We start from the raw sequence: 57671 nt of genomic DNA, 5'->3' as shown, positions 1-57671 counted from the left end.
CACGCATTCGGCTGGTGGGCCATCCTGCGTCTGGGTGCGGTGCAAGCGGCGATCGGCGCGATCACCATGCTGGCCACTTCGTTGCTCAACCGCCTGATGGTGCTGGAATATGGGCTGGCGGCGGGGATTCCGGCCGGCCTGGTCGCCTGGCATTACGGCGTGCAGCTGTCCCGCCCGCTGTGGGGCCATGGATCGGACGTGGGCCGCCGCCGCACGCCATGGATCCTGGCCGGGATGGTAACCTTGGGCCTGGGCGCGCTGCTGGCGGTGCATGGCGTTACCCTGCTGGACGTTTCGCGCGGGCAGGGCATTGCCCTTGCCGTGTTTGCCTTCACCCTGATCGGCGCCGGCGTGGGCGCGGCGGGCACATCGGTGCTCGCCTTGCTGGCCACGGGCGTTGCGCCCGAACGGCGCGCGGCGTCCGCGGCGGTGACGTGGATCATGATGGTCTTCGGCATCGTGGTGGCGGCGGGTGCGGCCGGCGCCCTGCTCGATCCCTATTCCAAGCAGCGGCTCACGGCGGTTGCCTCGGGCGTGGTCGGCGTGGCGCTGCTGGTCACCATACTGGCCACGTTCCGGCTGGAGGGGCAGGCGCCGCTGCTGCGCAATGCCACGCATTCGGCCGATCCGCCGCTTTCCCTGCGCCAGGCGCTGGCAGAAATCTTCGCCGACGATGAAGCGCGCCGCTTTACGCTGTTCATCTTTGTCTCGATGCTGGCCTACAGCATGCAGGACCTGATCCTGGAGCCGTTTACGGGACTGGTCTTTGCGCTGACGCCCGGCCAATCGACCAGCCTTTCGGGCCTGCAGAACGGCGGCGTGCTGGTCGGCATGATCGTTTCGGGCGTGGGTGGCAGCGCGTTTCGCGGGCGCCTGCCGATCGAATTGCGCACCTGGACGATGGTGGGCTGCCTGGGGTCTGCCGCGGCGCTGGCCGGCCTGGCGGTGGCTGCCTGGGTCGGCCCAGGCTGGCCGATTGCGGCCAATATCGCGTTGCTCGGCCTGTGCAACGGCGCCTTTGCGGTTTCGGCCATCGGCTCGATGATGGGCCTGGCCGGGGCAGGCCGCAGCAACGGGGAAGGCGTGCGCATGGGGGTGTGGGGCACCGCGCAGGCGATCGCATTCGGGCTGGGCGGGCTGATCGGGGCGTTGGGCGTCGACGTGGCGCGGGGCGCCTTTGGCCGACCGGGCATGGCTTTTGCGGTGATCTTTGCTGCCGAAGCCGGGCTGTTCCTGGCTTCCGCGCTGCTGGCCATGCGCACGCGCAGCCAGCCGTCCCCCGCCGCCCGCCTGCAGTCGGTGGGCGTATGACACCGGACGCCACTTTCGATGTGGTGGTCGTGGGCGGTGGGCCAAGCGGCGCGACCGCGGCCTGGGACCTGGCCCGCGCCGGGTGTTCGGTGCTGCTGCTCGACCGGGCGGGGCGGATCAAGCCTTGTGGCGGTGCCGTGCCGCCGCGGCTGCTGGAAGAATTCGATGTGCCGCAAGCGCTGCTGGTGGCGCGCGCGCGCGCGGCGCGCATGGTCGCCCCGTCTCGCCGCGCGGTGGACATGCCAGTGGGCGACATCGGCTATGTCGGCATGGTGGACCGCGCTGCGTTCGACGAATGGCTGCGCCAGCGCGCGGCCACGGCGGGGGCAGAGCGGCGCGTCGGAACGTATGAAAGCATCACGCACGACGCTGCGGGTGGCGCGATCGTCTCTTATCGCGCCCAGCGCGGCGGCGCCATGCACGCCGTACGCGCCCGGCTGGTAATCGGCGCCGATGGTGCGCGTTCGGCCATCGCGCGCGCGCATGTGCCCGGTGCCGGCCGCAACCCCTGCGTCTTTGCCTATCACGAGGTGATCCGCGCGCCGGTCGAGACGGGCGAGGGCCAGGCGGGGCGGGGCTTTGATGGTGGGCGCTGCGATGTGCTCTACCAGGGTCGGGTGTCGCCCGATTTCTATGGCTGGGTCTTTCCCCATGGCGAGACGGCCAGCGTGGGCGTTGGCAGCGCGCGCAAGGGCTTTTCGCTGCGTGGCGCGGTGCAGCTGATGCGCGAGGACATGGGCCTGGCGCGCTGCGAGACAATCCGCCGCGAAGGCGCGCCAATTCCGCTCAAGCCGTTGAAGCGCTGGGACAACGGGCGCGACGTGCTGCTGGCGGGCGATGCTGCCGGAGTGGTTGCCCCGGCCTCGGGCGAGGGTATCTATTATGCAATGGCCGGGGGGCGCATCGCGGCGCAGACCGCGCTGGCTTTCCTGGCCAGCGGCAATCCGGCGGTGCTGCGCCAGGCACGCCGCGATTTCCTGCGCGCGCATGGCCGGGTGTTCTGGATCTTGGGCATGATGCAGCGCTTCTGGTATTCCAGCGACAAGCGCCGCGAACGCTTCGTGGCGATGTGCGCCGATCGCGATGTGCAACAGCTTACCTGGCAGGCCTATATGAACAAACGGCTGGTACGGCAGCACCCCTGGGCCCACCTGCGCATTTTCCTCAAGGATTGCGCGCACCTGCTGGGTATTGCCCGCAGCCCTGCAGAAAGCCCCGCGCCATGAGCCGGCCATGGGCCATGCCGGTGGGGATCGCGGTCGTCGCGGCGCTGGTCATCGCGCTCCTGGGCGGCACGATCACGGATCTGGGGCCCTGGTATCAGGGCTTGCACAAGCCGGCCTTCACCCCGCCGCGCCCGGTCTTTCCGATTGCCTGGACGCTGATTTTCGCGCTGGCCGCCACGGCGGGGGTCACGGCCTGGCGCGGGGCGCGGGATGTGCGCACGTCCGACACGGTGATCGGCCTTTTCGCGCTCAATGGCTTCCTCAACATATTGTGGAGCCTGCTGTTCTTTCGCCTGCAACGGCCGGACTGGGCCTTTTTCGAATTGATCGCGCTGTGGTGCTCCATTGCGCTGCTGATCGTCTATTGCCTGCGCATTTCGCGCCTGGCAGCGGCGCTGCTGCTTCCCTACCTGGCCTGGGTCACGGTGGCGGGCCTGCTCAACTTGCAGGTCGTGCAACTCAATGGGCCGTTCTAGAACGGCCATGCAGGCCTATTTCGCCTCGGGCCATGCGGCCGACGTGATGCTGGCCGCACTGGTGCTGGAGGCGGCCTGGCTGCTTGCGCGCAGGCGGCGTCTGGGCCTGGTGCTGGTCATGCTGGGCCCGGCGGCGCTGATCGTGCTGGGCCTGCGCGCGGCGCTGGTTGGTGCGCCCTGGCCATGGATCGCCCTGCCGCTGGCCCTGTCGCTGCCGATCCACCTGGCCGATCCGCGCCTGTGGCAGCGCGCGCCCGCCGATGGAAGCAGCGCGCGCCCTAGCGCGGCAGGAAACCTTGCGCGAGCATGGCGACCAATTGCTGCGCGATTTGCGCCGGCTGCAGGGCGCCGCCCGGATCGTGCCAGCGGCCCGGCCAGTTGAGCGCACCGGCCAGGGCAAAGCCCAGCAGCTTGGTATCGACCGGGGCGAGCGAGCCATCGGCCACGCCTTCTTCGATCAGTTCGCGCATCGCCGTGTCGATCTTGCGCTTGAGCGCCTGGAACTGTGCCCGGCTTTCCGGGCCAAGCGCCTCTGCCCCGGTGCGCACCACGCATCGCCCGAAATCGTCCATGTTGACCTGGGCATAGCGGGTGAGAAAGGCGATCAGCCGATCGGCCCCGGTGCCCGCGCTCTGGCGCGATTGTTCGGCCGCCTCAAGCAGTTGCGACAGGCCGATGGTGACGCATTCGAGCAGCACCTGATCCTTGTTGCCCAGGTAGTGGTAGATCGTCGGCTTGGAGATGCCCAGGCTCGCGGCAACGTCATCCAGCGAGGTCTGGTGAAAGCCGCGCTCGTTGAACATCTGCACCGCCGCGCGCAGCACCGCCTCGCGCTTGGCGGCGCGCGCCTTGCTGCGCTGTTGCGGGGATTGGAACGGGGAATCGGCAGGCGGCAAGATTTAACTCCATGCGCGGAACGCTGCCGTGTTGACACGATACCAGGCAGAAGGCAATCTACTCATGAGTAAACAATAGTCCGGTCAGTTTTATGATTCTCGATGAAACCCAGATTGCCGTGCGCGACATGGTCCATGCCTTTGCCCAGGAGCAGTTGCGCCCGCAGGCCCGCGCGTTCGAAGCGGCCGGTGGCTATCCGCCCGAACTCTTTGCGCAGCTTGCGCAATTGGGCCTGATGGGAATGACCGCACCCGAAAGCGAGGGCGGGGCCGGGCTCGACGCAGTGTCCTATGCCCTGGCACTGATGGAGATCGCTGCGGGCGACGGCGCGCTGTCGACCATCGTTTCGATCCACAACAGCCTGATCGTGGCCGGCATCCTGCGCTATGGCAGCGAACAGCAGCGTGAGCGCTTCCTGCCCGATCTGGTCGCAGGCCGCGCCACCGGGGCCTTTGCCCTGACCGAGGCCGACGCCGGATCGGATGCCGCTGCACTGCGCTGCCGCGCCGACCGGGTGGACGGTGGCTGGCGCCTCAACGGGGCCAAGCAGTTCATTTCCAATGGCCGGATCGCCCGGTTGGCAATCGTCTTTGCCATGACCGACCCGGCAGCGGGCAAGAAGGGCATGACCGCGTTCCTGGTCCCGACCGATAGCCCTGGCTATGTCGTGGACAAAGTGGAGCACAAGCTGGGGCAGTGGGCCTCGGACACGTGCGCGATCCGCTTTGACGACGTGTTCGTGCCCGATGCCATGGTGCTGGGTGCGCCCGGCGAGGGCTATCGCATCGCGCTGTCCAACCTGGAAGCCGGGCGCATCGGCATTGCCGCGCAGTGCATCGGCATGGCCGACGCCGCCATGGCCATTGCGCTCGACTATGCCAGGGAACGGCGCAGCTTCGGCCAGCCGATCATCGCCCACCAGGCGGTGGGGCACCGCCTGGCCGATCTGGCCGCCCGGCTGGAAGCGGCGCGGCAACTGGTGCTGCATGCCGCCGCCGTCAAGCAGACCGGCGCGCCGTGCCTGACCGAAGCGTCGATGGCCAAGCTCGTGGCCTCCGAAACGGCCGAGGCGGTGGTTTCGGGCGCGATCCAGACCCTGGGTGGCTATGGCTACCTGGAGGAATATGGCGTGGCCAAGATCTATCGCGATGTGCGCGTGTGCCAGATCTATGAAGGCACATCCGATATCCAGCGCATGGTGATTGCGCGCGCGCTGGCCGGATGAGGGCACCCTCGTTTTTCGGCCAGTGAGGCCCATCGGCAAAGCCGTCTAAGACATCAGCAAATCGATAATCTGCGGGAGATGCATTCATGGATATCAATGGCGTTGCGGCGATCGTGACCGGCGGGGCCTCGGGCCTGGGCGCGGCCACGGCCGAACTGCTTGCCGCGCGCGGGGCCAAGGTCACGCTGTTCGATCTCAATGCCGAACTGGGCACGGCCAAGGCGGCGGAAATCGGCGGCCTGTTCAAGGCGGTCAACGTCACCGACGAAGACGCCGTGGCCGATGCCATTGCCGAGGCCGAAGGCCTGAACGGCAAGGCGCGGATCCTGGTCAATTGCGCCGGGATCGGCCCGCCGGCCAAAGTGCTCAACCGCGAAGGGCAGCCGCTGCCGCTGGCCGATTTCGCCCGGATCATCAACATCAACCTGATCGGCACGTTCAACGTGCTGTCGAAATTCGCCGCGCGCATTTTCGATGCCGAGCCGCTCGATGCCGATGGTGCGCGCGGGGTGATCGTCAACACCGCCAGCGTCGCCGCGTTCGACGGGCAGATCGGCCAGCCGGCCTATGCCGCCAGCAAAGGCGGGGTGGTGGCCATGGCCCTGCCGATCGCCCGCGAACTCGCCCGCTTCGGCATTCGCGTCAACACCATCGCGCCGGGCATTTTCTGGACACCGCTGCTCGCCAGCCTGCCGCAGGAAGCGCAGGATTCGCTCGGCAACCAAGTGCCGTTCCCCAGCCGCCTGGGCCAGCCGGCCGAATATGCCAAGCTGGTGGAAGCGATCGTGACCAACCCGATGCTCAACGGCGAAGTGATCCGCCTGGACGGCGCGATCCGCATGGCGCCGCGCTGACACCAAGACGCCGGGCCGAACAGAAAAGGGAGAGGGTGATGAGCGGGATCGGGATGGCAGCGGCGCAAGACCTGGCGCGGAAGGTGGAAGCCTTCGTGCGCGCCGTGGTGGTGCCTTATGAAAAAGACGGTCGGCGCGACCACCATGGCGCGCCGACCGACGACCTGGTGCGCGAACTGCGCGAAAAGGCGCGCGCGGCGGGCGTGCTGACCCCGCATATCCTTCCCGGCGGGGGCCACCTGACCCAGCGCGAAACCGCGGTGGTACTTGCCGCCACCGGGCTTTCCCCGCTGGGCCCGCTGGCCTGCAACACCGCCGCGCCCGATGAAGGCAACATGTACCTGCTGGGCAAAGTGGGCGATGCCCATTTGCGCGAGCGCTTCCTCAAACCGATGGTGGAAGGCCGCGCGCGTTCGGCCTTTTTCATGACCGAGCCGGCCGAACTGCAAGGCGCGGGATCCGACCCTTCGATGATGATCACCACCTGCCGCAAGGACGGCAACCACTGGGTGGTCAATGGCACCAAGTGCTTCATCACCGGGGCCGATGGCGCGCAAGTGGGCATCGTGATGGCCCGGTCGGATGAGGCGGACAGCCAGGGCGGGGCGTGCATGTTCCTGGTCGACCTGCCCGATCCTGCCATCCGCATCGACCACGTGCCCAATACGATCGATACCTCGATGCCGGGCGGCCATGCCACGGTGACGATCGAAAACCTGCGCGTGCCGGCCGACCAGATGCTGGGCCAGGCGGGCGAAGGCTTCAAGTATGCGCAGATCCGCCTTTCGCCCGCGCGCCTTTCGCACTGCATGCGCTGGCTTGGCGCATGCCAGCGCGCCAACGAGATTGCCAGCGACTATGCCAATCGCCGCATGGCCTTTGGCAAGCCGTTGATCGACCACGAGGGCGTGGGCTTCATGCTCGCCGAAAACCTGATCGACCTGAAGCAGGCGGAACTGATGATCGACTGGTGCGCGGGCGTGCTCGACACCGGCAGCCTGGGCACTGCGGAAAGCAGCATGGCCAAAGTGGCCGTGTCCGAAGCGCTGATGCGCGTGGCCGATCGTTGCGTGCAGGTGATGGGCGGCACCGGCGTGACCGACAAGACGATCGTGGAGCAGGTGTTCCGCGAAATCCGTGCGTTCCGCATCTATGATGGCCCCACCGAAGTGCACAAGTGGAGCCTGGCCAAGAAGATCAAGCGCGACTGGAAGCAGGCCCAGGAAACCGTCGATGCCCACTGACAAGCTCGACGCGGCGCAGATCGCGCAGGCCAATGCCGGCGTAGGCGCGGTGCGCACCGCGCTGGACGAAGGCGCGCTGGCTTCGTGGCTTTCGGCCCATGTCGATGGCTTTGCCGGGCCGCTGACCATTGGGCAGTTCAACGGCGGGCAATCGAACCCCACCTATCGCCTGGAAACGCCGGGCGCGCGCTATGTCTTGCGGCGCAAGCCGCCCGGCGCCGTGCTCAAAGGCGCGCACGACGTGCTGCGCGAAGCGCGCGTGCAGCAGGCCCTGGCGACAAGCGACGTGCCGGTGGCGCGCATCCTGGGCGTGTGCGACGACGATGCCGTGATCGGCAGCGCGTTCTACGTGATGGACATGGTAGACGGGCGCGTGTTCTGGGACACGAGCTTTGCCGAGGTGCCCAAGGCCGATCGGGCCGCCTATTTCGATGAGATGAACCGCGTGATCGCCGCGCTGCACGGCGTGGACCACGTGGCAGTGGGCCTGGCCGACTATGGCAGGCCGGGCAATTACTTCGCGCGGCAGATCGGGCGCTGGACGCGGCAATACCTGGAAGACGAGCTTGCCGGCCGCGACGCCGATATGGACGCGCTGGTCGCCTGGCTGCCCACGGCCATTCCCGACGATGATACGACCACTCTGGTCCACGGCGATTTCCGCTGCGACAACATGATCTTCCACCCCAGCGAGCCGCGCGTTCTGGCGGTGCTGGACTGGGAATTGTCCACGCTGGGGCACCCGCTGGCGGACTTTGCCTATCACGCCATGCTCTATCGCATGCCGCCCGACATCGTGGCGGGACTGGGCGGGGCGGACCCTGTGCCATTGGGCCTGCCGAGCGAGGCGGACTATATGGCCCGCTATTGCGCGCGCACGGGGCGGGATGGCATTGCCAACTGGGATTTCTATGTCGCGTTCCAGTTCTTCCGGCTGGCCGCGATCTTTCACGGGATCAAGGGCCGCGTGCTGCGCGGCACGGCGGCCAACGCCCAGGCGGCGGAGCGGGCGAAAGCCTTCCCCCGCCTGGCCCGGCTGGGCCGCGAAGCGATGGAGGCCTGCGCATGAACGATGATCTGGTGGTGCTGGAACGGCACGATGCCGTGGCGATCCTGACGCTCAACCGCCCGACGGCGGGCAACACGCTGGACATGCCCACCGCGCTGCGGCTGGAACAGCAGGTGGATGCGGCGATTGCCGATACCGCGGTGCGCTGCGTGGTGCTGACCGGCATGGGCAAGCTGTTTTGCGGCGGGGGTGACGTGAGCGCGTTCGGCACGGCGAGCGAGGGGCCGTCGGCCTTTCTCTTCGCGCTGGCAGGCGCGGTGCATCGCAGCGTGCTCAAGCTGGCGCAGATGGGCAAGCCGCTGGTCACGCTGGTCAACGGCCCGGCGGCGGGCGCGGGGCTGAGCCTGGCGATCCTGGGCGACGTGGTGCTGGCTGCGCCCGGGGCGCACTTCACCGCCGCCTATGGCATGGTGGGGCTGACCCCCGATGGCGGCATGAGTTGGACACTGCCACGCGTGGTGGGCTTGCGCCGCGCGCAGGAGATCATCCTGACCAACCGCCGCATCGGCGCAGAGGAAGCCGCGGCGATTGGCCTGGTCACCCGCACCGTGGCGGCCGAGGACCTGCACGCCGAGGGCCTGGCCGTGGCGCAACGCCTGGCGCAGGGGCCGCTTGCTGCCATCGCCGGCGCCCGCGCACTGCTTGCCGAGAGCCTGCAAAACGACCTGGCCACCCAGCTTGACCTGGAAGTGGTGCGCATTGCCCAGGCCGGCGCCGGGGCCGAGGCCGCGGAAGGCATCGCCGCCTTTGCGCATCGCCGCGCGCCGCGTTTTGCGTGAAAGCCCGACCCGAACTACGTCTGCGACGTAGTTTCGGAGAGGCTGCCGGTGCCGAACCCAAACTTCGCCTTCCGGCGAATTTTGAATCAGCCTCCAAGTCGGCAGTTGCCTTGATCACGAAACCACCAATTTGAAATTAAAAATATTGCTATTGCCCAAGTGCTGCTCCGTGTTAGCTTTCGTAATCCTGCAATAAATACCAAGATTCGTGTCTTGCAGGGCCGGAAGCGGGGGCAGCCGGTATGGTGGATTCACAGAAATCGGTTGGTTCAGATGCGGCATCTGCGGCGCCAAGGCGGGTTTTGCCTTATTGGCTGCGCGTCTGTGCAGTCCTGGTGGCGTTAACCAGCCTTGGCGTTGGTTTGGTTGCTTTTGTTCATAGTTTGATCGTCGTCAACAGCACGCACAAGAGCAATTTCCACCTCGTGGAAATCGCCGCACAAGGGCTGCAATCCTGGCCGCTGGATATCGAGCGCATGGCGCGAGCCAATGTGAATGCTGCCCCGAAACAAGACGAGCAACAGAAAAACGCAAAGACCGCAGCGGTGACGTCTTCGGCGGCGAACCAGACCCTGGTGATGTTCCACCCCGACCTGGGGCGATATATCCTGCATATCTACGGCGTCGACGAGAACAACACCTGCGACGACGTGATCAATGCGAAGCTGGACGATCGTTCCATCGCCATCGGCTATGAACAGGGCCAACATCCAGGCCAGGGCATTCGCCTGCAAGTTGCCGGTGCCATCCGCAATGATCCCGACGCCGGACCACGCAAGATCATTGCCTGCTTCATGGCGCGCGTGCCGCTGGACCGGCTGATCAACACCAGCGTGGAAGACACGCCGATTTCGCACTTTCTTCTGGTGGACGGCAGCGGCCATATTGTCGCGCAACTGGGCGATCCGCCCCTGCCGATCGATACTATCAGCGGGTTGGCCGAGACCGGCGCCATGGGACGCAACCTGGCGCGCGAGATCGGCAGCGGCTTGGGTGCCAAAAGCGGCGAGGGCACGCCCGAAGGCGGGCACGACATTGCCATCGGCGCCGTGCGCGACGTGGTGGCAATGAGCGTGGGTGGCGAGGATTACCTGGCCTATATCAAACCGTTCCTGGTACCCAACGCGGTGAGCCAGCCGTGCGGTGGCGCAACCGGTGGTGCTGGCGCCAATCCGGCGGGGACCACGGCGTGTTACGTCGTGGCGCTGATGCCGCAATCGGCCATGACCAAACGCTGGCTCGAAACCATGCCGGTGGAGCGGATGGGCGCGCTGCTGGTGCTGCTGTTCCTGGCGGTACTTCTGCCGTTCCTGCGTTTTCAACTGATGGGCGCGGGGCAATCGTCCCGCCGGATCGAAGTGATTGCCATGCTGGCCGGGGTACCCGCCGCGCTGGTGCTGGCGCTGTTCATGGTGTTGCTGGCGCACGATACCGATGCCGGCCGGCAATCGACCGCACGCGCCGCGGCGACAACCGCGCAGAACCTGGCGCGCGCGATCGGCACGCAAGTGCATGCGCAGGCGCGTCAGTTGGCCACGCTGCTGGCCGGTGAAAGGCCCGACATTTCGTGTGCAGGCTTTGCCGAAGCGAACGTGCTGTATGAAGACGGCATGTTGCCGCCCCGGGTGAAACCGGGCGACAACGTGGCTGTCCCGGCCGATGGCCGCCTTTGCTCGCTCAGCCCGCGGCGGCCGGTGGCCGTGGATCTGAGTGGGCGGGACTATTTCCAGCGCCTGCGCGACCAGCCCGAGACGGCCAACACCACCACGGCCAATTCGCGAAGCATTGCATGGCTCGCCAGCGGCGTGCGTTCGCAAACCATGGGGCTGGATACCGCCGTGCTGGCGGCCCGCCTGCAGGGAGAGCCCGGCCAGGCCGATCGCTATGCGGCAGGGGCATTCCAGCTCGATGCGCTTTTGCAGCCTGCCCGCCTGGCGAACCTACGCCCCGATCAGCGCTTCATGGTGGTGGAAACGCGCAACTGGGCGGGTGACGATCTGCGCCTGCCGGTGATCTTTCATGCCCAGCGCGGCCACGCCGGATTGGAAAACCTGGCGGAGCAGGCGGAGGCTGATCGTGCCATCCCCGGAAAGATCGTGGCCTTGGCACGCCCCGATGCGCTGGGCGGGAAGCCCGAGGTGCTGCATTTCAACGCGCGCTATGGCGGGCGCCAGGCCAGCTTTGCCGCCATGCCGGTGCCGGGCACCAGTTGGGTGGTGCTGGTCTGGAGCAACCTGGCCGAAACCGACGCGGTTGCCGCGCGCACGACCAGCCTGGCGTTGTGGAGCGCACTGGCGCTGCTGGTACTGATGGTGCTGGTGGCCGGCGGATTGCTGTTGGGCCTGCGGGTGAAGCCGGGCTTGCCCGGACTATGCCCACCGGCGCGCTGGGCCGATCTTTGGCCGCACCAGGCCGGGGCGGAGGTCTATGCCTGGCTGGCGCGGCGCGTGGGGCCCCTGGCCATCGGCATCCTGATCGTGGCCCTGGTCCTTGCCCTGACGCTGCACACGATGGCGCCGGCCCTGGCCTTTTGCGCGTTGGCGGTGCCGGCGGCGGTGGTGAGCATGGGCGTGTGGGTCTGTGCCCAGCCTGATAGCGACGAAGCCCTGACACCGAAGGCAGAGCGGCCGTTTCACCACCTGGTGGTGGGATTGATCGCCTTGATGGCGCTGGTGCCCGGCACACTGGTGTGGCTGGATGCGCGTGCCTTTTCCGTGGCGCATCATCGCAACGACCAGGCCATCGCCGCGCGGCTGGCCGATGTCGATCGCGATCGCCGCGCCCATCTGGTGGCCACGGCGCAATGCCAGGGCATTCCCGTCGATGGGCTCACGCTGGCCGGGCAGGAAGCGGAGCGCAACGCCTGCATCGGGCGCCTGGTGCGCAGCCAGCAGCGGGAAGACGGGGAGCCGGCGTCCACGCAGTGGCCGGCATCGGCCCTTGCTTCTGCCATCTGGTCCATGCGCCAGGGCCATTGGTTCGGCGATGGTGTGGCGGCGCCAACTGACTTGGGGCAAGGCCGCAACGGCGGCAGTTACGACATCGAATGGTTGCCGCCGCTCGATTGGCTGGCTCTCTTGGTGTTCGGCGTGGTTCCACTGGTCGCGCTGTGGCTTTGGTTGCCCCGCCTTGTGCTGCGCGCGCTGTGCGGGTTCGGGGTGCCGCTGGGCGTGGCTGCGCCGGAAGTGGCCGGCGTGCGCACCGCGCCCCGATTGCTGGTGGTGGGTGGCGATCATGCCAGCCGGGAAGCGCTGATGGGCGAACTGGACGCGCAAGATGCGGCAGGCAGCGTCACCATCGACCTGTCCGATGTGCTGCTCTACCCCGATCCGGCCAAGCTGGGCGATCAGGATGTGCGGACTCTGGCAGCCGGGCTGATGCCCCAGGCGGGTATCCTGCAGGTCTATGGCCTGTCGCTGCTGCTGCGCGATGCCGCGCGGCGCCGTGCGGCGCTGGTCTTTCTGGAGCAGGCCGACCGCGCCGTGCGCAATGGCAAGCTACGACAACTGGTGGTCTATTCCGACCTCACCCCGCTGGAACGCATCCTCGATGTGGTGGACGCGGAAAACGCCGGGCAGGTGGAGCGAACGGCGGGCCTTGAAGAGCTGCGCTGGGCGCGGTTTTTCCAGACGTTCGTGACCCATACGCCGAAAGACGGCGGGCCCTTGATCGACCGCGCCATGGTGGATGAGGACGAGGCGTTGTTGGCGCCTGCCAAGGCGCTGTTGCACGAATTGCGGCATCTGCCCCGCCATATCGTGGCCACGCTCTTGCCCGGGGTCGATAGCCTGTCGGAAGGCGCGCGGCCCGCTGCGCTGTGCGCCTGGGCCAGTGGCATCAAGCTGCCCACCGTGCCCGCCGCGATCGATTTCCTGCGCGTGCACCTGATCGAATATTACGAGCAGTTGTGGTTTGCTTCCACCCAGGCGGAATGCGTGGTGCTCGATGCCATCGCCCGTGGGCACCATGTCAACATCCATGCCTCGCTCGTGCTGCGTTCCCTGGTGCGGCGGCGGTTGGTCACGCTCGAGCCGGGACCACGCCTGTTCAACGAGAGCTTTGCCATGTTCGTGCGCCAGGCCGAGCGGCCCAAGACCATTCGCCGCTGGCGGGCGCGCATGCCCCAGGGGGATTGGAACCTGGCGCGCTGGCCGCTGCTGGTGGGGGTGCCGCTGGGCCTGCTGCTGGTGGCCTATGGCGCGGCGCAACAGGGGGACAATCTCAACGCCACGATTTCGGCGCTGCTGGCCGGCATTCCGATGCTGATCGGGGCGTTTTCGCGGCGGCAGGCGGCGGGGTGAGCCAGTTGGGTGAGCCGGCAGGATGAGTAGACAGGACAAGGGGGCCGAGATGGACGAGGCGAAGGCGACGGACAATGCCATCGACGCGCGGCGCGCGTTGTTGCGCCAGTGGGTGGGCGGCAAGGGGCCGGAAATCGATGCGGCGGTGCCGCCCGGCACGATGGGCGTGGCGTTTTCGGGCGGCGGCATTCGCAGCGCCACCTTGAGCCTGGGGTTGGCCCAGGCGCTGGCGCGTGCAGGGCGTCTGCTCGATTTCGATTACTGTTCCACTGTTTCCGGCGGCGGCTATTTCGGCAGTTTCCTGGGCAGCCTGTTCCTGCCCGACAGCGCGCGGGGTGGCAATGCCGGCCTTGACGCAACCGATAGCGTGATATTGGATGAAGCCAATCTGGCACAGGCCGTGCTTTCATCGCGTTCGGACGCCACGCTGCTGCGGTGGGATGGGCGGACCTTGCGCCACCCGGTACGCTGGCTGCGCGAGCATAGCCGCTATCTGGCGCCAAACGGCGCGTCGGACTATCTGCCCGCAGCCGCCTATATGGCGCGCAACTGGCTGGCGATGCTCTATGTCTTCCTGCTGTCGGTGGTGTTTCTGGCCACGGTGATGACCGGGCTGACGGCCTGGACGGTGGCGAATGCCGATCCGAACGGAACCTTGCGCGCGCCGCTTTCCGCCGCGCCGATGGCGGCGAATGCGGCGGGCTGCCTGCAACCGGTGCGCGCTGGTGCCTGTGCCCAGCCGTTCCACCTGCTGCCCAGCCTGCTGTGGTGGCCGGTGCTGGCGCTGGCCTTTGTCACCCTGGCGGTGTGGTTGGGCTATTGGTACACGGAAGTGCTATCCTCTGCCGGGCGCGGTCAGGACCAGCGCAGCCGGGACAAACAAAGCCCTGCCTGGGCGCGGCTCACGGCCGGCATCGTGCTGTGGCTGGCTGCCATTGGCGTGGGATGGGCCGCCTGGCGCCAGTTTCCGTCTGGCGAGGGGGCCAGCCTGATGGTGCTGGCGGGTGTGCTTCTGGCGGTGATCGGTGCGTTGGCCGCACTTCTGGCCGCTTACCTGTCCCAGCATGCCAAAGTGGCGCCCGATGATGCCTATACCGCCGACGTACGCAGCCGGTTGACGCGCTGGGGCGGCAATCTGCTGGGGCTGTCGCTGGGCCTGGCGGCACTGGCCACGATCAACACCTTGGGATTGAGTGCCTATGACTGGATCGCGCGCCAGAACCAGGCCGGGATTGGCCTGCGCCAGGCGCTAGGCCTGGCGCTCGCGCCGCTGGGCGCCTGGCTGATCAACAAGTTGCCCGGTTGGGTGAGTGGCGATGGCAAGCTGGCGGCGATGCTGGGGCGCCATGTCTGGACCCTGGCGCTGGCGGCCGGGGTGCTGCTCTATGGCCTGGTTTCGGTGGGGGCGGATGTGACGGTGCAGGCCCTGTTGTTCGATGGGCAGCGCTGGGTGTCCGGCTTGCCAGGGCGATGGAACGGGCAAATTGTGGCGATCGCGCTTGTCGTGGTGCTGGGCCTGATGATGGCCACGGGCTGGGCCACCGGATTCATCAACCTTTCGTCGCTCCATGGCATCTATGCCGCGCGGCTGACGCGGGCGTATGTTGGGGCGACCAACATCAACCGGCTGCAAGGCGGTCTCCCCCGTCCCGAAGCCAGGCCGGGCAAGGGAGGTGACGCGGCCAAGCCGATCACCGAGACCGATCCGGGCGACCAGGTGCCGATCGCCGTCTATCAGCAACAGCGCACCCTGGCGCCGCTGCACCTGATCAACGTCACGCTCAATGAAACGGTCAGCAGCGCCCATTCGCAGTTGCTGGAACGCGATCGCAAGGGCGTGCCGATGGTCTTTGCGCCCGAGGGGCTGTTCGTCAACGCCACGACACCGGGCACGCCGACGGGCGCGTTCTTTGCTTGGAGCGCGTTGGAAGCGGCCGGCGTGGAAGGGCTTTCGCTGGGGCAGTTGTGTGCGATTTCCGGGGCGGCGGCGTCAACCGGGATGGGATCGCGCACCACGCTGGGTGGGTCGCTGGCGCTGTGCTTTGCCAATATCCGCCTGGGCTATTGGTGGCATGTGGACATGCTGCTGCGCGAAAGCGAGGGCGAACCGCGCAAGCGGAAAGCCTGGCATTTCACATCGCGGCTGTTCCGCACGTTCTTCTATCTCGGTTCGGAAATGCGCGGCTATTTCACCCGCCGCTACAGCCGCGTCTATCTGTCCGACGGTGGCCATTTCGAGAACAGCGGCGCTTACGAACTGCTGCGGCGGCGGGTCCGCACGATCGTGGTGGCCGACAATGGTGCCGATCCCGGCTTTGTGTTCGAAGACCTGGAAAATCTGGCGCGAAAGGCGCGGATCGACCTGGGGTTTGGCTTGGAAGTGGCCAAGCCCACCAAAGTGCAGCACCTGGTGGGCAGCACGGCCGCCTCCCTGTTCCTCAATGGCGAGGAGGAGGACTGGCGCCTGCGGGCGGCGCGGCGCAGCGCGCCAGGGACGGCGGCGAGCCCGATCGACCGCGCGTTCTGCCTGCTACTCGAAGTTCATGGCCGCACAGTGCCCGAGGATGACAATTCCTATGGCGTGATCGGGCATATCGTGTGGATCAAGCCGCGCCTGTGCGAAGGGGTTTCGGCCGATGTCACCGGCTATGCCACGGCGCACTCCGCCTTTCCGCACGAAACCACCGGGGACCAGTTCTTCGACGAGGCGCAGTGGGAAAGCTATCGCCGGCTGGGCTTTTTCATGATGGAGGAACTCCTTTCCACCCCCGACTGGCAAGAAAACCTGCTGCGCCAGATCAACGATCCGGCACGGTGGTAGGCCGTATCACAGGCCAAGTGGCGGTGAACCGGGCGTGAGCCACCAGCGATCGACCGGCGCGCGCAACAGGGTCCGGTCAACGGCGGCCCTGCCTGTGCAGGTCAGAGTTGGATCTGCCGTGCAATGCCGATCGCGTCCAGGAACGCGCCATCGTGGCTGACCACCAGCAGCGCGCCGTCGTAGTCGCGCAGCGCCTGCTCGATAATCTCGATGGATGCGATGTCGAGGTGATTGGTCGGTTCGTCGAGCATCAGCAATTGCGGCGTGGTGCGCGCCGATAGCACACAGGCCAGGCCGGCGCGCAGGCATTCCCCGCCGCTCAACTGCCCGACCAGCTTGTCGCCCTCGGTGTTGCGGAAGGCAAACCTGGCGAGCGCGGCACGGGCGCTGTTATCGTCCAGTCCGGGGTTGAGCCGGCGCATGTTGTCAATCAGGCTGGTCGCGCGATCAAGCATGCTTACCGTCTGGTCCAGGAGGGCGTGCGCCACGGGGCGTTCGATCCGGCCGCGGGTTGGCATGGCCAGGCCTGCTGCAAGCCGCAGCACCGAGGACTTGCCGGTGCCGTTGCGGCCGGTCAACGCCACGCGTGCGGGGCCGTGCAGGTCGAATGACAGACTATCGATAATGGTGCGCCCGCCAGCCTCCCATGTCACGCCGTCAAACGCGAGGGCAAGCCGGTTCGCGTGCAGGCCGCACGGTGGCAACACGATCTTGAGCGGCGTTGCCACCTCGACATGGGACCGTGCCGCTTCGAGTGCCGACGCCTGCGCTTCGATGCGCTGCTGGGCAAGGGTATGGCCACGGCCACCGCTGTTCTGCGCGCGCTCGCGTTGCCGGCCAAGCAGGATTTTCGGCGCGCTGCCGCTGGCGGCATAGGCCTGACCACTGCGATCGCGCCGTGCCTGTCTCTCGTGCGCGGCCTGTGCTTCGCGCCGGGCGGTGCGAGCTTGCCGTTGCGCCTCGGTCAGGTTTGCCTCGGCGCGCGCTTTTGCCGCGTCACGTGCTTCGACCCAGGATGACCAGCCACCGCCGTGGACCGCTACCCCGGTCGGCGAAAGCGAGACGATCCGGTCCACCCCTTCGAGTAGATGGCGATCATGGCTGACGAGCAGCGCGCCGCCGCGCCAGTTGGCCAGAAGATCGGCAATGGCCGCCCTGCCATCCGCGTCGAGGTTGTTGGTGGGTTCGTCGAGCAACAAGAGGTCGGGAGACGCGATCAGCACGCGGGCAATCGCCAGCCGGGTCCGCTCGCCACCGCTGAAGCTGGCCAGTGGGCGCCCAAGGTCGGGTGCTGGCATGCCCACGCTGGCCAGGGCATCGGCCAGCCGATAGGGCAGGGTCCAGTCCGCTTCGGCAAAATCGTGTTCCGTGCCAGCGCCGGCTTCGATGCGGTCCAGTCGGGCGAGGTGGGCGGCAACACCCAGGGCAGACGCTGCCGATTCGGTGCCGGGCGCCACGGCCTGGCCGAGCATGCCGATCGTGCCGTTCACGGTGATCGTGCCGGCCTGAGGCGGGATCGTGCCGAGGATCGCGCGCAGCAGCGTGGATTTGCCCGCGCCATTGCGGCCAACTACGCCGACACATTCCCGGCCGAGATTGAGCGACAGGCCGGAAAACAGCGGCTGACCGACAGGCGTGGCCAGGGCCACGGATTCGAGCGTGAGGAAGGATGACATGATGGTACCGGAATCAGGAAAGCGACGGGCGAAATCAGCGCGTCTTCCGGTCCATTTCACGCTCCTGCGGTTGACATGATCAGTCGTAGAATTTCAGGGCATTACCAGATCGGGCCGATGCTGGCAATTCGCCGCACGCGCTGCGGCGCGCCCGGCGCCGATCCTGCCTGCTGCGGGCCGGATGCCAGTCTGCAAAGGGTGAGGCGACAGCCGCGCCAAGCAATAGCGCGGCTGTCCAGGGTCATTACTTGGTGTCCAGCCCCGCGGGCGGCGCGGGCGGATTGGCCGGGCCGGGGCGATTGTCGGCGCGGCTGGCATCCGGCGGCGGAGGAGCGGGAGGTGCAGCGCCGCCGTTGGGCAAGGGCGGCGGCGGCGGGTTTGCGCCCGTACCCGGCGGTAGCGGGTTGGGTCCGGCTCCCGGAGGCGGAGGCGGAGGCGGAGGGGGAGGGGGCGGCGGTGCGTCATGGCCCGGACCATGCGCCGGCGGAGGCGGAGGGGGTGGCGGCGGCGGCGGACCACCGACCTGGGTGACGCTGCCTTGTGGATCGACGAGATAGGAGGCGTGCATCTGGCCGTTCTCGTATCGACCCTGGACCATCACGGCATTGCCCGAACGCATCTGGCTGGAACCGCCATGGCCGGCGTCAACCAGCAGGCGGCCGGTGTTGTCCTGCAGAATGAAGCGATCGCCATAGACTTCGGCGACCCGGCCCTTCACGGTGGTGATCCCGCTGCGCTGCGCCACTTTGGCGATTGCGGTGGGAAGCGTGGGCGCCATTTCCACCGTCGGCCGGGTAAGGGATACAGCGCCCGCCCCGGCAGCGCCGCCCAATGCGAACAACACGGCCATGCCACTGGCCAGCTTGACCCGATGCGGAATGTGCCGGACCGGTTTTTTCCAATCGACCATCTTTCAACTCCTTGGGTTGTCGATGGCATTTTTCTATGATGCCTTGTCCGACGCAGCCTGAAGCTGGCGTTTCATGTTCGGTTTAACCTGCGGCGGTAATCTGCGGCCATGCGTATTCTGCTTGTCGAAGATGATCCCGACCTTGGCGAGGCAATCGCGCGCAAGCTGCGCAGCGAAAATTGCGCGGTCGATCTTGTCGACAACGGGATCGATGCCCAGCACCTTGGCGAAACCGAGCCTTACGATGCCGTGATCCTCGACTTGGGCCTGCCCGGCAAGGCGGGGGCGGCGGTGCTGGCAGACTGGCGCAAGGGCATGACGAGCGTGCCCGTTCTCGTGCTGACCGCGCGCGAGGCCTGGGCGGACAAAGTTTCCGCCTACAAGGCGGGCGCGGACGATTATCTGACCAAGCCCTTCCGCATCGAGGAACTGATGATGCGGTTGCGCGCCATCGTGCGGCGCGCCGCCGGGCATGCCAATCCCCACATGGTCTGCGGGCCACTGGTGTTCGAAAGCCAGACCGGGCAGTTCGAGCTGGATGGCCTGCCGCTGCGTCTCACCGCGTTCGAATGGAGAGCGCTTTCGCAACTGATGATGCGCCGGGAGGCGGTGGTCGAACGGCTCGACCTGATCGAGCGCATGTATGAAGGCGATGCGGACGTCGATTCCAACACGCTCGATGTCATCATCGGCCGCCTGCGTCGCAAGATCGGCGCAACGCTGATCGAGACCGTGCGCGGCCGGGGCTATCGCCTGACCGCGGGGGCAACGCCATGAAGCGCTGGTCGTTGCGGGCCCGGATGCTGGCGCTGTCGGCCGTGGCCACGGTGATGGCACTGGGTATTGCGGGATGGTCTGTCGCGGGCATCCTCACCCATTTCGTGATCGAAGGGCTGGACCAGCGGCTCGATGCGCAGATCGCCCTGATGGCAGGCGCCGTGCGCGACGATGGGACGATCGACCGCACCCGCATCGAGCAACGGATCGGGATCATGACGCTGCGCCCGGAATGGCGCTGGCGGATCATCGGTCCGGATGGAGAGATTGGTTCGACGGATTTTCCCGCGCTCGACCCGGCGCCGCCACCACCGCCGGGCGAACCGCGTCCGCCGGCCGGCCCCTTGCCCGCGCCCTCGCTTCCCGTTCCGCGCGAGGGGATGGCGGGCGAAGGGCACGTTCATGCCCGGCAGGCAGTCATCAGCACCAGCCGCGGAACCGTGACTCTCATTGCCGCCGCGCCGCCGCAAGTGATCGCCCGGCCGATCCGTGCCGCGCTCGTGCCCCTGCTGTCTGTCATTGCCGTGCTTGCCGTGCTGTTCACGCTGGCGGCGCTGTTCCAGCTGCGCCTTGCCCTGCGGCCCATTGCCCTCCTGCGCGAACAGCTTGGCGAAATTCGCCTTGGCACGCGAACGACAGTGGACGAGGATCAGCCTGCGGAACTCAAACCGCTGGCGGTCGAACTCAACGCCATGTCTTGCGAAAGCGCCGCAGCGCTCCATGCCGCTCGGGCGTCGGCGGCCAATCTCGCCCATGCGTTGAAGACCCCGGTGGCCACACTCGCGCTCACGGTCGAAGATAATCCCCTGGCGACCAGCCAGATCGCCCGGATCGAGAGCGTCATCCGCCATCATCTCGCCAGGGCAAGGTCCGTGGCGGTGGCCCATCGCGCCAGGACGCCGCTGGCGCCTGCAGTCGCCGATGTCACGGGCGTGATCCGCTCGCTGCATCCGGCCCTGGCCATATCGGTTGATGTGCCGGGCAGCCTCGCAGTGACCCTTGATGGACATGACCTGTCAGAAATCCTTGGCAATCTGCTCGACAACGCAGCGCGTCATGCGCGCACGGCCGTGTCGGTCAGCGCCTCGGCAGAGGGCGGGCGAATCCTGGTGGCCATTGAAGACGATGGACCAGGCATTGCGGCCGACCAGCGCGAACTGGCACTGCAGCCCGGCATCCGGCTGGACGAGACGCCACAGGGCGACGGGTTCGGGCTGGCGATCGTGCGCAACCTCGTTGCGCTCCACGGCGGTGGCCTGGATCTGCGCGAGGGGCAGCGCGGCGGCTTGCTCGTACAGCTTTCCCTGCAGTCGGCCGGGTGACAGGGCGGGCCACGCCGCCTAGCCAAGCGTCAGGCCAAGTTCGGCGATCAATTGCGCGGCCTGGTCGCGGGATATGGTCGCGCCGCGAAACAAGGCAGCATCGACCAGGCGCAACCCGTCGAGTTGGGCCCCGCGCAGATCTGCCTTTTCAAAGCGCGCGCCGCCCAGCAACGCGTCGCGCAGGCTGCAGGCCTCGAACGTGGCGTCCCGGAAATCGACTTTGCGCAGATCGGCCTGGCTCAAATCCAGGCGCTGGAGATGCCTTTTGCGAAAGCTCAGGCCGGCCAGTTTGGCTCCGACCAGCAAGACTTCCTCGCAATGCAGGTCGATCGTCCGGGCATCGGTCAAGTCGGCGCCGGTTAGCTTGCAGCCGGTGATGCGCGTGCCGGTCAAGCGGGCATGGCGCAAATTGGCATTGTTGAAGTCGCACGACTGGATGGTGGCGTCTGACAGATCCGCGTTCAGGAAGACTGCAAACGGGCCACGGCAAGACAGCCATTGCGTGCGCTCAAGATTGGCGCCGGTCAGGTCTGCACTGCGCAGGCTGCAACGCTCAAATCGCCACCCGCCAAGATCAAGATCGGCCAGGTCCGCCTCGCCCAGATCGCAAGCGACAAGGTTGACTGTGCCCGCACCGTTCGCCGGCATGAGGGCGAGAATATCCGCGCGAGCCAGGGTGGCCCCTTCGACGGTTTGGACAAAGGCGTTCCGGGGCATCATCGCGCCTGTTAAGGCCTTTCCAGCGCTTTGGTAAAGTGGCGCTTTGGCATGGCCGCCAGCCAGCGCCGGCCCTGCGGCGGCTGGCTGGCTGACAAGGGCCGCGTTACAGCGCGCGCAGCCGTTCGAGCGCGAGTGGTTGCGCCAGCAATTCGCCCAGTTGCGCTGCCACGCCGCTCGATCCAAGCAAAGCGGCATGGGTGTCGAGCGCGGCCTGGTTTTCCCAGGCCTCGACCATGACGATCACGCCCGGCGCATCCAGACTTTCGTGTGCGGTATAGGCGAGGCAACCCGGTTCGGCCTGCACTTTGGGGATCAGGGCAAGCATGGCTTTTGCCAAAGCCGCCTCATCGCCCGCCTGCGGCACCAGGCGGGCGATGAGGTGGACGGTCGTGTCGGTCATTGTTCGGGTCCTTTTGCTTCAGGCCCACCCTTGCAGCACGATCTTGCCGCGCGTGGTGTTGCTTTCGATCTGCTTGTGCGCCGCCATCAGGTTGGCGGCGTTGATCGGGCTCAGTGTCTGCGTCAGGGTGGTTCGAATCCGTTCGGCGTCAACCAGTTCGGCAACCGTATCGAGCAACTTGCCCTGCTCGGCCATGTCGGCCGTTTGGTACAACGACCGGGTAAACATCAGTTCCCAATGGACCGATACCGACTTGCGCTTGAAGGCGATCACGTCGAGGCTGGACGGATCGTCGATCAGGGCAAAGCGGCCCTGCGGGGCGATCAGTTCGGCAATGTCGGCCAGATGACGGTCGGTGTGGGTCGTGGAAAACACCCAAGCCGGCGCGCCCAGGCCCAGCGCCGTGATTTGCGGGGCAAGCGGCTGCGCATGATCGATCACATGGTGCGCGCCCAGATCGCGCACCCAGTCCTGCGTTTCGGCGCGCGAAGCAGTGGCAATGATCGTCAGGTCTGTCAGCGCCCGCGCAAGTTGGATCGCAACAGAGCCAACGCCACCTGCGCCGCCGATGATCAGGATCGCCTTTGCCGCGCCCGGCACCGGATCGGCCAGGCGCAACCGGTCGAACAGCGTTTCCCAGGCGGTAATGCTGGTGAGGGGAAGCGCGGCAGCCTGCGCCCAGTCCAGGCGCTGCGGCTTGTGGCCGACGATGCGTTCGTCGACGCGGTGATACTGCGCGTTGCTGCCATCCCGCGCGAGATCGCCGGCGTAGTAGACGGCATCGCCCGCCTTGAAGCGCGTGACGTCGGGCCCGACGGCTTCCACCACGCCCGCCGCATCCCAGCCCAGCACGCGATAGTGAGCGCCGGCCAACGGCTTGGCTCCGGAGCGCACCTTGGTGTCGACAGGGTTTACCGAAACGGCGTGAACCGCGACGAGGATATCGTGCCCGGTGGGCTCGGGGCGGGGCAGATCAATGTCGATCAGCGCGTCGTTCCGGTCGATCGGGCCGGGATTTTGATAGCCGATGGCCTGCATGGGACTTCCTTTCCTGATGGTTGCCCCTAACTAGGTGCGGCGGCGGAACATGTCATACGCACAAAAACTGCCTATAGTATCAAAAAGGATAGCGTAACGATGGCCAAGGCTCGCCATTCCAGGCTCGATTGCACGCCCGGTTGCGCGGTGGAGGCCGCGGTGAGTTTGATCGACGGCAAGTGGAAGGCCGTGGCGCTCTTTCACCTTGAGGACGGGCCGATCCGCTTCAACGAATTGCGCCGCCGCGTGGGCGAGGTCACGCCCCGCATGTTGACCAACCAGTTGCGCGAGTTGGAAGCAGATGGCCTGATCGAGCGCGAGGTCTTCGCCCAGGTGCCGCCACGGGTCGAATATCGCCTGTCGCAGCGCGGGCAATCGCTTACCCCGATCATCGCTGCGCTCAAGGCGTGGGGCGATGCGAACATGGATCTGTTTGGCCGCAGACGCGAACCGGGGCTTCCCGAACGGGACTGAGCCTTCGGCACGCCAGCGAGACGGTCAGGTCAAAACAACGGGCCTGTGCCCATCATCCGGTGCGCAACCGATAGGATTGCGATGCTCCGTCAGGGCGGATCCACAATTCTCCATCATCGGCGGCTTCGATCTGCAGCGCGCTGTAATCGCGAATGGCGGGATGGGGCGTTTCCACGGTGTGGGTGTGGGTCGCGGTGATCACCAGCACCAGGGCGCCCGCCCGCTCCGCTGCCAGAATGCCTGCAGCGGAATCCTCCAGCACGAGGCAGCGCTGGGCGGTGGTGCCAAGCTGCCGTGCGGCAAGCTGGAAGCAATCGGGGGCGGGCTTGCCGTGCTCGACATCCTCCGCCGCGATCAGGATGGGCGGATTGGGCAGTCCGGCGGCGGCAATCCTGCGCTGCGCCAGCGCGCGCGGGGCTGATGTCACCACGGCCCATTGCGCGCCGGGCAGCGAGGAAAGGAACGCGGCGCTGCCGGCAATGGCCTCGATCCCGTCCACGTCGTCAATTTCGGCCTGGGTGATCCTTGCGGCTTCGGTGACGGGATCGACGCCCGGCAAACCAAGCCGCCGGATCGTCTCGACCGATTGCACGCCATGGATGGTCTTGAGGAAAGCGTCCACATCGAGACCTTGGCCTGCAGCCCAGCGGCCCCAGATCCGTTCGGCGGTCGCTATCGAGTTGAGGATCGTGCCATCCATGTCGAGCAGCACCGCATCAATCGAATGAATTTCTGCTTCCGACGTCATGGTTTAGATCCTTTGGGCCCGTGTTTGCGGGATAGCTGCGATTGGTTGGCACGGCAACCGTGCACCGCCGACGCCAGACCGAAGGGGTGGGCGCGGTTCAAGCCGGCAAGGTGCCTGGCCGCCATGAACCCCGGCGGCCGGAGGGGTCATCGATCGGCCAGTTCGCGGGCAAGATTCACGAAGGCCTGGAATGCGGCGGAAGAGTTGCGCCGGCTGGGGTAATATAGGCAGACCGGTGGCAGGGACGGGGTCCAGTCAGGCAGGATTTGGATCAGTCGCCCCGCGTCCAGGTCTTCGCGAACGTCGGATTCCATGAAATAGCCAATTCCCACGTTCTCCAGCACCGCCATGCGCGCAAGGGTCGCTTCATCCAGCGTGATCGGTCCGTTCACGTCGAGGTGCAGCAACTCTCCCGATCGCTGAAACTTCCAGCGGAAAAGGCCGCCATCCGGCAATCGCACGCGGATACATGCGTGATCGCGCAGATCGCCTGGATGCTGCGGCCGTCCATGCGCAGCAAAGTAGGCGGGCGAACCGACCACGGCAAAGCTGCGCGGCCCGCCCAGTGGCACGGCGATCATGTCGACCGGCACCATGTCCTGGCTACGGATGCCGAAATCGTAGCCATCGGCAACGATATCCACCAGGCGTCCCTCGGTAACCAGGTCGACGTGAACACCAGGGTGGCGTTGCACGTATTCGCGGATCAACGGCGCGAATGCCTCGCGCGCGGCGGTCGCAAACGCATTGATGCGCAATGTGCCAGACGGCGTTCCCTGGTGCGAGCGGACCGCTTCCATCGCCTCGCGAATGATGTCGAGCGCGGGCCCCACTTGCTCCACGAAGGCGCGCCCGGCTTCGGTCAGTGCCACGCTGCGCGTGGTGCGGTTGAACAGGCGAACGCCCAGTTCCCGTTCGAGCTTGGCGATCGTGCTGCTCAACGCGGTCGTCGAGACGCCAAGTTCCAGGGCTGCAGCGCGGAATGATTTCCGGCGCGCAATGGCAAGCACGCTGGTCAGGCGCGTGAGGCCTGGATCAGCCATTGTACCGAAAATCAGGACAGCACATTCCGCCTTATCCTGATTATCGGGACGGTAGTCCATCGCTAAATCAGCAGGCGAAGGCGGTTTTGCCTGTCACCATCGGAGCACTGACCATGAGCCTTGCGCTACCTCTTCCCATCGCCCGCTATTTCACCGCAGACAAAAGCAAGGATGCAACCGCGATCGTGGCGGCCTTTACCGAGGACGCCATCGTCCGGGATGAAGGGCAAACCTATGTCGGGCACGCGGCTATCCGGCAATGGAAGGTCACCTCGTCCAGCAAGTACACATATACTGTTGCGCCTTTCGCCCTGACCGTCGACCAAGACGCAAGCATCGTCACCGCGCACCTTGCGGGCGATTTCCCGGGCAGTCCGGTCGATCTGCGTTACCGCTTCGTGCTTGCGGGAGACAGGATCGCCGGGCTGGAGATCACGCTGTGACACCCTTCCTTGATCTGTCGGGCAAGAACGCGCTGATCACCTCGGGGACGCGCGGCACCGGCGCGGCCACCGTCAGCCTGTTTCGGGAATTGGGCGCGCGGGTCTTTACTTGTGCCAGGTCCGCGCCGTCGACCATGCCCGAAGACCAGTTCATGGCGGCCGATCTCACGACGCCCGAAGGAACCTCTGCCCTGGCCGAGGCGGCACGGCGACACTTGGGCGAGATCGACATCATCGTCCACTTGCTGGGCGGCTCATCCGCGCCGGCGGGCGGGTTTGCCGCTTTGGGTGACGCGCAATGGTCGCGGGAGCTGCAGCTGAACCTGATGCCGGCGGTGCGCCTCGACCGTGCCCTCGTCCCCCACATGGTCTCGCGCGGCAGCGGCGTGGTCATCCACGTGACATCGATCCAGAGCCGGCTGCCCTTGCCCGAAGCGACGACAGCCTATGCCGCGGCAAAGGCTGCCTTGTCCACGTACAGCAAAAGCCTGTCCAAGGAGGTGTCGCCGCGCGGTGTGCGCGTGGTGCGGGTCTCGCCGGGCTGGATCGAAACAGAGGCTGCCGTCGCCCTGGCGCAACGGCTGGGCGAAGAGGCGGGTACCGACATGGCGGACGGCAAACGCCGGATCATGGCCTCGCTTGGCGGTATTCCGATCGGGCGTCCCTCATCTCCTGGCGAGGTGGCAAGCCTTATCGCATTCCTGGCCTCGGACCGCGCCGCGAGCATTACCGGCAGCGAATTCGTGATCGATGGCGGGACCATACCAACCGCATGAACACACCGGCGCTTTGCGCGGATCGGCCCCTGTTGCACGCGTCGCCCGATTTGTCCGAAAACAGCGGCGGGCTTGTGTTTCCAGCACGAGCAATCGTGGTTGAAACTTCTGCCCGCCGCACGGCCCCGACTATTCAAAATAGGCCGCTATTTAAATCCATCCCCTCGGGCCAGAAGCAGGCCAGCAACGATCGGCCGCCGCAAGCAGGCCGATCACGGGAGAGGGGAGCGATATGTTTCAGATCCAACGTAATTTTCGTGTCCGGGCGGCTGCGTCTGCAGGCGCCATCGCGCTGTCGCTGGCGGGGACCAGCGCCTTGGCCCAATCTGCAGCACTTGCCGGGCCGGCTCCAGCGCAGGCCGCGTCGGCGCCGGGCGAGATCGTCGTGACGGCGCAGCGCCGTTCGGAAAGCTCGCAAAAGGTGGCCATCGCGCTGACCGCCGTGGCCGGCGACCAACTCACCCAGAAAGCCGTGCTGGTGCAGCGCGATCTCCAGAATGTGGCGCCGGGCCTTACCATCACCAAGGCGGGGTTGACCGAATCCATCAATATCCGCGGCATCGGCCTGTCGAGCGGCTCGCCGCAAGTGGCCAATGGCGTGGCAACCTACGTCGATGGCCTGTTCCAGCCTCCGATCGCGCAAAGCTTTGACCTGTACGACATCCAGAGCATCGAAGTGCTGCGGGGCCCGCAGGGCACCCTGGTGGGTTCCAATTCCACCGGCGGCGCGATCTTCATCAATTCCAAGCGCCCCAAGCTGGGCGAATTGGGTGGCGATGTGACGGCCGAATATGGCAGCTACAACAATGTCCGCCTCAATGGCGCAATCAACGTGCCGGTGGGGGACAGCCTCGCCTTGCGCTTTGCCACCAACCAGCACTGGCGCGATTCCTATTATACCGACATCGGCCCGTACAAGAACCAGCCCGATAGCCTCAAGGAACACGATGAGCGGCTTTCCGCCCTCTATCAGTCTGGCGGGTTCACCGCCTACTGGAAGGGCGAACTGGCGCAGAAAAGCACGGGTGGCTATGCCTATCAGCCGATTGCGGGCACGCAGTTTGCCGCTGGCCGCCAGGCGACGCCTTACCAACTGAACTACGACACCAAGACCGCCAATTTCGAGCGCGCGTTCACCACGGCCCTGGAATTGAAGTACCAGACGCCCGGTGGCCTCGTGGTCCGCTCGGTGAGCGGGTACCAGAACAAGCGCGTGTGGAACGTCTATGACGTGGACGGCACCAACGTGTCGCAGGTTGTCGGGACCTTTGGCGCGCAGTACCAGGACCAGTATGTTCGCGAGAAGGAATACTCGCAGGAAATCAACATCATTTCCCCGGATTCCAAACCGCTGAACTTTATCCTGGGCGGCTATTACCAGCACAACGATATCGACGTTCTGCTGCATTTCACCGGCACGGCCCCCTTCCCGATCGTGGTCAATCCGATGAACAGCAAGACCACGCTCGGTGCTTTTGCCCAGGCCAACTATCGCCTGACCGATAAACTGGAGATCCAGGCGGGTGCGCGCTATTCGCACTTCTATGTCGATGGCACGGGCGGCGTCTACCTGGGCGGGCCGCCATCTTCGGCCTTCCTGACGATTCCGCAGACCGGCACCGAGGCCGATGGCCGCATGACCGGCAAGATCGCGCTCAATTTCAAGCCCGATGCCGATAACATGCTCTATGTCTTTGCCGCGCGGGGCTACAAGCCGGGCGGGATCAACCCGCCGGGCGGGATGTTTGCCCCCGAAACGGTGTGGGACTTTGAAGCGGGTTGGAAATCAAGTTTCCTGAACCGCCGGGTGCGCACGCAGATTGGCGTATTCTATAACAAATACAATAATTTCCAGATGGATGTGATCAGCCCGGCGTCTGGCCAGAACGGGGTGGTCAATCTTGCCAATGCCACGATCAAGGGCTTCGAGGGGCAGCTTCAGGCCAAGATCGCCGGTTTTGGCCTGGATGCCGGCGTGTCCTATGTGGATTCCCAGCTCAGCAGCGTGACGGTGATCAACAAATGGCAGGCTGGCGCGGCAACTGCGCAATTGCCCGCCTGCACCACCACGGTGACCAGCAATTGCTTTGCCTATGAATTCATCACGTCCAGTTCCGGGCCCAACCTGCTTTCGCCGAAGTGGACCTGGAACGCGGGGCTTGATTACACCTATGCGCTGGGCGCCGGGCGTTCGCTGGTGCCACGCGTCAACTATTCCTACATCGGCTCGCAATGGGCCTATGTGACCTATCTGCCGCAATACGATCTGATCAACGCGCGGCATCTGGTCAATGCCAGCATCACGCTCAACTGGGACAACTTCAAGGCCGAGCTGTATGGCACGAACCTGACCAAGGAATACTTCGTGACCGGGCAATCCGGCCTCAATGAATTCCGCGTCGCGCCGCGCGAGTTCGGTGTGCGCCTGGGGGCAAAGTTCTGATGCTGGGGCGATCGTCTGGTCAAGACGGCTGGGGAAACCCAGCCGCACCGGCCCCGCTCATGGGGCCTGTGCCATGCCGCTGATTGCCGATACCATGGCGCGGGTGATGCAGCGGATGCTGGCGCCACGGCTGGCCCGGCCGGATGCTGCGCTCTTGTTCCCGGACATTCCGCGCCGGTGCCGGCACATCAGCATCCCGACGCCATTCGGGGCTGCTGCTGCAACGCTGTTCGCTCCGCCCGCAATGGCAGGCTGCGTGCCCGTCCATGTCAACTTCCATGGCGGTGGCTACGTGATGGGGCACCCCGAACAGGACGATCCGTTTTGCGCGTTCCTGGCGGAGCGTGCGGGGGTGTGCGTGCTCAACGTCGATTATGTCCTGGCACCGCAGCAGCGGTTCCCCATTGCGGTGGAGCAGGCCGTTGCCGTGATCCGCTGGGTGGCGGACCAGGCGGCAGAGCAGCGCTGGGATGCCGATCGCTTGACGGTGGGCGGGCAAAGCGCCGGCGGTGGCCTGGCCGCCGCGGCCAGCCTGCTGCTGGCCCAGGCGGGTGCGCCGTGCATCGCCGCGCAGGTCTTGCACTATCCGCCGCTCGATCTCGTTACCCCGCCCGCGCACAAGCGCGCACGCGCGGCACGGCCTGCCATATCGCCGGGTGTCGCTCGCCTGTTCAACGCCGTCTATGTCCCTGATGTGGCCACGCGGGCAGACATGCGCGTGTCTCCTCTGGTGGGCGCGCCCGATGACGTATTGGACAAGGTGGCCCCAGCCATCGTCATTACGGCCGGCCTCGACCTTCTGCAGGCAGAGGGTGCCGCCTATGCCCAGCGCCTGCGGGCACGCGGGCGCCTGCTCGACTATATCGACGTTCCCGATCAGGACCATGCGTACAACTTGCGCGGTGGCCCGCGCGATCTGGTGGAAGCGATCTATGCGCGGATCGCCGGGCACCTGGGCGGCCGCCTATCCCCAGGCGTGGACGCTGCGCCTCTGGCCTTTCACCAGTAGTCCTGCAGCGCCAGCTGGCAGCGCCACTGCGCTTCATTGGGAGCATCCTGGCTGCCGCCAACCAGATGGGCGCGGATCTGGCGGCTGGCCTCGAATAGTTCGCGTGCTGCCGCCTCGGGCAGTTCGGCGCTGCGGGTTCGCCGGATGAGGATGGACCCGGCCATCGCCCGCGCGATGAAATGGAGCAGGCCGTTGCCCGACATATCGGCAATGTCGCGGATGAAACCATACCAGTTTTGGCCAAGGGCAGTGGCATTGCGCGCCTGCTGCATTTGCTGAAACGACTGCTCCACCTTTGCCAGGCGCTGGGGATCCTGTCGCGCGCGGGCCAAATCGATCATGCCGATATTGGCCCGGTTGAGCACCGCGCGGCACCGTTCGGGCGAAACGGCATTGGCGATGAGAAAGGCGTTGATCGTATGCAGGGCGCGCCCCGCATGGGGCTCGCACGCAAAGACCCCGCCGCCCCGGCCGCGGCGCATGCTCACATGCTGGCCATCGGCCAGAATGCGCACCGCTTCCACCGCCACTTCCAGGCTGGTGTCATATGCCGCCGCGATGCTGGCAAGCGAGCCCAGAAACGTCTCGCCAGGCGGCAACAAGGCGATCTGCTGGCGCAAGTCGGCGGCCAGGCGATGGGCCCGTGACGGCGGACTATCGCTATTTGGGCGGGTTGGCCCGGTGGGGGCCGGCTGCGATGGTTCAGGCGCGCGCGCAGGGGGCGCATCCTCCAGCATCGCGTGCATCAACCGCGCCAGAGGATCTTCCTGATCGGCGATTTCCCATTGCAGCCAGCGTCGCGCATCGGCCATTGCCGCCACCGAACTTGTGGCCACGATCTCGCCGCGGATCGTGTCGAGCGTTTGATCCAGGCCGGGCAAGCATACCCGCAGGCCACCCATGCCTTTGCCACCGCGCCGCGGCTCCATGACGCCGCGCAGTTGCAGGATGCGGCTCGTCTGCCGCGCAACGCGGCGGCCCACGCCAAATGTGCTGGCCAGATTGCCTTCGGTAATCACCACCCTGTGGGATGGCGTCAGGCAGATGGACTGTTCAATGCGGTCGGCAACGTTCGCGGGCGTCGATCCACCAAGGTCGTGGCCGTTGATGACGCGTCCGAACAGGTCCCGGGCGCGCGACAGCGTCGGCGTATCAGCGATGGGCAACGCGCAATCCTGCACTGTGGTCACGACCCGTCCCCCAAACAGCCGCTTTCCGACACGGCTTGTTTCGCGAACGTGCCCGACAAATTCACGATCGGCAATGCCCGCGCGGTGCATTCGGCGCCGGGCGTGGCGGCCGGGTTTCACCAGCGCCAGAAAACCGGTCAATCGCCGCGATGGCGCAGCGCGTTGACCAGCAGCGCAAAGGCGGGGGAGGCCTGGCGCCGGCTGGGATAATAGAGGTGGTATCCGGCAAAGGGCGGGCACCAGTCTTCCAGCACGCGCACCAGCCGGCCCTTTGCCACGGCATCGGCAACGACATCGTCCAGCGTCATGATCAGGCCCAGGCCCGAAAGCGCGGCCTGGAGCAGCATGCCCGATCCGGCGAAAGTCAGTTGGCCGTCCACGCGCACGTTCATCACGCGCCCGTCGCGTTCGAATTCCCAGGCATAGAGCCCGCCGGTGCTGGGCATGCGCAAGTTGATGCAGTTGTGCTGCGCCAGGTCGTGCGGGGTCTGCGGGATCGGGTGGCGGTCGAAATAGGCGGGCGCGCCCACGCAGGCCATGCGCATGGTTGGCCCGATGCGCACCGCGATCATGTCGCGCGCGATCGCTTCCCCCAGGCGGATGCCCGCATCGAACCGCTCTTCGACGATATCGACGAAGCCGTTGTTGATGCTCACTTCCACATGGATATCGGGATATTCGGGCAGCAGGCGTTCCAGCGCCGGCCACAGCAGCGTGCGCGCGGCATGTTCGGACGCGGTGATGCGGATGTTGCCGGCCGGCTTGTCGCGCAGGTTGGTAAGTTCCTCGATCCCCGCGCCGATCTGATCGAGGGCGGGGGCAATCGTGGCCACGAGGCGTTCCCCCGCCTGCGTTGCCGAGACCGAGCGCGTGGTGCGGGTGAGCAGGCGCACGCCCAGCTTCTGTTCGAGCTTGCGCATGGCGTGGCTGAGCGCGGATTGCGAGACGCCAAGCCGGGCCGCCGCGCGCGTGAAGCTGCGTTCTTCGGCAAGGACGGCAAAGGCGGCAAGGTCGGCAAGATCGCTGCGGCCGATGGACATGAGGGAGCGGCGCCTTTCAGGCAGAAGAAGCGGTGGGCATCACGCATGATGCCCACCCTACCGGTTCAGGCCAAGCCCGGTGTGCGCGAAGCGCAGGGATTACAGCCCGGTGAGGGCCTCGAAGGCGGGGGTATAGCGCGCGCCCTGCACGGCAATGGCCGAAAGCCGCTCGGCAATGCGTGCCAGATCCGCCGCCGACAACGTGACATCGGCGGCGCCAAGGTTTTCTTCCAGCCGGTGCAACTTGGTGGTGCCGGGGATCGGCACGATGAACGGGCGCTGCGCCAGCAGCCAGGCCAGCGCGATCTGCGCCGGGGTGGCGCCGCGTTCGGCCGCAATGTCCTTGAGGCTGTCCACCAGCGCGAGGTTGGCCTGGAGCGCGTCTTGCTGGAAACGCGGCAAGCCGGCGCGGAAATCGCCGCTCGCCATGTCGGCCGTGCTGGTGATCGCGCCGGTGAGGAAACCCTTGCCCAGCGGCGAATAGGGCACGAGGCCGATGCCAAGCTCGTCGCACGCGTCAAGGATGCCGTTGGTTTCCACCTGGCGCGTCCACAGTGAATATTCGTTCTGCAGCATGGTGACGGGCTGCACCGCATGGGCCCGGCGCAGCGTGGCCGCGCTCGGCTCGCTCATGCCGAAATGGCGCACTTTGCCCTCGGCAATCAGGTCGCGCACGGTGCCGGCCACATCCTCGATCGGCACATTGGGATCGACGCGATGCTGATAGAACACGTCGAGCGTGTCCACGCGCAGCCGCTTGAGCGAGGCTTCGGCCACGGCGCGGATGTGGTCGGGCCGGCTGCAGACGCCGCGCATCGCGCCAGTGGCCGGATCGATGTCGAACCCGAACTTCGTGGCGATCACCACCTCGCCCTGGAACGGCGCGAGCGCCTCGCCCACGGTTTCCTCGTTGGTGAACGGTCCATAGACTTCGGCCGTGTCGAAGAAGGTCACGCCGCGTTCCACCGCCGCGCGGATCAGGGCAATGCCCTGCGCCCGCGAAAGGGTATGGGCATAACCGAAGTCCAGCCCCATGCAGCCATAGCCAAGGGCCGAAACCGTGGGGCCGTGCTGGCCGAGCGTGCGGGTCTTCATGGATGTTCTCCTTGCAATCGAACGGGTGTTGTCAGCGTTCTACCGCAGGGAGACTTCACGCATTAGCTGGGGAAATGCGCATGAACCTATGCATGAAAATCATCAATCAGGCGAGCAGGCCGACCAGGATCGTCAACGTGCCAAGCCCGGTTGCCATGATCACGCGCAATGACTGCCAGCCGGCGGGCAAGGCCAAGTTCTGGGCCATGTGCCGCGCGAGGGCGCGGTCGGCGAGCGGGCTGGCGAGCAGGAGCAAGCCAAGCGTGACCAGTTCCGGCGCCGGCCAGGGCGCGCCCACGCACCAGGGCAGCAGCATGGCCCAGCCGATCAGGCTGGGCAGGACCGCCAGGGCATGAAACCAGGGCGCCGTTACCCCGCCCAGCAGCCCTGCCATCCACCACAGCCCACCCAGGAATGAAAGGATCAGCGCGGCATAGCAGCAGGCCGCGGCCAGCGCCGTCCACCGCGCCTCTCCGCCCGAAAGCGCCATGACCAGGCAGAACGCCTGCGGCAGGATACCGGCAAGGCCGAGGACGACAAGCGGACGGGGCAGGGACGTGATCAACATAGGGCGCAGCAAAGCACGATCGGCGCCAACCCCCGCAAGCTGACCTTTCGATACGCGCCTTACGATTTGGGCAGGGCATAGGCGATGATCGAGTCCCCCAGCTTCGTCCCCAGCGAGCCATGGCCGCCGGCGACCACCACCACGAACTGCCGCCCGCTGGCCGGCGAACGATAGGTCATCGGCGTGGCCTGCGCGCCGGCGGGCAGCCGGGCGCGCCACAGAACGCGGCCGGTGGTGGTATCATAGGCGCGCAAGTAATAATCGAGCGAGGCGGCCATGAACGACAGGCCGCTGCCGGTCATCATCGGCCCGCCGAGCGAGGGCACGCCCAGCTTGAGCGGGATGGGCAGCGGGGTTTCATCGCGTATGGTGCCGTTGGCATGGCGCCACGCCACCTTGCCGCTGACCAGATCGATCCCCGCGACATAGCCCCAGGGCGGCGATTGGCAGGGCAGGCCCAGGCGCGACAGGAACGGCCCCATCGACACGGCAAACGGCGCGCCGGCGTTGGGGCTATAGCCATGTTCGGCCGAACCGCCGCGATCCGATGCGCCCGACGGGCCGCCCTTGCCACCGTTGGTGGCACCGGGCCCCTGCGGGATCAGGCGATCGACGAAGGCCATGTAGTTGGGATGGGCAAAGGCCACCTGGCGCACCGGGTCGATTGCCAGGCCGCCCCAGTCCATCACCCCGAAATTGCCGGGGAACACCAGCGTGCCGCGCGTGGAGGGCGGGGTAAACGGCCCTTCGTGGCGATAGCGGCGGAAGGCGATGCGACAGGCCATCTGGTCGAACAGCGTGGCGCCCCACATGTCCGCCTCGCGGATGCGCGGCGGCATCAGCGAAATGGCCGAGACCGGCTGGGTGGGCGAAGTGAAATCGCCCGGCGCAGCGCCGCCCGGCACGCGCATCTCGCGCACCGGCTGGATGGGTTGGCCAGTGCGGCGATCGAGCACGAAGATATTGCCGGTCTTGGTCGATTGCACCAGCGCGGGCACGCGGCCCCTGCCGGGAATGGTCAGGTCCACCAGCGCGGGCTGGGCGGGCACGTCCATGTCCCACAGATCGTGGTGCACGGTCTGGAACACCCAGCGCGGGTGGCCGGTCTTGATGTCGAGCGCCAGGATCGATGTGGCGAAGCGTTCGGTTTCGGGCGGGCGCTTGCCACCCCACTGGTCCACCGCGCCCATGCCCATCGGCAGGTAGAGCAGGCCGAGGTCTTCGTCTGCCGCCGCCGTGCTCCAGCTGTTGGGCGTGGAGGGCACGGGCGGATGGCTGGGGCCAAGCGGCGCCGTGTCTTCCGGCCGGCCTGGATCGAACGCCCATGCGGGCTTGCCGCTCGCAACGTCGAAAGCCTGGATCGCGCCCGAGGGCATGTGGACCGAGGCGTTGTCATAGATCGCGCCACCCACCACGACGAGGCCACGGGTGACCAAGGGCGCCGACGTGAACTGGAACCAGCCGGGCTTCAGGCCCGGCCCGGTGACGGCCAGATTGACGGCGCCGCCCTGGCCAAAACCGGTGCACAGCCGCCCGGTGTGCGCGTCGAGCGCGATCAGGCGTGCATCGGCCGTCGCCATGATGATCCGTTGCGGGCACGATCCATCGGCGCTGTGCGCGGCGCCGGGCCAGTTGGCATCGTGATAGGAAACACCGCGGCAGGTCAGGTGCTGGACATTGGCCGGCACTTGCAGGTGCGGATCGAATTTCCAGCGGGTTGCCCCGGTTTCCGCGTCGAGCGCCAGGACCATGTTGTGCGGCGTGCAGGCATAGAGCGTGTCGCCCACCTTGATCGGGGTGAGTTCATAGGTGATTTCTTCCGGATCGCCCGCCCGGCGGGTGTCGCCCGTGTCCACGCGCCAGGCCTGCTTGAGACCGGTGACGTTGGCGGGGGTGATCTGGGTGAGGGGGGACCATTTGGTGCCGGCCCAGGTGTGGCCATAGGCCAGCCAATCGCCCGCATCGGTGCCGGCCGCCAGTGCCGGGGCCGGCCCGCGCGCGCCGGGGAGCTGGCCATCCCATTCGTGCGGGCTGCGTGCCATGCTGGCCAGGCCGACGAGGGCGGCCAACGCCAGGCTGAGCGCCAGGGGACCGGCGTTGCGCCACCAGCCGGGCTGGGCCGATGCCAGGCGCCGGGTGACGAAGGGCAGCAGCAGGATGCCGCCGAGTATGAAGATCACGTCGCCGCGCGGGACCAGCCCCCACCAATCAAGGCCCACTTCGGCCAGGGCCCAGGCGAGCGTGGCGAGGACCAGCACGGCATAGAGATGCAGGGCGGCAACGCGCCGCTGCCACAGTAGCACGGCACAAGCGAGCAGCGCCACGCCCGCCATGCCATGGAACCAGCTGCCCCCCTCGCTGGCCAGCCAGATGCCGCCGCCCAGCAGGATCAGGCCGCATAGGCCAAGCACGATGGCCATGATCGCCAGGGCTTTGGTGGTCTTGCGCATTGCCGAATTTTCCCTGTTAGCGCCGATGCTTGTCGCGCCTTTCGGGTGGGCAACGAATTGTGCGGCGCAGCGTTCCGCGCCAGGCTTGCGATTGTGTTTGCGCCCTTCTTGCCGCCATCGGGCTTGCCAGCCACGCGCGATGACACGAAAGCAATGGCAGATGCCTTTACGAGATAGGGCACGGGCGCGCCCAGGCCATAGCATTGCCGTGGCAAGCGAACCGGCACGCGCGAGGAGGATCATGACGCAGGCAAGGCAGCGGGGCCCCATCGATCGGGGCATGGCGGGGTTCGGGCGCGGCGCGATGGCGCTGGCCTTGGCCCTGGCGGGTGCCATGGGCGCAGCGCCCGTGCCGGCAGTGGCGCAGGTCGCGCCGGGGCAAAGCGAGCCCGGACTGCCCGAACTGGCCGCGCCCGGTGCCTATGTGCCGGGGACGATGACACGCACGATCGTGGCGAAGGGGCAACTCGATGCCGCAGCCGCTGTCGCGGCGGGCAAGGCGGTGCCGGGCACGCGCACCTTGCCCTTGCGCATCTGGTACCCCGCCCGGGCCAAGGCCCACGCACGCACGGTGACCTACGCCGCCAGCCTGACCGCAGAACCGCCCCGGCCGCCGGTGCATTTCACCATCGCCGGGCGCGCCGTGGCCGATGCACCACCGGCCGGCCAGGGCTTTCCGCTGGTGGTGCTCTCGCACGGGTTCAACAACGATCCGGTGATGCTGCGCTGGCTGGGTGAGAACCTCGCCAGCAAGGGCTATGTCGTGGTGGCCATCGCCCACCACGATGGGCCGATCACCCAGGCCAGCGGCGCCATTCCCATGATGTTGCGCCGCCCATTGGATGTGGTGCTCACGCTGCAACGCCTGCGCGCCGGGCTGTTGGGATCGTTGGCCGCCACCGACCAGGTGGGGCTGATCGGCTATTCCTTTGGCGGCTATGGCGTGCTCACGGCGGCCGGGGCGCGGCTCGATCCGGCCGGCCCATGGGCGGCGCGCCTGCCGGCGGCACTGCGCGCCGACTATACCGGCGACGGGCCGCGCGCGGGGGATTTGCGCGTACCCGGCATCGCCGCCGTCGTGGCCATTTCGCCAGCCGGAGGCGGCGCGCAATCGGCCTGGGGCGCCGGGCTGGCCCAGCTTCACGCCCCGCTGCTGGTCCTGGCGGGAACCGCCGATCGCACCGTCGGCTATGATCCGGGCCCCGCCACGATCTTTGCCGGCGCAACCGGGGCGGATCGCACGCTCCTGGCGTTCCAGGGCGCCGGCCATGCACTGGGCACCGATCCCGCCCCGGTGCAGATGCGGCAAGCGTTGTGGGACATGGACTGGTTCGAGGATCCGGTATGGCGCAAGGCGCGCCTCAACGGCATCAGCCTGCATTTCATCACCGCGTTTTTGGCGGTGCATCTCAAGCACCAGGCCGCGATGCAGGCCTATCTCGATGTGCCGCAGGAACGGTCTGACGGGGCAGGCTGGACCGGCGCCGAAACGCCCTATGCCGCGATCAGCGCCGGCGGCACCAATCCCACCTGGAAGGGCTTTGTGCGCAACCACCAGAACGGATTGCTGTTGCGGCACATGGCACCAGCGCCCTGATCGGCCGCACGTGACGCTCGACCGCGCCAAGGCCCTGTTATCCCACGATCCGGCGCAGGCCCGCGACTTGGCCCTGCGCGCCGGGCCGGGGCTGGAAGCGCGCTTTGTCGCGGCAGCCGCGACGCGCCGCTGCGGGGATGCCGATGGCGCACTGCGCCTGCTGGCAATGCTGCCGCAAACCCGTGCCTGGGGTGTCCGTTACGAACGTGGCGCCGCCCATGCCATGCTCGGGCAAGGGCAAGCGGCGCTGGCCGCATTGGAAACCGCGCACCGGCTCAATCCGCAATCGGCGATCGCCGCGCATGCGCTGGCCGGGCAACTGCGCGTGCTGGGCCAACCCATGGCGCCGGCGCTGGACCAGGCACGGGCCGCCATCGTGGCCCAGGGGGCTGCCCTGCCGGGGGTGGATCGTCGCGATCCATGCTGGCTGCACCTGCTTGCCAATGCCGCCGTGGCGCAGGGCAACGACGAGGCAGCAGAGGAATGGCTGCGCGCCGCGCTGGCGCTGGCACCGGCCTATGATGCCGCCGCACTCGATCTGGCCATGCTTTACGAGCGCCAGCAGCGCGGGCCCGAGGCGCTCGCGCTGGCCAGTCCGCTGGCCGCGCGCCATCCCGCCAACCCGGCGCTCCATGGGCTGGCTGCAGCCGCGCACCTCCATGCCGGCGACGTGGACCAGGCGCTGGCCGCGCTCGATGCGGCGCTGGTTCTGGCACCGGGGCAGGCCGGCCTGTGGCAAGTGCGCGGGCACGCCCTGGCGGCGGCGGGTGACGTGGCCGGGGCCGTGGCGGCCTATCGCCAGGCCCTCGAACACGCGCCGCACCAGGCCGAGCCTTGGTGGAACCTTGCCAATCTCAAGACCTTCCGTTTTTCCCTGGCAGACCGCGCCGCGATGGAACGGGCCCTGGCCGATGCGGCCTTGCCACCGGCCCAGGCCGCACACCTGCATTTCGCGCTGGGCCGTGCCGCGCTCGATGCGGCAGAGCCCGCCCGCGCGATGGACCATTTCCATCGCGGCAATGCCTTGCGCCGTGTCCAGGTGCCGTTCGACATTGCCGCGCACGTGGCGTTCGTGGCTGGCACGATCGCCACGCTGACGCCCGATTTCCTGGCCCGGCGCGCCGATTGGGGCGATCCGCGCCGGGGCCCGGTCTTCATCGTCGGCCTGCCGCGCAGTGGCTCCACCCTGGTGGAGCAAATCCTGGCCAGCCATCCGGCGGTGGAGGGCCTGTCCGAACTTTCGGACTTTACCGTGCTGGCCCGGCAGCTGACCCGCCGCCTGATCCAGCAGGGTCGCGCGCACGATCGCGTGTCCGCGCTGGCGGCGATCACCGCGCAAGAAGCGCGCGGGCTGGGCGAAAGCTATCTGGCGCGCGTGGCGCGCTTGCGGCAAAGCGGGCGGCCCCTGTTCGTGGACAAGGCGCCGGGCAACCTGTTCAACCTCCCGCTCATCCGCCTGGCGCTGCCCAATGCCCGCATCATCCACGTCACGCGCGATCCCATGGCGTGCGGTTTTTCACTTTACACCCAGGATTTCGCCGCCGGGCAGGGGTACAGCTATGATCTTGTCACGCTTGGCCGCTATTGCCGCAGTGCGACGGCCTTGGCCGCGCATGGGCACAAGGTGATGGCGCAGGCGATGATGCAGGTTTCCTATGAGGCGATCGTTGACGATCTGGAAGGCCAGGTGCGCCGCCTGCTGGATCACTGCGACCTGCCCTATAGCCCGGAAACACTGCGTTTTTTTGAAAACCGCAGGGCGGTGCGTACAATCAGCGCGCAACAGGTGCGCCAACCGCTGCACCGCGCTGGCCTGGCCCGCTGGCAGGCCTGTGCCCCCTGGCTCGGCGCCTTGGAGCAGGCCTTTGTGACAGGGGATGACAAAATCCGATGAGCGCATGCGATTAACACAGTTGTTGCACGCCAGCATGGTGCGAAGCTGGCGGGGCGCGAAAACGGGCGCCGGCCCAGGTGGCCGAGCGGGTGGAGGGCACCCGCACGGGGAGTCAAATCAGAACAAGCGAGGGGTATAATGAAAACCTGCGAATCCCTTTCCACCATGCCGTGCGCCCGCGTGGCCGCCCGGCTCATGGCAACCACGGCCATCCTGTCTTGCGCCGTCGTGGTGGCCGCGCCTGCTTTGGCCGAAGACCAGGCCGCCACGCCCAGCGCCAAGGTCGAGGACATCGTCGTCACCGCCAGCCGATCGGGCGCAGAATCGGTGCAGAAGGTGCCGATCGCCATTTCGGTGGTGAACGTCGACACGATCACCAAGTCGGGCCAGGGCAACCTGTCAGACCTGCAGCGCTTCGTGCCCTCGCTGTCGATCACCGAAAGCGCGCCGGGTTTCAACAAGTTCAACATGCGCGGGCTTTCCACCGGAGGCTACCGCACGTCCGATACCTCGGACCGTTCGCTGGTGGCGGTCTATCTCGATGACACGCCGATTTCGGTGCAGGGCCAGACCCCCGATCTCAAGGTCTATGACCTGGAACGCGTGGAAGTGCTGCGCGGCCCGCAGGGCACGCTCTATGGCGCCGGATCGATGGCCGGCACGGTGCGCTTCGTCACGGCCAAGCCGCGTGCCGATGAAGTGAGCGGGTCGATCGAAGGATCGGCCGCCACCACCGAGCATGGCGCGGCCAGCACCAGCGTCCGCGGCATGGTCAACCTGCCGCTGGTGAAAGACCAGCTGGCGGTGCGGGCCAATGTCTATGTTGGCCGCGATGGCGGGTTCATCGACAATGTCGGCGCCTATGCCGGCAAGAACCTCAACAGCAACACCACCGAGCAGGCCCGCGTCGCCCTGCGCTGGACACCCAGCACCGCGTTCACGTTCGACGCTGCATTCACCTATGAACACAGCAAGGCCAATGGCCTCAACACCGGCATGAGCGGGCTGGCCGACTATACCACGTTCACCAATGGCCCCGAAGGAACGAGCGACAAGTTCCGTCTTTACCAGGCCTCTGCCGATTATGACCTGGGTGGCGTGCACCTGATCGTCAGCGGCGCGCATACCGATCGCGACGTGGGCTACCTGGCCAGCACCGAGCCGACGATCGGCTATTTCTTCCAGGATTACAGCGGGGGCACGCTGCCCGTCAGCAGCAGCACTTATCCGCTCTACAAGGCGCCGACCAGCTTCGATCCGGCGGTCAGCAAGCTGATCCCCTACGAACAGTACATGATCAACCAGAAGATCAAGGACACGATGGTCGAAGCACGCCTGGCTTCCGACAACACCGGCGCCCTGAAATGGACCGCGGGCGTGTTCTATGAAAAGCAGGTCCGCCACCTGGTTCAGGACATTCCCGTCGCCGGGTTCGATACGCTGTCCTACATGAACTATTTCTATGGTCCGTTCCCGCAGACCGCCAATGGCCTCTATGATTCCAAGGCGGTGGACAAGGCGTTCAATTCCAACGACATCTTTTCCGGCCTGCAGGATACCGACGAACACCAGTTCGCCGCCTATGCCGATGCCACCTGGCATGTGACCGACAAGCTCGATCTGTCGGGCGGATTGCGGTACTTCAACTTCAAGGAAAAGTATTACCTGTTCGAAAGCGGCGTCTATGGCGTGATCGACCATGTGCCGCTGGAACAGAACGCCACGCTCAAGTCCAACGGCGTGAACCCGCGCGCCAATGTGTCGTACAAGGCGAGCCAGGATTTCATGGTCTATGCCGAAGTGGCCAAGGGCTTCCGCTATGGCGGCGCGAACCAGCCGGTGCCGATCGGCGACACCGGCATTGCCGGCACCTGCAAGAACAACCTGGCATCCTATGGCTATAGCTCGGCGCCCAATACCTTCGGGCCCGACAAGCTGTGGAACTATACCGTGGGCGAAAAGGCGCGCCTGGCCGATGGCAAGGTGACGTTCAACGCCAGCGCGTTCTGGATCGACTGGAGCGACGTGCAGACTCGCCTGCTGCTCGATTGCTCGTACTTCTTCACCGACAACAAGGGCAAGATCCGCTCCAAGGGCCTGGAACTGGAAACCACGGTCAAGCTGAGCCCCGAAGTGACGTTCTCGGGCTTTGCCTCGTACACGGACTCGCGCGCCAACGGGAACATCCCGACGGTGGGCGCTTTCGACGGCAACCGCACGCCCTATTTCCCGCAATGGACGGCTTCCGCCTCGCTGTTCTACGATCGCATGATCGGCACCGACCAGTCGATCCACTTGCGTGCCAGTTATCAGTTCCAGGGTGACCAGTTCACCACGTTCAATCCCTACAAGACCAAGATCACCAATGGCGAGTTGGTGACCGATGGGTTGAGCGCCACTTATGCGCGCATACCCGAACAGCACAATGTCAGCGCCTCGATCAGCTATGACATCGGCCGGCTCGAACTGGGCCTGTTCGGCAATAACCTGGTCAATGGCGTAAAGTATGTCGATGTCGCCCGGGCCACCTACTACAAGGTCTACCAGCCCGGTGACCGCATTTCCTGGGCACGCCCCCGCACCATCGGGGTGCGGGCGCGCTATACGTTCTGAGCTGGCATCGCGGCGGGGAAGGGGCAGCTCCCTTTCCCCGTTGCATTGCCGCAGGCGAGGCGATGACCTAGGCTGGGGCACATGCCCGATCTGCCCAATCCCAACTTTGCCGCCCAGGTGGATTGGAACCTGCTGCGTCTCTTTGTCGAAATCGCGAAGGCTGGCGGCATCGGCGCGGCCGCGCGGCGGCTTAACAAGCAGCAACCCACGATCAGCGCGGCGCTCAAACGCCTGGAAGACCATGCCGGGACGCGCCTGCTGCATCGCGGCGTGAGCGGCGTGGAGCTGACCGCGGCCGGGCGCGCGCTCTACCTGCTGTGCGAAGACATGGCCGAGGCTGCGCGCGCCGCGCCGCACCGGATCGCCCAGGCGCTGCAACAGGTGAGCGGGCTTGCCCGCATCCAGGTGGTGTCGTCGATCGTATCGGATGAATTCGACGCGGCGATTGCCAGCCTGCACGCGCGCCATCCCGCCATCCGCATCGAGATCCGCGTTTCCCCCTGGCGCGAAGTGCTCGACGTGCTGGAGCGGGGCGAGGCCGAACTGGGCGTGGGCACCGACAGCGGCGTGCGCGCGGGGCTGACCTACGAACCATTGTTCACCGAAACCCAGCAACTCTATTGCGCGCGTAGCAGCCCGCTGTTCGGCACGCGGATCGCCACCATGGCCAGCCTGCGCGACGAGGGCTTCGTGCTGACCGGCCATGACGAGGTGGAGACGATCACCCGCCTGCGCCAGCGCTATCGCCTGGGCACGGTGGTGACGGGCCTGGCCGAAGACCTGCACGAAGCGCAGCGGCTTATCCGCCTGGGCACCGGCATCGGCTTCCTGCCCACGCTTGCCGCCGCGCCCGCGGTGCAGGCGGGCGAGCTGTGGCCGCTGCTGCCCGAAGACATCGCCCCGTCCTATCCGATGTACCTGCTCACCCGCCAGGCGCCCGAGCGCGCCACTCCCGCGCAACTTTTCCTGGACGAGATCACGCGGCACTTGCGCGGCAGGGAGGGATAAGGGGCCGCTTTACCGGACTTTGGCGGCAACCGCCTCCACTTCGACCAGGAAGCCCGGATTGGCCAGCGCCGCCACTTGCACGGTGGTACGCGCCACCTTGTTGGGCTGTTCGGGCGTGCCGAAGAACTGGGCATAGGCCTGCGAGAACCCGGCAAAGTCCAGCTTGCCGCCCTTGGCCGGATCACCCACCAGATAGACGGTAAGCTTGACCACATCGCCCAGCGCGAAACCTTGCGCCTTGAGCGCGGTGTCGATCTTGCGAAACACGCCCAGCGCCTGGGTACGGGTATCGCCATAGGCGGCAATGCTGGCCGGATCGGCCGTGGTGTCGTTGACCGGGGGCACCTGGCCGCTCAGCAGCAGGGTCTGTGCGCCGGCGGGCACGGTCACGCCCACCAGGATCGGGGCTGCCGGATCGGGGGCGGGATGGCGCACGATCGGCGCGGCGGTGGCGGTGGCCGCATGGGCCGGTTGCCACCCCAGCAAGGCCAGCGCGGGCAGGGCGATGGCGCGGCGCAAGGCTGAAATCTTGGGCATCGGGTATTCTCCTCAACGAACGTGGGACAGCGAGGGCACCAGCAGGCTCACGGCGCGGCGGGCGGAAAGAACCGCGCCTTCCTGCCAGTGGCCGCTATAGGCAGACAGGTGGCTGCCGGCGAAAACGAAGGGCCCGTCGCCCTGGTTCAAGCGGTCGAGCGTGGCCGGATCGTTGCCATCCTGGCCCCACTCGATCCACGGGCCCAGGCTGAACGGCTGCTTGCCCCAGTTGATTACCACCGGGTTGGCCAAGGCGGCACCATGGCCGGGGTGCACTTTGTCCACCGCCGCGCGAGCCAGCGCCACCTGCTGGTCCAGCGGCCGCGCGGCAAAGGCCTTCGCCCCGGCGGGCGTTGCGGTATAGGCAGCCAGCAGAACCTGGCGGGGCGCCTGGAAGCGGTCTGACGGGTACCAGATCACCCCGGTTTCCCCGCCCACGAACGAAAGCCCGCCATAGATTTGGTCCGCTTCCCAGAACGGCGCGCTTTCGAACGCCACTTTCACCGAATCCGCCAGCCGCGCGCTGGCAATGGCCGCGGTGGTTGGCGCGGCAAAATCCGACGGGATGCCCGCCAGTATCGGCAGCGGCAGGGTAATCACGGCGCGATCGGCGATCGTTGCCTGCGGCTGCCCCGCGGCATTGCGCCATTCGATCCGCACGCCCTCGCCCTCGCGGCGGATCGCGGTGACGCGCGCACCGGTCACGGCGGGCCGACGCAGCGCTGCGGCCAGCGCCTTGGGAAAGGCATCCATCCCGCCGCGCGGCGCCAGCATGGTGGCCTGCATCAGGATATCGTCATCGAACAGGATGAACGGCAGGGCGGGGTGGGCGAGGATATCGTCCAGGCTGCGCGGCGCCACGGCGCGTTGCAGATCGCGCGGCGTGGCGCCGGGCGGGCTGGCCAGGCCCGCACGCGGGCTGCCGTGAAACTGCCCGTCGGCGCCCAGATCGCCATAAACCGCCAGAAACTTGGCCAGCGCCTGGCGGGTGGACGCATCGAGTTCCACATCGAACGTGCCCTTGCGCAGCGCTTCCTGCAGCAATTGCGAGAGATAGCCGCGCAAGTCATAGCTGGCTTCGCGCAGGCGCAGCGTGCCATGCTCGTCCGACAGGAATGCGCTGCGGCTGGCATTGACCAGCGGTTCCACCGGCACGCCCAGTTCGCGGATAAGGCCCAGCACGCCTTCGTGATGGCTGGGCAGGCGGGCGGCGCCCGCGTTCTGGTAGAGGCCGGGGGAAAAACCCACTGTCTGGGTCACGCCCTCGGTGTCGGTAAAGCGATCGCCGCCGCGCACGGTCCAGACGCGGCCGCCCACGCGTTGGCGCGCTTCCAGCACGGTGACGGTGGCGCCCTGCCGCTCCAGCTCGCGCGCAGCGACAAGGCCGGCGATCCCAGCGCCCAGCACCACCACGCGGGCGGGGCGGGTGCCGCCCGGTGGCAGGGGTTTGGCCAGGCTGCGGGCGGGAAGGCCCAGCGTGACGGTGGCCGCACCCAATGCGGTCAACAAGGATCGCCGATCGATCATGGTGTGCTCCTTCCGGGCCGGATCAGAACGAGAGCGTCACGCGGGCGTAGTAATACCCCCCGTTGATGCCCCAGGGCGCGAGCGAGGACGGCCGGTCGTAGACGTTGCTGCCATCAGCCGGTTGCAGGACCCCGTTGTTGTTGACGTTGGGAACCGTGGTGGCCTTGTGGTTGAGCACGTTGTTGGCGCCCAGATCGAGGCGGAAGGCCGGCGTGACTTTCCAACCCAGGTTCACGTCGGTGATCAGCGTGGTCGGCGTGCCGATCACGGTGTTGCCGGAGCCGGTGCCATCCAGGCTCACGTGCTGGCGCGTGATGCCATAGAGCGTCTCGCGCAGGTTGAACGACAGCGGCCCGTGGGTGACCAGCGCGCTGGCGATCAGCTTGACGCGCGGCGTTGCGGTGGTGAGCGCATCCGTGGCGTTGCGCGTCAGCAGGGTCGTCTGCCCGAATGCGGCATTATAAACCGCCGAAGGCAGGCCGGAGACGCGGGTAACCTTGGTCTGGTTGTAGTTGAAACCCAGGCTCCAGTCGACGCGGTCGCCACTGCCGAAGCGGCTGGTGGCCGTCAGCGTTGCTTCCACCCCACGCGTGCGGGTATCGGCGCCATTGGTGAACAGGTTGAGGCCGAAGAAGCTGTATCCGCTGGCCGCCACCACTGCCGGGTCGGTGCTCGAAATCAGGCCCCGCGCCGCAAGCGTGGACAGCACGGCGGACGAAACCACGCCATTGCTGCCAAAGCCGCTCGAATAGCCCACGATCCCGCCCGAGGCGACGATGCGGTTGGTGATCTTGATCTGGTAGGCATCCACCGTCAGCTGCAGGCCGCCGCCGGGATGGGCGACGAAGCCGGCCGATAAGTTGGTCGATTTTTCCGGCTTGAGCTTGCCAAAGCCCAGCGCGGCCACGGCGGGCGAATTGGGCGCGAGCTGGGCATAGATCGAATTGGGGCTGACGTTGGTGGAGGAATAGTATTCCTCTGCCAGGGTCGGCGCGCGAAAGCCGTTGGAAACCGTGCCGCGCAGGGCAAAGGCCGGACTGAAATCATAGCGTGCGGTGGCCTTGCCCGTCCACACCGATCCGAAATCGGAATAGTGTTCATAACGGCCCGCTAGATCGAGGTGCAGGCCCGATACCGGATCGAGCGCCGCGTCGATATAGCCGGCCCAGGTCTTGCGCCCGTTGACCCCGGCATCGCTGGGCCCAAAGCCGGGATAGGCGGCCGGCCCGCCGTTGTAGTAGGAGCCCAACTCGCCGTTCTGGATGCCATAGTGGCCAACGCGGTATTGCGCGCCCAGCGAAAGCGTCAGCGGCTTGGCCAGGCCGAGCGGAATGTCCCGCGTGGCCCCCAGGTCTGCCACCCACTCGCTGTTGGTCACGGTGCCATCGTAATAGTCGGTCTGCGGGCGCACTGCGGTGGTGCTGGCCTTCTGCACCGGCAGCCAGGTGGCGGCATTGATCGAATCCCGGGTGTAGAGCGCATCGGCCACGCGGCCATACGTGAGCGAGCCATCCCACTGCCAGCCGCCCAGATCGCCCGAAAGGCCGGTGGTGAGCGAGAAGTCTTCCTCGTCCAGCGCGATGCGCGGGGTAAAGCCATTGGGGAAGGGCACCACCGTGTTGCCGTTGGCATCGGTGCCGGTATAGCGGCTGGGCGCGCGATAGTTCTGCCGCGCCGATGCGGTGCGCCGGCCATAGCTGCCAAAGGCATAGGCATGGACGGTGTCGCTCACGTCATAGCCGGCATTGAACGCCAGGTTCCAGATCTGGTAGCGCGCATCGCCCAGGATGCGGTTGACATAGGGATAGTTCGCCGCGCCCTTGATCCCGTTGGCGTTGAGCGCGCTCAGGCTGCTGCGCAGCGTGCCATCGGTGTTGAAGAAGCGGTAATCATAAGTCCCGCGCTGGGTATAATCGTGAAAGCGGTATTCGCCGGTCAGGTTGAGGAAGCCGCGATCGCCCAGCTTGAACCCCTTGTTGAAGCTGCCCTCGAACGTCTTGCCGTCACCTTTGTAATACTGCCCGCCGGTCAGCGAGAGCTGCCCGCCATGATCGTCGTTGCGCAAGATGATATTGACCACGCCGGCGATCGCGTCCGAGCCATATTGCGCCGCCGCGCCATCCTGCAGGACTTCCACGCGGCCGATCGAACCGGTGGGAATGAAGCTCAGGTCCGTGGTGGCCGCGCCCGAATAGGGGCTGCCGCCCAAGACGGCCAGGTTGGCGGTGAAGTGGCGGCGCTTGCCATTGACCAGAACCAGCGTGTCGTTGGGGCTGATGCCGCGCAAGGCCACGTTGAGCGTGAGATTGGCCGCGTCGCCGCCGAACGATTGCGTGCCCAGGCTGGGCAGGCTTTGTCCCAGAACCTGGCGCAGATCGCGCTGCCCGACATTTTCGATGGTGCTGGCGCCCAGGATCTGGATCGGCGCGGCGCTGTCGGCAGCGCGGGTGCCGGTGGTGCGCGTGCCCGTCACGATGATGTCGGTGGCCGTGGCTGGCGCCGTGTCAGGCTCGGCAGCGGGCGCGGGCAGTGTTGCGGCAAAGGCAGCAGCGGGTAGCGCCAGCATCAGGGCCGACGTGGCGAGCAAAGCGGATTTCATGGAATTCCCCCCCATGGCAAGAAATGCCGCGCTGCGGTTCGGGCCTCTGGCCAGGCAGCGCGTGAGGGCTCGCTAGGCAATAAACTCTACCAATTAAATTGAGAATGTCTCGTTCATTGTTTGCCCGCAACGATATGTTGCGCGGCGCAAATAGGTGCAGGCTGCGCGGTGCCGTTGCTGCGGGCCGCGGCATTGCCGATGCTCATAGCTGCCCGCGTCGTTTGCGTGCTGCGCGAGGCTGGCTTGAGAGAGTTCAATCGCGCTATCAGCAACGCTCGTCATTGGGCCTGCCGGGCGGCGCGCGCTGGCCGATCCGGGCATCGCGCAGGCAGTCACGCCTCGTCGCGCGGCGCCACATGCTTCATCGCGCGTTCAGCCAGGCAGCGGAAATTTGGGCGCGGACAAGCACAAGGAGCGACATCCATGACAGGATTCCCCAAGTTTGCGATCGGCGCCGCCGCGCTTACGCTGGCAGGGGCCTGCGCCGCCCAGGCGGCCACGGCCGACGTGCACACCATGCTGGTCAACCTCCCCGATGGCTCGGTGGCGCAAGTGCAATATCAGGGCGCGGTGCCGCCGCGCGTTGCGGTTCAGCCGGTGGCGCTGGCCGATCCATTCGCCCAGATGGATATGATTTCGGCAATGATGGACCAGCAGGCCGCTGCGATGATGCAGCAGGTTGCCTTGATGCAGCGTGCCGCCATGGCCAATGCCGCCGCCGCACCAGCGGGCGCCGCACCCGGCGTGACCGCAGCCGGCATGGGCAATCTGCCCAAGGGCGTTCACATGACCTATGTTTCATCCACCACCGACGCATCGGGCTGCACCCGCACGGTATCCTACAGTTCCGAGGGTGGCGCCGATGCCGCGCCGCGCGTGACGCAGGCCGCGTCCGACGCCTGCAGCGCGGTCAAGCCCAACACCCAGGCTGTGCCGGCCAAGGCAGAGGCACCCGCCGCGCCGGCCGCAACCGTCGGCCAGAAAGTGTAACGGCGCCGGCGGCACGGGGGAGCGCCTTTTGGCGCCCCGTGCCGCCCGTGTGTCTACATCGCGACCCGCGCATGCCGCGCCAGGTGCGCGCGTTCCGCTTCCAGCCAGGTGAGCGCATCGGGCGCGGCGGGCGTGCATGTGGCGAAAGCGAAATCCGGTTCGAACACGTCGACCGTGTAAAACCGCGTCCAGCGCGCGCCATTTATCGCGCATTCCTGGGTGACGGTGCCATCGGGCAGGAGCGTGAACGGGCCTGGCGCGATCGGCTTGCCTCGCCGCGCGGGCTGGGTGCTGCGGGTCACGATCTCACTGCCCAAGGCCACCGACACTTCATAGCTTTCGATCGCCGCAGCGCTGGTGCACCCGTTGGCAAGTGCCTGCTCCAGGCTTTCCGTTTCGGCCAAGGCTGCATCATCGGCCGGCAGGCGTGAGCGCGCGAGGGCGATGTGCGCGCCCGCCATGATCAGCCCGCCATCCATCGCATGCCGGGCGCCCGTGGCCTCGTCGCGCATCGCCGTGAGCCGCAGGCCAAGCAGCGGGCCCTGCGTGCTTTGCTGGCGCCAATCCTCGACATAGGCACCCGAAGGCGCGAATTCGAGCACGCTGTTGCCGATGAACGCCAGGCGGGCCGGCTCGGGCCACTGGTTGCGCGGCTGATAGCTGCGCGCGATAGACCATGACAGTTCAGCGCGGCGCTCGTCCCATAGCGTATCCCCCACCCAGCCTTGCCGATCGGAAACGGCCGTCTGGTCAAGGCCCGGCAAGCGCAAGTCCAGGGTGAAGCTGCGCGATTGGAACCAGTAGACCGGCGTGGTCTCGTCGGTCAGCCCGGTGCAGAACGTGATGCTCTTGCGCCGGAATGCGCCGAGCAGATGGCGGGGAAAGGCCAGGTCCCCCAGCGGACGGGGTGGCAGGACGGCCAGCAACTGGTCCAGCGTCATGGTCGTGCCCCGGCCTCGCGCTGGCCAAAGGAATCAAGCGGCACGGGATCGTTCAGCACCAGTTCGCCGCGCGCGATGCGCGTCTTGAGATAGGCAAAGGTCTGCGCGGTCTGGTTGAACAAGTGTTCGCCGCCCTTGATCGGGCGATAGTGCGACGCCTGCCGTCCCGCCGGCCCCACGACCAGCGGCGCGATGACATGGTCATAGTCGCACGAGAAGAACAGCGGGAAGGAATAGCGCTCCTGCGCCACTTTCTTCACCCGGTGCTTGGTAGCGAGGTAGCGGCCGTTGGACAGGATTTCCATCATGTCGCCCACGTTCATGATCAAGGCGCCGTCCACCAGCGGCACGTCCACCCAGTTGCCCTGCTTGTCCACCACTTGCAGGCCGGGCGCGGTCACGTGCAGCAGGGTAAAGCATTCATAGTCGGTGTGGGCGCCGATGCCGGGGCGATCCTGCGCATCGGCATCGTGGGGGTAGTGGATCAGCCGCAACTGGCTGGGCGGATGGCGCAGGTGGGCGTCGAAATGGCTTTCCGCCAGGCCCAGCGCCAGGGCAAAGGCGCGGAACAATTGGTGACCGATGCCGGTCAGGTGTTGGTACCAGGCCTGCACGTCCTCGCGAAAGCCGGGCATCGGCGGCCACAGGTTGGGCCCCAGCAGCGGGCGACGGCCGTGCGCGTGGGCATAGTCCACGTTGATGTCATAGGCTTCCTTGAGATCGGGCGTGCCGCTGCCGAATTGTTCCTCGCCCACCGGCACATAGCCGCTGTGGTTTTCGGACAGGCCGATGTAGCTGGCCATCTTGGCCGCCTGGTCTTGCGCGAAATAGGCCTTGGCGCGCGCCACCACGCGGTCGCGCAATGCCGTGTCGATCTGGGCCCCGGTGACATAGAGAAACCCGGCGTCGACACAGGCGCGGTCCAGTTCTTCGGCCACGGCCATGCGGTCTTCGCGCCGCGCACTTTGCAGGCGGGTGATATCGACGAGCGGAAGAACATGGGTGGGCGTGACCATGGCGGCATAGTGACAAGCCCGCGCCCGCCGCGCCACCCCGCAAACGGCGATAGCGGTCATCAATGCGGTCTATGCCCCCGGGCCGGATCGGACGCGCCGTCTGGATCGGGTTTCGAGGGCAAGCAGTGCCGGCGCGCAAGCGCTGAATGCGGGCCTTTCGGGGCGGCCTGGTGGTTCAGGGCGCCTGGAAATAGGCGGCGCACATGCGCGCCAGTTCGCCCTTGAGCACATTCCAGTCGTAATTGGTGACCGACTCGCTGCTCGATCCCAGGCTGAGCTGGCGGGCGAGGGTTGCAAAGATGATATGGTGCGCCGACGAGGCGGCGAGTTCGGGATCCGCGCCACCGAATTCGTCGCGATAGGTCATGAACGCAGCCACGGCCTTGTCCACCGCGCGCAACGCTGCCTGCTTGCCCAAGGCTGAAATCTGCGGGTCCTGCTCGGCGCGCATCATGGTCAGGCGCAAGAGCGGGGCGTTGACGCGGAGCACTTCGGAATAGGCCTCGACATAGCGAGGCACGAATTCGGCAAGGTTGGCGCAGGACGCGGCCAGCGCCGCGTGCATCGCGTTCTCCTCGCGCGCCAAGTTCTGCGTGGCCTGAAGCAGCACCGCACGCACCAGGCTGTCCTTGTTTTCAAAGCGCAGGTAGATCGAGCCGATCGACACTTTGCCGCGGCTGCTCACTTCCTGAAGCGTGAAATCTTCGCTGCCGCGTTCCAGCATCAGTTCGCGCGCAGTGGCCAGCATGCGTTCGAGCGAAGCCTTGCTGCGGCCCTGCAAAGGCGCGCGGCTCAGGCCTTCGAGCGTGAATTCCTGGGCGTCCGCCGGGACGGACGTTTCTTGCGACATCAAGGCTACCCTATGCTGGCGCCAGCCGGAACGGCGGGTGCGTGTTGCGGTGCCATATCGTCATTTGTTGCGCCCGCCAACCGGCCAGTCATCATTGCGTCACACGCCCGTTGCCCCAGCCTTGGCGTCATGCCGGGGCAAGCACGGCCTTGTGGCGCAGCGCAATCGCGCCGCCGGCCAAGGCCGCTGCCAGGGCGACGACGCCGGCCGCCAGGAAAGCGCCCTGCATCGAACCCAGGTGCCGCGCCACCAGCCCGACCAGGACCGGCGAGACCGCCTGGCCCAGGAAGAAGCAGCTTGTCCACACCCCCATGCCGCGCCCGCGGTGGCGGAACGAGAACTTGCTTTGCGCCCAGGCGATCAGGGCGGGCACCGCCATGCCGGCACCGGTCTGCTGGATGACCAGCGCCACCTGCATCTGCAGCACGCTGTGCGCCAGGCCAATGCCGGCCAGGCCCAGTCCGAACAGCAGCAGGAACGTGGCGATCTGCGCGGCATTGCTGAAACGCGAAACAATGCGGAAGACCACGGCGCCGGCAAGGATGAAGAAGCTGGGGATGAACGTGGCCTTGCTCACCGCCATGGGATCGGTCACGCCCATTTCGGCCCAGGCGATGCTGCCATTGACGATGAACACATAATAGAGAACCGACGAAAACAGCGTCAGCCCGCCCACCAGGAACGCCATGCCCAGCGGGAAGCGATCAGCCTGCGTCGGCGGGGTCACCGTGCCGGGCGTGGGCAACGCGGCTGGTTCAGGCTGGCGGGGTTCGTAGATGAAGGCATACATCGCCGCAAAGATCGGCAGCGCCACCAGGTAGACCAGGAAGCTGCCGTTCCAGCGCCAGGCCGCCACGGCCGCGACCAGCAGGAAGACGAGCGATTGGAACAGCGGACCCACCATGCCTTGCAGCATCAGCCAGGTGCGGCGTTCGCGGTCTTCCCAATAATCGGCGATCAGCGTGTTGACGATGGTGAGGATGCCGGCCTCGCACACCCCCAGCAAAAGGCGCGAGGCGAAGATGACATCGAGGTTTTCGAGGAAGAATGGCGCCGTGCCCACGATCCCGTAGAAGAATGTGCAGGCCAGCAGCAGTGGGCGGCGGCCGAAACGATCGACGAACAGGCCGGCGAACGGCGCCAGCACGGCGATGGCATAGCCTGGCGCGGTAACCATGGCCGGCACGCGAATCGCGGCATCGGGCACGTCCTTGAAATGGCCGATCATTGCCGCCACCACCGGGAACATGGCGATGATGGCAAAAACCGGCAGGAAGCCGGCCACGATCATCGTCAGACCTTGCGGTTTGAGCGTGAGCGAGGCGTAAAACTTGCGGACGAGCTGCATGCAAAATTCTCCCGTCGGGGCCGTTCGGGCGCGACCATTCCTGCTTGACGGCGCTCGCCCTATCAAACTAGAATCGCTATTACAAACGAAACCGCGTGGGGAGAGTGACTTGCGGCGTCTGAGAATGGCTATGATCGGCGGCGGGCCTGGTGCGTTCATCGGCCCGGTGCATCGCTATGCGGCGGAAATGGATCGGGAAATCGAGCTGGTTGCCGGCGTGTTTTCCAGCGATGCGGCGCGCGGCCAGGCGGCTGCGGCAAGCTATCGCATCGATTCTGCGCGGGCCTATCCCACGCTTGAGGCGATGTTCGCGGCCGAACGTGCGCGGCCCGATGGCATCGATTTCGTTTCGATCGTCTCGCCCAATCACCACCATTTGCCCGCTGCCCGCGCCGCGCTGGCGGCCGGTGTTCCGGTGATGACCGACAAGCCGCTGACCGCGACCCTGGCCGAAGCGCAGGAACTGGCCGGGCTGGTTGCGGCCGCGGGCCTGCCCTTTGGCGTGACCTATACCTATTCGGGCTATCCCCTGGTGCGTGAGGCGCGCGCACGCGTTGCCGCCGGCGCGCTGGGCACGGTGCGCAAGATCGTGGTGGAATATCCCCAAGGCTGGCTGGCTGGAGAAGCGACGGGCAAGCAGGCGCAGTGGCGCGTCGACCCCGCGCGCGCGGGGCTGGGCGGGTGCATCGGCGACATCGGCGTCCACGCATTTCAACTGGCTGAATTCATCAGCGGGCTGAAAGTGACCGAACTGCTGGCCGATCTGGCCGCCGTGGTGCCCGGCCGCACGCTCGACGATGATTGCACGGTGCTGCTGCGTTTCGACAACGGCGCGCGCGGCGTGCTGCTGGCCAGCCAGATCGAAGTGGGCGAACGCAATGGTCTGCGCATTCGGCTCTATGGCGACAAGGGTGGCCTGACCTGGCGCCAGGAAACGCCCAATGTCTTGGAATACAACACCATTGACGGGCGCAGCGAAGTGATCCACGCCGGAAGCGGTCAGCTCGGCCCGGATGCCGTGGCGCGCACGCGCACACCGGCCGGCCACCCCGAAGGATACCTGGAAGCCTTTGCCAACCTCTACCGCGATTTTGCCGCCTTGTTGCGCGGCGAGGCAGCGCCGCTGCTGCCGGGCGTGACAGAGGGCTTGCGCGGCATGGCGTTCATCGCCACCGCCGTGGCGGCCAGCCGCGAAGGCGCCGGATGGGTGCCCCTGAGGGCTTGAAATCGACCGTTTGAAGGAGCCGAACAGCCATGAAGACCATTCAGGGGCCGGGCATTTTCCTGGCCCAGTTCGCCGGCGATGCCGCCCCGTTCAACAGCCTGGATGCCATCGGCAGTTATATGGCCGGCCTGGGCTACAAGGGCGTGCAGATTCCCAGCTGGGACAAGCGCCTGTTCGATCTTGACCTGGCAGCGGAAAGCCAGACCTATTGCGATGAGGTGAAGGGCCTGCTCGCCGACAAGGGCCTGGCGATCACCGAACTTTCCACCCACCTGCAAGGGCAGTTGGTGGCGGTGCATCCGGCATTCGACGCGCAGTTCGATGCCTTTGCCCCGGCGCAGGTTCACGGCAACCCGGCCGCGCGCCAGGCCTGGGCGGTGGAGCAGGTGAAGAAGGCGGCGGTTGCCAGCCGGCGCTTGGGCCTGAGCGCCCATGCCACGTTTTCCGGCGCGCTGGCCTGGCCCTATTTCTATCCATGGCCGGCGCGGCCCGCGGGCCTGGTGGAAGACGCGTTTGACGAACTGGCGCGGCGGTGGAAGCCGATCCTGGACGTGTTCGACGAAAACGGCGTGGACGCGGCCTATGAAATCCACCCCGGCGAAGACCTGCACGACGGCGCGACCTTCGAGATGTTCCTGGAACGCGTGGGCAACCATCCGCGCGCCAACATTCTCTACGATCCCAGCCACTTCGTTCTGCAATGCCTGGATTACCTGGCCTATATCGACATCTATCATGAGCGGATCAAATGCTTCCACGTGAAGGATGCCGAGTTTCGCCCCAACGGGCGCAGTGGCGTTTATGGCGGGTACCAGAGCTGGGTTGATCGGCCCGGCCGGTTTCGCAGCCTGGGCGATGGGCAGGTGGATTTCCCGGCGATCTTTTCCAAGATGGCGCAATACGACTTCCCCGGCTGGGCCGTGCTGGAATGGGAATGCGCGCTCAAGCATCCCGAGCAGGGTGCGGCCGAGGGCGCCCCGTTCATTGCCCGCCACATCATTCGCGTCACCGAGCACGCGTTTGACGACTTTGCCGCCGGTGGCGCCGATCGCGCGCTCAACCGCAAGCTGATGGGCATCTGACCTTCATTCCGGCTTGCCGTGGCGCTGCCTGCCAGCCGCGCCACGGCAAGCCGGTTCCGTAGATTGCCGGGCGATTGCGCCGCATTTGCGGCCAATGGCGTTTTGCCGGCTTGACCTATTTTAGAACCATTATATTGATTACGATAAATCAAACCGACGCGGGAGAATGCCTCATGGCCATCAAGCAACCGGCCGCCGTGCTGCTTGCAGCGCTTGCGCTTGGCATTCCCGGTGTTGCAGCGGCCAGCCCCGCGCCACTCGTGCGCACGGCACAGGGCCTGGCGGCGGGCACGGCGAGCCGTGGCGTGGAAGCATGGTTGGGGCTGCCTTATGCGCAAGGCCCGGTTGGCGCGCTGCGCTGGCAAGCGCCGCGCCCGGCACCGGCCTGGCAGGGCGTGCGCGATGCCAGCCGCTTTGGCCCCTCGTGCTATCAGGCGCAGGCCGGCGCCTGGGGCCCTTATACCGCCGAATTCCTGGCGCCGCCGCCTTATTCCGAAGATTGCCTGACTGCCAACGTGTGGAAACCGGCGGGCCCGGCGCATGGCTTGCCGGTGCTGGTATTCATCCATGGTGGCGGGTTCAGCGGGGGTGGCGCCACCGTGCCGGTCTATGACGGGGCAGCCTTGGCGGCGCGGCGGGCCGTGGTGGTCACCATCCAGTATCGCGTGGGCGTGTTCGGGTTCCTCGCCCATCCGGCGCTGCGCGGGCCAGGGCAATCGGGTGCCTCGGGCAATTACGGCCTGGAAGACCAGATTGCCGCGCTGCGCTGGATCAAGGCCAACATTGCCCGCTTTGGCGGCGATCCGGCCAACGTGACGATCGCGGGTGAATCCGCCGGCGCCGAATCGGTCGTGGCGCTGATCGTGTCGCCCCGCGCCAAGGGCCTGTTCGCCAAGGCCATGGCGCTGAGCGGCGCGAGCATGGCGGTGGACGTGCCCAGCCTGGCGCAGGGCGATGCCGAAGGTCAGGCGCTTGGCGCGCGGCTGCATGCCGCAGACGCGGCAGCGCTGCGCGCGGTTGCGGCGGCAGACCTGGTGGAGGCGACCAAGGTGGTTCCCGGTGGCAGCGGCCCGCCACGCCTGGTCTACGTGCCCCACGTTGATGGTGCGTTCCTGCCGCATGATCCGGTCCGCGCGGCGTTGCCGGTGGCCAGCCCGGTCCCGTTGCTGACAGGCTTCAACGGCGCCGAGATGATCGACCTGTCGATCCGCTCGCCCGCCGCGTTCGAAGCGGCGGTGCGAGGGCGCTATGGCGATTTTGCCGATCGGCTGCTTGCGCTCTATCCCCATGCCGATGCGGCGCAGGCCCAGCAATCCAACCTGCTGATCGCGCGCGACCGTTATATGACCGGGCTGCTGCTCTGGGCCAGGGCCCGCGCGCAGGCGGGCCAGCGGGTCTACGCCTATCTTTACGACCATGCCTATCCGCCCGCACCGGGCGGGGCATCGTTCGGTGCGTTCCATTCCTCGCAACTGCCTTATCTGTTTGGCACGTTGGGGCAGGGCGGGCGCCAGTTCACCGCGCGCGATGCGGCGGTCAGCCGGCAATGGCAGGATCACGTGCTGGCGTTTCTGCGCAGCGGCAACCCGGCCGGCCGCGGTGCGCCCTGGCCGACGATGGCGGCAGACGGTTCTGGGGCGGTGATGTGGCTGGGCGACAAGCCGGGCCTGGCACCGGCGGTATCCACCCCGGCACGGCAGGCGGCCTTTGCCGCCTATGCCGCGGCCGGTGGCAATCTGGGGCTGATGTAATGGCATTCCGCGACGAAGCTGGTCGGCACGAGGCAAAGCGAGGTAACATGGCAGACAAGACCGCCGGTGCATGGCAGCGCCGCGAATTCATGGCCGGGTTGGCGCTGTTCGGCGCGGCCCTTGGCGCCTCGCTCGGCCCGGCCGACGAAGCGCTGGCCGCCGCGCGGCGCAAGGCGGCGCGGCTGGCCCCGCACCAGGCGTTGATGCGTGATGTTGCCCAACTGGTCATCCCGCGCACGGGCACGGCCGGGGCCGGTGAAGTGGGGGCGGGCACGTTTGTGCTGCTCGCGCTCGACCACGGGCTGGACGGCACGCGCAAGCCGCTGGCCGATGCGCTGCGCGCCGATCCGGCGGTGGCGGCCTTTGCC

The 57671-nt window shown here is 66.7% G+C and carries 47 protein-coding genes (2 of these 47 only partly in view); 27 read left to right on the top strand and 20 right to left on the bottom strand.

What is annotated here, in order from left to right:
* The 4 genes in view from FHW94_RS18225 to FHW94_RS23395 are tightly spaced (at most 7 nt apart) and all read left to right on the top strand, a layout consistent with a single transcriptional unit that may run on beyond the window.
* Nucleotides 1-1311, top strand: partial view of a BCD family MFS transporter gene (locus tag FHW94_RS18225; RefSeq protein WP_349237553.1) — the 3' portion only. 9 nt of this gene lie to the left of the window's left edge; the window shows 1311 of its 1320 coding nt (coding positions 10-1320); its start codon lies off the left edge, out of view; its stop codon occupies nucleotides 1309-1311.
* On the top strand, nucleotides 1308-2537 hold the full coding sequence (locus FHW94_RS18220; RefSeq protein ID WP_168557233.1) for a geranylgeranyl diphosphate reductase: 1230 nt from the start codon (nucleotides 1308-1310) through the stop codon (nucleotides 2535-2537). Before FHW94_RS18225 ends, FHW94_RS18220 begins: the two co-directional genes overlap by 4 nt.
* The gene (locus FHW94_RS18215) at nucleotides 2534-3013 is read left to right on the top strand and encodes a TspO/MBR family protein (protein WP_168557232.1); all 480 of its coding nucleotides are present in this window, start codon (nucleotides 2534-2536) and stop codon (nucleotides 3011-3013) included. The genes FHW94_RS18220 and FHW94_RS18215 overlap by 4 nt, the downstream gene beginning before the upstream one ends.
* 7 nt (nucleotides 3014-3020) lie before the next feature.
* Nucleotides 3021-3395, top strand: coding sequence for a hypothetical protein (locus tag FHW94_RS23395; RefSeq protein WP_246866243.1), 375 nt, complete (start codon nucleotides 3021-3023; stop codon nucleotides 3393-3395).
* Here the strand turns inward: FHW94_RS23395 and FHW94_RS18205 are convergent.
* Nucleotides 3292-3909 carry a TetR/AcrR family transcriptional regulator gene (locus FHW94_RS18205; RefSeq protein ID WP_246866242.1) on the bottom strand — a complete coding sequence of 206 codons (618 nt, stop codon included), beginning with the start codon at nucleotides 3907-3909 and terminating at the stop codon, nucleotides 3292-3294. The two genes, FHW94_RS23395 and FHW94_RS18205, sit on opposite strands and share 104 nt — an antisense overlap.
* A gap of 92 nt (nucleotides 3910-4001) precedes the next feature.
* On the opposite strand from FHW94_RS18205, the gene FHW94_RS18200 reads away from it, so the two are divergent.
* The 7 genes from FHW94_RS18200 to FHW94_RS18170 all read left to right on the top strand — a co-directional run bounded on the left by FHW94_RS18200 (nucleotide 4002) and on the right by FHW94_RS18170 (nucleotide 16203).
* On the top strand, nucleotides 4002-5135 hold the full coding sequence (locus FHW94_RS18200) for an acyl-CoA dehydrogenase family protein (protein ID WP_168557231.1): 1134 nt from the start codon (nucleotides 4002-4004) through the stop codon (nucleotides 5133-5135).
* Nucleotides 5136-5221: 86 nt separating this feature from the next.
* Nucleotides 5222-5989 (top strand): SDR family NAD(P)-dependent oxidoreductase, encoded by a 768-nt coding sequence (locus tag FHW94_RS18195; RefSeq protein WP_168557230.1) that lies wholly within the window; start codon nucleotides 5222-5224, stop codon nucleotides 5987-5989.
* A 38-nt stretch (nucleotides 5990-6027) separates the two neighbouring features.
* A complete protein-coding gene (locus FHW94_RS18190) occupies nucleotides 6028-7233 on the top strand; it encodes an acyl-CoA dehydrogenase family protein (protein ID WP_168557229.1) in 1206 nt (401 codons plus the stop codon).
* A complete protein-coding gene (locus FHW94_RS18185; protein ID WP_168557228.1) occupies nucleotides 7223-8302 on the top strand; it encodes a phosphotransferase in 1080 nt (359 codons plus the stop codon). The genes FHW94_RS18190 and FHW94_RS18185 overlap by 11 nt, the downstream gene beginning before the upstream one ends.
* Nucleotides 8299-9081 carry an enoyl-CoA hydratase/isomerase family protein gene (locus tag FHW94_RS18180; protein WP_168557227.1) on the top strand — a complete coding sequence of 261 codons (783 nt, stop codon included), beginning with the start codon at nucleotides 8299-8301 and terminating at the stop codon, nucleotides 9079-9081. Before FHW94_RS18185 ends, FHW94_RS18180 begins: the two co-directional genes overlap by 4 nt.
* A gap of 383 nt (nucleotides 9082-9464) precedes the next feature.
* Complete coding sequence (locus FHW94_RS18175) at nucleotides 9465-13382, top strand: hypothetical protein (protein ID WP_168557226.1); 3918 nt, start codon at nucleotides 9465-9467, stop codon at nucleotides 13380-13382.
* A 49-nt stretch (nucleotides 13383-13431) separates the two neighbouring features.
* Nucleotides 13432-16203, top strand: a complete 2772-nt coding sequence (locus FHW94_RS18170) for a hypothetical protein (protein WP_168557225.1) — start codon at nucleotides 13432-13434, stop codon at nucleotides 16201-16203.
* Between the two features lie 101 nt (nucleotides 16204-16304).
* Here the strand turns inward: FHW94_RS18170 and FHW94_RS18165 are convergent, their stop codons facing one another.
* Both FHW94_RS18165 and FHW94_RS23610 read right to left on the bottom strand, forming a co-directional pair.
* Complete coding sequence (locus tag FHW94_RS18165; protein WP_168557224.1) at nucleotides 16305-17879, bottom strand: ABC-F family ATP-binding cassette domain-containing protein; 1575 nt, start codon at nucleotides 17877-17879, stop codon at nucleotides 16305-16307.
* 244 nt (nucleotides 17880-18123) lie between these two features.
* Complete coding sequence (locus FHW94_RS23610; RefSeq protein WP_168557223.1) at nucleotides 18124-18789, bottom strand: hypothetical protein; 666 nt, start codon at nucleotides 18787-18789, stop codon at nucleotides 18124-18126.
* A 108-nt stretch (nucleotides 18790-18897) separates the two neighbouring features.
* Between FHW94_RS23610 and FHW94_RS18155 the strand changes: the two genes are divergently transcribed.
* Both FHW94_RS18155 and FHW94_RS18150 read left to right on the top strand, forming a co-directional pair.
* On the top strand, nucleotides 18898-19566 hold the full coding sequence (locus FHW94_RS18155; RefSeq protein ID WP_168557222.1) for a response regulator transcription factor: 669 nt from the start codon (nucleotides 18898-18900) through the stop codon (nucleotides 19564-19566).
* A complete protein-coding gene (locus tag FHW94_RS18150; RefSeq protein WP_168557221.1) occupies nucleotides 19563-20888 on the top strand; it encodes a HAMP domain-containing sensor histidine kinase in 1326 nt (441 codons plus the stop codon). Before FHW94_RS18155 ends, FHW94_RS18150 begins: the two co-directional genes overlap by 4 nt.
* 18 nt (nucleotides 20889-20906) lie before the next feature.
* Here FHW94_RS18150 and FHW94_RS18145 read toward each other — a convergent pair whose 3' ends face one another.
* The 3 genes from FHW94_RS18145 to FHW94_RS18135 form a co-directional block, all read right to left on the bottom strand.
* Nucleotides 20907-21605, bottom strand: coding sequence for a pentapeptide repeat-containing protein (locus tag FHW94_RS18145; protein ID WP_168557316.1), 699 nt, complete (start codon nucleotides 21603-21605; stop codon nucleotides 20907-20909).
* A gap of 106 nt (nucleotides 21606-21711) precedes the next feature.
* The gene (locus FHW94_RS18140; RefSeq protein WP_168557220.1) at nucleotides 21712-22008 is read right to left on the bottom strand and encodes a putative quinol monooxygenase; all 297 of its coding nucleotides are present in this window, start codon (nucleotides 22006-22008) and stop codon (nucleotides 21712-21714) included.
* An 18-nt stretch (nucleotides 22009-22026) separates the two neighbouring features.
* Entirely contained in the window at nucleotides 22027-23046 is a 1020-nt protein-coding gene (locus tag FHW94_RS18135; RefSeq protein WP_168557219.1) for a zinc-binding alcohol dehydrogenase family protein, read from the bottom strand.
* Between the two features lie 99 nt (nucleotides 23047-23145).
* Between FHW94_RS18135 and FHW94_RS18130 the strand changes: the two genes are divergently transcribed.
* A complete protein-coding gene (locus tag FHW94_RS18130; RefSeq protein ID WP_168557218.1) occupies nucleotides 23146-23520 on the top strand; it encodes a helix-turn-helix domain-containing protein in 375 nt (124 codons plus the stop codon).
* A gap of 52 nt (nucleotides 23521-23572) precedes the next feature.
* On the opposite strand, the gene FHW94_RS18125 is transcribed toward FHW94_RS18130, so the two are convergent.
* Both FHW94_RS18125 and FHW94_RS18120 read right to left on the bottom strand, forming a co-directional pair.
* Nucleotides 23573-24268: an HAD-IA family hydrolase gene (locus tag FHW94_RS18125; protein WP_168557217.1), complete on the bottom strand. Its 696-nt coding sequence runs from the start codon at nucleotides 24266-24268 to the stop codon at nucleotides 23573-23575.
* Nucleotides 24269-24414: 146 nt separating this feature from the next.
* On the bottom strand, nucleotides 24415-25311 hold the full coding sequence (locus FHW94_RS18120) for a LysR family transcriptional regulator (protein ID WP_168557216.1): 897 nt from the start codon (nucleotides 25309-25311) through the stop codon (nucleotides 24415-24417).
* A gap of 113 nt (nucleotides 25312-25424) precedes the next feature.
* Here FHW94_RS18120 and FHW94_RS18115 point away from each other — a divergent pair, with 113 nt between their 5' ends.
* From FHW94_RS18115 to FHW94_RS18100, 4 genes are all read left to right on the top strand, one after another.
* The gene (locus FHW94_RS18115) at nucleotides 25425-25754 is read left to right on the top strand and encodes a nuclear transport factor 2 family protein (protein ID WP_168557215.1); all 330 of its coding nucleotides are present in this window, start codon (nucleotides 25425-25427) and stop codon (nucleotides 25752-25754) included.
* Nucleotides 25751-26530: an SDR family oxidoreductase gene (locus tag FHW94_RS18110; protein ID WP_168557214.1), complete on the top strand. Its 780-nt coding sequence runs from the start codon at nucleotides 25751-25753 to the stop codon at nucleotides 26528-26530. Before FHW94_RS18115 ends, FHW94_RS18110 begins: the two co-directional genes overlap by 4 nt.
* Before the next feature lie 316 nt (nucleotides 26531-26846).
* Nucleotides 26847-28973, top strand: a complete 2127-nt coding sequence (locus FHW94_RS18105) for a TonB-dependent receptor (protein ID WP_168557213.1) — start codon at nucleotides 26847-26849, stop codon at nucleotides 28971-28973.
* 73 nt (nucleotides 28974-29046) lie between these two features.
* A complete protein-coding gene (locus tag FHW94_RS18100; protein WP_168557212.1) occupies nucleotides 29047-29982 on the top strand; it encodes an alpha/beta hydrolase fold domain-containing protein in 936 nt (311 codons plus the stop codon).
* Here the strand turns inward: FHW94_RS18100 and FHW94_RS23385 are convergent.
* From FHW94_RS23385 to FHW94_RS18075, 5 genes are all read right to left on the bottom strand, one after another.
* Nucleotides 29973-31148, bottom strand: a complete 1176-nt coding sequence (locus FHW94_RS23385) for a hypothetical protein (RefSeq protein ID WP_246866241.1) — start codon at nucleotides 31146-31148, stop codon at nucleotides 29973-29975. The genes FHW94_RS18100 and FHW94_RS23385 overlap by 10 nt on opposite strands.
* A 161-nt stretch (nucleotides 31149-31309) precedes the next feature.
* Nucleotides 31310-32206: a LysR family transcriptional regulator gene (locus FHW94_RS18090; protein ID WP_168557314.1), complete on the bottom strand. Its 897-nt coding sequence runs from the start codon at nucleotides 32204-32206 to the stop codon at nucleotides 31310-31312.
* Between the two features lie 105 nt (nucleotides 32207-32311).
* Nucleotides 32312-33307, bottom strand: coding sequence for an aldo/keto reductase (locus FHW94_RS18085; RefSeq protein WP_168557211.1), 996 nt, complete (start codon nucleotides 33305-33307; stop codon nucleotides 32312-32314).
* Between the two features lie 106 nt (nucleotides 33308-33413).
* Entirely contained in the window at nucleotides 33414-33875 is a 462-nt protein-coding gene (locus FHW94_RS18080; RefSeq protein WP_168557210.1) for a DUF3429 family protein, read from the bottom strand.
* Nucleotides 33876-33934: 59 nt separating this feature from the next.
* Nucleotides 33935-36325 carry a membrane-bound PQQ-dependent dehydrogenase, glucose/quinate/shikimate family gene (locus FHW94_RS18075; protein ID WP_168557209.1) on the bottom strand — a complete coding sequence of 797 codons (2391 nt, stop codon included), beginning with the start codon at nucleotides 36323-36325 and terminating at the stop codon, nucleotides 33935-33937.
* A gap of 241 nt (nucleotides 36326-36566) precedes the next feature.
* On the opposite strand from FHW94_RS18075, the gene FHW94_RS18070 reads away from it, so the two are divergent.
* From FHW94_RS18070 to FHW94_RS18055, 4 genes are all read left to right on the top strand, one after another.
* On the top strand, nucleotides 36567-37922 hold the full coding sequence (locus FHW94_RS18070; RefSeq protein ID WP_168557208.1) for a dienelactone hydrolase: 1356 nt from the start codon (nucleotides 36567-36569) through the stop codon (nucleotides 37920-37922).
* A gap of 10 nt (nucleotides 37923-37932) precedes the next feature.
* Entirely contained in the window at nucleotides 37933-39816 is a 1884-nt protein-coding gene (locus FHW94_RS18065) for a sulfotransferase (protein ID WP_168557207.1), read from the top strand.
* 138 nt (nucleotides 39817-39954) lie between these two features.
* Complete coding sequence (locus FHW94_RS18060; RefSeq protein ID WP_168557206.1) at nucleotides 39955-42429, top strand: TonB-dependent receptor; 2475 nt, start codon at nucleotides 39955-39957, stop codon at nucleotides 42427-42429.
* 81 nt (nucleotides 42430-42510) lie between these two features.
* Nucleotides 42511-43437: a LysR family transcriptional regulator gene (locus FHW94_RS18055; protein WP_168557205.1), complete on the top strand. Its 927-nt coding sequence runs from the start codon at nucleotides 42511-42513 to the stop codon at nucleotides 43435-43437.
* A 9-nt stretch (nucleotides 43438-43446) separates the two neighbouring features.
* Here the strand turns inward: FHW94_RS18055 and FHW94_RS18050 are convergent, their stop codons facing one another.
* The 3 genes from FHW94_RS18050 to FHW94_RS18040 are packed head-to-tail and all read right to left on the bottom strand — an operon-like array spanning nucleotide 43447 to nucleotide 48100.
* The gene (locus FHW94_RS18050) at nucleotides 43447-43974 is read right to left on the bottom strand and encodes a RidA family protein (RefSeq protein WP_168557204.1); all 528 of its coding nucleotides are present in this window, start codon (nucleotides 43972-43974) and stop codon (nucleotides 43447-43449) included.
* A 12-nt stretch (nucleotides 43975-43986) separates the two neighbouring features.
* The gene (locus tag FHW94_RS18045; RefSeq protein WP_168557203.1) at nucleotides 43987-45501 is read right to left on the bottom strand and encodes an FAD-dependent oxidoreductase; all 1515 of its coding nucleotides are present in this window, start codon (nucleotides 45499-45501) and stop codon (nucleotides 43987-43989) included.
* Nucleotides 45502-45523: 22 nt separating this feature from the next.
* Nucleotides 45524-48100: a TonB-dependent receptor gene (locus tag FHW94_RS18040; protein WP_168557202.1), complete on the bottom strand. Its 2577-nt coding sequence runs from the start codon at nucleotides 48098-48100 to the stop codon at nucleotides 45524-45526.
* A 423-nt stretch (nucleotides 48101-48523) separates the two neighbouring features.
* Between FHW94_RS18040 and FHW94_RS18035 the strand changes: the two genes are divergently transcribed.
* The gene (locus FHW94_RS18035; RefSeq protein ID WP_168557201.1) at nucleotides 48524-49090 is read left to right on the top strand and encodes a hypothetical protein; all 567 of its coding nucleotides are present in this window, start codon (nucleotides 48524-48526) and stop codon (nucleotides 49088-49090) included.
* Nucleotides 49091-49143: 53 nt separating this feature from the next.
* On the opposite strand, the gene FHW94_RS18030 is transcribed toward FHW94_RS18035, so the two are convergent.
* The 4 genes from FHW94_RS18030 to FHW94_RS18015 form a co-directional block, all read right to left on the bottom strand.
* A complete protein-coding gene (locus FHW94_RS18030) occupies nucleotides 49144-50031 on the bottom strand; it encodes a hypothetical protein (RefSeq protein WP_168557200.1) in 888 nt (295 codons plus the stop codon).
* Nucleotides 50028-51107 (bottom strand): 2-oxoglutarate and iron-dependent oxygenase domain-containing protein, encoded by a 1080-nt coding sequence (locus tag FHW94_RS18025; RefSeq protein ID WP_246866240.1) that lies wholly within the window; start codon nucleotides 51105-51107, stop codon nucleotides 50028-50030. Before FHW94_RS18025 ends, FHW94_RS18030 begins: the two co-directional genes overlap by 4 nt.
* A gap of 115 nt (nucleotides 51108-51222) precedes the next feature.
* Nucleotides 51223-51897 (bottom strand): TetR/AcrR family transcriptional regulator, encoded by a 675-nt coding sequence (locus FHW94_RS18020; protein ID WP_168557199.1) that lies wholly within the window; start codon nucleotides 51895-51897, stop codon nucleotides 51223-51225.
* 127 nt (nucleotides 51898-52024) lie between these two features.
* Nucleotides 52025-53245, bottom strand: a complete 1221-nt coding sequence (locus FHW94_RS18015; protein ID WP_168557198.1) for an MFS transporter — start codon at nucleotides 53243-53245, stop codon at nucleotides 52025-52027.
* A 124-nt stretch (nucleotides 53246-53369) separates the two neighbouring features.
* Between FHW94_RS18015 and FHW94_RS18010 the strand changes: the two genes are divergently transcribed.
* The 4 genes from FHW94_RS18010 to FHW94_RS17995 all read left to right on the top strand — a co-directional run.
* The gene (locus FHW94_RS18010) at nucleotides 53370-54470 is read left to right on the top strand and encodes a Gfo/Idh/MocA family oxidoreductase (RefSeq protein ID WP_168557197.1); all 1101 of its coding nucleotides are present in this window, start codon (nucleotides 53370-53372) and stop codon (nucleotides 54468-54470) included.
* A gap of 29 nt (nucleotides 54471-54499) precedes the next feature.
* Nucleotides 54500-55552, top strand: coding sequence for a sugar phosphate isomerase/epimerase (locus tag FHW94_RS18005; RefSeq protein WP_168557196.1), 1053 nt, complete (start codon nucleotides 54500-54502; stop codon nucleotides 55550-55552).
* A 173-nt stretch (nucleotides 55553-55725) separates the two neighbouring features.
* Nucleotides 55726-57303 (top strand): carboxylesterase family protein, encoded by a 1578-nt coding sequence (locus FHW94_RS18000; protein WP_168557195.1) that lies wholly within the window; start codon nucleotides 55726-55728, stop codon nucleotides 57301-57303.
* Between the two features lie 47 nt (nucleotides 57304-57350).
* Nucleotides 57351-57671: the 5' end (the start) of a gluconate 2-dehydrogenase subunit 3 family protein gene (locus FHW94_RS17995; RefSeq protein ID WP_168557194.1), read on the top strand. It continues 324 nt past the right edge of the window; the window shows 321 of its 645 coding nt (coding positions 1-321); it begins with the start codon at nucleotides 57351-57353; its stop codon lies beyond the right edge, outside the window.

The organism is Novosphingobium sp. SG720 (genome assembly GCF_012275365.1).
GTDB classification, from domain to species: Bacteria; Pseudomonadota; Alphaproteobacteria; order Sphingomonadales; family Sphingomonadaceae; genus Novosphingobium; species Novosphingobium rhizosphaerae.
The sequence above is the reverse complement of the archived record's forward strand: the minus strand, read 5'-3'. Positions and strand labels throughout refer to the sequence as shown.

Excerpts from the sequence above, each read along its gene's own strand:
- FHW94_RS18220 (WP_168557233.1), top strand. The coding sequence starts at position 1,308 with ATGACACCGGACGCCACTTTCGATGTGGTGGTCGTGGGCGGTGGGCCA.
- FHW94_RS18215 (WP_168557232.1), top strand. The coding sequence starts at position 2,534 with ATGAGCCGGCCATGGGCCATGCCGGTGGGGATCGCGGTCGTCGCGGCG.
- FHW94_RS23395 (WP_246866243.1), top strand. The coding sequence starts at position 3,021 with ATGCAGGCCTATTTCGCCTCGGGCCATGCGGCCGACGTGATGCTGGCC.
- FHW94_RS18200 (WP_168557231.1), top strand. The coding sequence starts at position 4,002 with ATGATTCTCGATGAAACCCAGATTGCCGTGCGCGACATGGTCCATGCC.
- FHW94_RS18195 (WP_168557230.1), top strand. The coding sequence starts at position 5,222 with ATGGATATCAATGGCGTTGCGGCGATCGTGACCGGCGGGGCCTCGGGC.
- FHW94_RS18190 (WP_168557229.1), top strand. The coding sequence starts at position 6,028 with ATGAGCGGGATCGGGATGGCAGCGGCGCAAGACCTGGCGCGGAAGGTG.
- FHW94_RS18185 (WP_168557228.1), top strand. The coding sequence starts at position 7,223 with ATGCCCACTGACAAGCTCGACGCGGCGCAGATCGCGCAGGCCAATGCC.
- FHW94_RS18180 (WP_168557227.1), top strand. The coding sequence starts at position 8,299 with ATGAACGATGATCTGGTGGTGCTGGAACGGCACGATGCCGTGGCGATC.
- FHW94_RS18170 (WP_168557225.1), top strand. The coding sequence starts at position 13,432 with ATGGACGAGGCGAAGGCGACGGACAATGCCATCGACGCGCGGCGCGCG.
- FHW94_RS18165 (WP_168557224.1), bottom strand. The coding sequence starts at position 17,879 with ATGTCATCCTTCCTCACGCTCGAATCCGTGGCCCTGGCCACGCCTGTC.
- FHW94_RS23610 (WP_168557223.1), bottom strand. The coding sequence starts at position 18,789 with ATGGTCGATTGGAAAAAACCGGTCCGGCACATTCCGCATCGGGTCAAG.
- FHW94_RS18155 (WP_168557222.1), top strand. The coding sequence starts at position 18,898 with ATGCGTATTCTGCTTGTCGAAGATGATCCCGACCTTGGCGAGGCAATC.
- FHW94_RS18150 (WP_168557221.1), top strand. The coding sequence starts at position 19,563 with ATGAAGCGCTGGTCGTTGCGGGCCCGGATGCTGGCGCTGTCGGCCGTG.
- FHW94_RS18145 (WP_168557316.1), bottom strand. The coding sequence starts at position 21,605 with ATGCCCCGGAACGCCTTTGTCCAAACCGTCGAAGGGGCCACCCTGGCT.
- FHW94_RS18140 (WP_168557220.1), bottom strand. The coding sequence starts at position 22,008 with ATGACCGACACGACCGTCCACCTCATCGCCCGCCTGGTGCCGCAGGCG.
- FHW94_RS18135 (WP_168557219.1), bottom strand. The coding sequence starts at position 23,046 with ATGCAGGCCATCGGCTATCAAAATCCCGGCCCGATCGACCGGAACGAC.
- FHW94_RS18130 (WP_168557218.1), top strand. The coding sequence starts at position 23,146 with ATGGCCAAGGCTCGCCATTCCAGGCTCGATTGCACGCCCGGTTGCGCG.
- FHW94_RS18125 (WP_168557217.1), bottom strand. The coding sequence starts at position 24,268 with ATGACGTCGGAAGCAGAAATTCATTCGATTGATGCGGTGCTGCTCGAC.
- FHW94_RS18120 (WP_168557216.1), bottom strand. The coding sequence starts at position 25,311 with ATGGCTGATCCAGGCCTCACGCGCCTGACCAGCGTGCTTGCCATTGCG.
- FHW94_RS18115 (WP_168557215.1), top strand. The coding sequence starts at position 25,425 with ATGAGCCTTGCGCTACCTCTTCCCATCGCCCGCTATTTCACCGCAGAC.
- FHW94_RS18100 (WP_168557212.1), top strand. The coding sequence starts at position 29,047 with ATGCCGCTGATTGCCGATACCATGGCGCGGGTGATGCAGCGGATGCTG.
- FHW94_RS18085 (WP_168557211.1), bottom strand. The coding sequence starts at position 33,307 with ATGAAGACCCGCACGCTCGGCCAGCACGGCCCCACGGTTTCGGCCCTT.
- FHW94_RS18080 (WP_168557210.1), bottom strand. The coding sequence starts at position 33,875 with ATGTTGATCACGTCCCTGCCCCGTCCGCTTGTCGTCCTCGGCCTTGCC.
- FHW94_RS18075 (WP_168557209.1), bottom strand. The coding sequence starts at position 36,325 with ATGCGCAAGACCACCAAAGCCCTGGCGATCATGGCCATCGTGCTTGGC.
- FHW94_RS18070 (WP_168557208.1), top strand. The coding sequence starts at position 36,567 with ATGACGCAGGCAAGGCAGCGGGGCCCCATCGATCGGGGCATGGCGGGG.
- FHW94_RS18060 (WP_168557206.1), top strand. The coding sequence starts at position 39,955 with ATGAAAACCTGCGAATCCCTTTCCACCATGCCGTGCGCCCGCGTGGCC.
- FHW94_RS18055 (WP_168557205.1), top strand. The coding sequence starts at position 42,511 with ATGCCCGATCTGCCCAATCCCAACTTTGCCGCCCAGGTGGATTGGAAC.
- FHW94_RS18050 (WP_168557204.1), bottom strand. The coding sequence starts at position 43,974 with ATGCCCAAGATTTCAGCCTTGCGCCGCGCCATCGCCCTGCCCGCGCTG.
- FHW94_RS18045 (WP_168557203.1), bottom strand. The coding sequence starts at position 45,501 with ATGATCGATCGGCGATCCTTGTTGACCGCATTGGGTGCGGCCACCGTC.
- FHW94_RS18040 (WP_168557202.1), bottom strand. The coding sequence starts at position 48,100 with ATGAAATCCGCTTTGCTCGCCACGTCGGCCCTGATGCTGGCGCTACCC.
- FHW94_RS18035 (WP_168557201.1), top strand. The coding sequence starts at position 48,524 with ATGACAGGATTCCCCAAGTTTGCGATCGGCGCCGCCGCGCTTACGCTG.
- FHW94_RS18030 (WP_168557200.1), bottom strand. The coding sequence starts at position 50,031 with ATGACGCTGGACCAGTTGCTGGCCGTCCTGCCACCCCGTCCGCTGGGG.
- FHW94_RS18025 (WP_246866240.1), bottom strand. The coding sequence starts at position 51,107 with ATGACCGCTATCGCCGTTTGCGGGGTGGCGCGGCGGGCGCGGGCTTGT.
- FHW94_RS18020 (WP_168557199.1), bottom strand. The coding sequence starts at position 51,897 with ATGTCGCAAGAAACGTCCGTCCCGGCGGACGCCCAGGAATTCACGCTC.
- FHW94_RS18015 (WP_168557198.1), bottom strand. The coding sequence starts at position 53,245 with ATGCAGCTCGTCCGCAAGTTTTACGCCTCGCTCACGCTCAAACCGCAA.
- FHW94_RS18010 (WP_168557197.1), top strand. The coding sequence starts at position 53,370 with ATGGCTATGATCGGCGGCGGGCCTGGTGCGTTCATCGGCCCGGTGCAT.
- FHW94_RS18005 (WP_168557196.1), top strand. The coding sequence starts at position 54,500 with ATGAAGACCATTCAGGGGCCGGGCATTTTCCTGGCCCAGTTCGCCGGC.
- FHW94_RS18000 (WP_168557195.1), top strand. The coding sequence starts at position 55,726 with ATGGCCATCAAGCAACCGGCCGCCGTGCTGCTTGCAGCGCTTGCGCTT.